Genomic DNA, 56,979 nt, shown 5'->3' on the forward strand with positions numbered 1-56,979 from the left:
CCTTGTCCCGCTTGGCTCGCAGCAGGAAATCAACCGTGTTGCCGGCCTTGTCGACGGAGCGGTAGAGAACTTCCATGTGCCCCGGACCTTCACATAGGTTTCGTCCATCCGCCAGCTCTTGCCGACCGGGCGCTTGCAGCGGCGGAACGCCCTTTCAAGCACTGGCAGAAGCTTGATGGCCCACCGATGCACGGTCGAATGATCGACCGCGATCCCGCGTTCGGCCATCATCTCCTCGAGATTGCGCAAGCTCAGCGGGTAGGCCACGTACCAACGTACGCACACCAACATTATCTCGAGCGGATAGTGCAACCGCTTCAGCACTTCGGCTACCGCCGGACTCAGTGCCTTCATTACCGTTCACATCATTCTGTTAGGTTCCGCAGCATACCAGCCTCCGCTATTGCAACAGAACCCACATTCGACGAGGACCGCACGTCGCTTGCCGCGATCGAGGCCAAGTCTCATGCGCTCGGCTTCACGCCGGTTGGCGGTCCCGTCAGTGAGCCGACTGGTGCCTCCGAGGCCGGCCGTTCGTCGTGATGGCGCGCGAAGGCTCGTGCCCGGGTCCACACCTGCCCCACTCCGTAACAGGCGGCCCCAAGCATGCCAACGAAGAAACCGACTGGCCAGTTGGAGACATAGGAGAGGGCAATCGATGTCCACACCGTGACGAGCGAAATTCCAACCGACACGCATATCGCAAGAATCGGCCGGTCAGTCAGCGAGCGGGCCGCAGCCGCGGGTCCAATCATCAGGCTGAACACTAGCAGCGCGCCCACTACCGGGAGCGCCATTGCCGTCGCAAGCGCCAGGATGCTCATGAACGCAAGTTCCATCGCGCGGCTCGATACGCCTCTCGCCTTCGCCAGATCGGGCGATACCGAACTGAGCAGGAGTGGCCGGAAGAGCACAACCGCAACCGCAATCGAGAACCCGCTGATCGCGGCAACCGGCGCGAGATCGGTGTTGCTCACGCCCAGTACTTCGCCGAAGAGAAGGGCATAGACCGCTTGTGAATACTCGCTCGTCATGCTCAGGAACAGCGCCCCGAAGCCTAGCAGCGTGACGAGGCACAGGGCGGTTGCGACTTCGTGTCTTCCGCGCCGGCTCAGCCAACTGATTCCGATCACGCCGAGACCAGCGAAGACGATCAGGCCGAAGAGCGGATTGATACCGAGCAGGCTTGCCGCTGCAGCACCCGGAAAGGTGCCGAGCGGCAAGGCGTGCGCGGCGAACGAGGCGCCTCGAATCACCACGAAGAAACCGATGAATCCGGCGACTGCTGCCACGATGCTCGCCACGATCCACGTGTTGGTCATGAAGCTGGAGAACATGGTCAGGCCTCACCCGGTTCACGGGCGTTCAGGGCGATCCGCGCGCCCGTTGGGGGCTTCCGTGCAGGTCCGGCGCGACCTGTGATGACATACAGGGCGAAGATAAGCGTCACCACGAAGAAGCTCACTGGCCAGCCGTGCCCGGGTGTCCAGTAGTAGCTGTCGTACGCGAGGAGGATGCCACCCCAGGTCGTGCCCAGGCCGATTAACGCGGACAGACCCGTGGCCCAGCCTGGCCGCTTTGCCGCCCTCAAGGCGATCGCCGCCGGACCTATCAGGAGTGCGGTCGACAGGATGGCGCCGACCGTAATAGCTGATAGGGAAACGGCCAGCGCCAATACCAGCAGGTGCAGGAGTCCGACCGTCCGTACCCGCACGCCCATGACCGCAGCCAGCTCTGGGTCAACGGAGCTGAGCAGCAAGGGACGATAAAGCACGCCCGCGGCAATCAACGCCCCCGTGCCCACCGCCAGTGCGAGCGGAATGATCGATGCCGGAATGGCGAACATTGATCCGAACATGACGGTGATCGCCGCTCCAGTCGTGCTTTTCGATGTCACGTCGAGGTAAAGAAACAGCGCGGCAAGGCCAAGCCCCGCGCCCAGCACGACGCCGGTCACAAGATCGCGCTCACGGGCGCGGCGCACCCGCACCAGTTCCATGCCGCCCGCTGCCATGACCGCCATGATGAGAAATCCCAGCAACGGGTTGATGCCGAGCAGGAACGACGCAGCACCGCCCGCGCTGCTCACATCGGCCAGCGCGTGGCCGGCGAAGGACTGGCTCCTCATGACGGTGAATACGCCAATTACGCCGGACACGACTGCGGCGCCGCCGCCGACTACCATCGCGGTATGCACCGGTTCACTGCTAAAGAAGCCCGGTTCAAAGATGAGGGTGAGCAGGGAATCCATCTTGAATCAGGGAACCTGCACAATGTGGGCGGGGTTTCGCCGAACGGCGGCAAGCATTTCGGCCTCGGTGCCGGCGGCAATCACCAGCACGCGGCCGTGCACGCGGACGACATCGATGTGATAGCCGTACAGTCTGCTCAGGACCTCGGTACGCACCACTTCGTCCGTCGCCCCGCTCGCTGCGTGGCCATTGGCGAGGTAGACGATCCGGTCCATCACCGGCAGCAAGGGATTCATGTCATGCGCCGAAAGCAGGACCGCAAGCCCGTGCTCGACGCTCAGGCGGCGCAACAGCGCGACAATTTCGGCGACGCTGCGCATGTCGAGGTTGGCCAGAGGTTCGTCCAGCAACAGCAGCCGCGGACGGCGAACCAGAGCGTGTGCGATCAGTACCCGCTGCTGCTGGCCTCCGGACAGTTCCCCGATGCGCTGGTCCGCGAAAGGCTCTGCATCCACGGCTTTGAGCATCCCGTCGACCGCCTCGCGGCGTTTTTTCGACGGTAACGGCAAGCCGGGCCTGTGGCCCTCGAGGCCGAGCGACACCAGATCCCGCGCACGCATCGGGAGGTAGGGGTCGAGCGCGATCTTCTGCGGGACGTAGCCCACCGAGGTCAGGTTGCGCGCACCATTGATCCTGATGCTACCTGCACTCGCTACCTGGAAGCCGAGGATCGTACGCAGCAGCGTGGTCTTGCCCGAACCGTTCGAACCGATAAGGCCGCAGAACTCTCCCGCTTCCAGACTGAAACTCACCGCATGTAGCACGCTGTGCCCCGGGAAAGAGACGCTCACCCGATCGACCGCAAGGACCTCGTTGCCAGGGCACATGCCGCTCACTGCACAGCCTGCAAGGTTTCAGTGGACACTTTGGAAGTCACTGCCTTTTCCAGCGCATTGACTTCCGCCAGCATCCACGACTGGTAAGTAAAGCCGGGGGTTGGCATGGTCTCGTAGACGCCGACCACCGGAATACCATTTTTCCTGGCCAGATTGAGAAACGACTGTGTGAGCGCATCCGTGACCTGCTGGTTGTAGACGAACACCTTGACCTTGTGGTCCGTGAACAGGCTGTTCTGTTTCGTCACGTCCTGCGGAGAGGGATCGGTGCCGTTCATGATCGCCGCCTGCAGGCTGAAGGGTGTGGCGATATCGGTGCCGACCGCTTCGAGCATGTAGTTGGCGACCGGCTCCGTCACCGCGACAGGCGTTTGCGCGTAGTGCGCCTTGAACGATGCAATTGCAGCCAGCCAGGGCTTGAGTGATGCGTCGAACTTCTTCACGTTGGCTTGAAAGTAGGCTGCCTGCGCGGGGTTCAATGCGGAAAGGTCCGCTGCCACTGCCTTCGCAACCGCCGGCATGGTTTTCGGGTCGTACCAGAGATGCGGGTTCGGCGTGCTGTCGGGCAGGCCGAGCAGGTGTTGGGCGTCAATGACCTTGCGTTTGTTGTTGGGCGCGGCTGCGATGATCTTGTCGGCCCAGGCGTCGTATCCCACGCCGTTCTTGACGATCAGATCGGCGGAAGCAAGCTGCGCTGCCACCTTCGGGTTGACCTCGAACGTGTGTGGATCCGTATTGGGATCCGTTTCGATCGCGCTCACCTGAACGTACTTGCCGCCGATCTGGGCGATGACGTCGGCGTACTCGTTTTCGACACCGATGGCGTTGATTACGCCAGCCGCTGCTGATGCCGCCATGGCGCTTCCCTGATGCAGGGCAAGCAGTACCAATGCAGCCGAAAGGCTACCGATGGGCTTTAGTGCGGCGCGCCAAACAAACCGGTCTGGCTGTCCTGAACTCCAGGATGCGCGGTGCTGAACGGAGTTGCAAAGCCTGGCGGCGATTTTTTTCATTGGCGTTCCTGGCACGAAAAATAACAATCCGATAGGATTAGATACGTTATAACATAACACATACGGTGTCCAGCGTTCCCGGTAGACAGACTGGCCGTCCCGGAGCGTGGCATCAGCGAAGCGGGCTGTCACCGCATGGGGGCATCTCGACCGTAACCATTTGCTCGGCGCCCGGGCATCTCGACGGGCGAACATGCTTGAGCGCGTGCCGCTCACAGGAGAATGCAATGCAAGATGCAACCGGCTTCCAGCGTATCCCGACGACCATCCTGACCGGCTTCCTCGGCGCCGGAAAAACGACCTTGCTCAACCGCATCCTGACCGAGCATCACGGCGGACGCGTTGCGGTCATCGAAAACGAGTTCGGCGAAGCGGGCATCGACAACGAATTGCTGGTGCAGGACGGTAACGAGCAGATTGTCGAAATGAACAACGGCTGTATCTGTTGTACGGTGCGTGGCGACCTGGTGCGCATTCTTTCGACGCTCGCCGCGCGACGGGAGACAGGAGAACTCGCGTTCGAGCGGGTCATCATCGAGACAACGGGACTTGCCGATCCGGCGCCCGTCGCGCAAACGTTCTTTGTTGACGATGTCGTGCAGGAGAAATACCTGCTCGACGCCATCGTGACGGTGGTCGACGCACGGCATGGCGGCGAGCAGCTCGACGAACATCACGAAGCGCAGGAGCAGGTCGGATTCGCGGACCGTATCCTCGTATCCAAGGTGGACCTCGTTGGCGAAGAGCAGGCGCAGCAACTGATGCGCCGGTTGCGGCAGATGAACCCGCGCGCGACGATCAGGCCGGCACATTTTGGCGAGACGGACCTGAAGCAACTGCTCGACATCCGAAGCTTCAGTCTGGATGCCATTGTCGACATCGAGCCCGATTTCCTTGAAGACGTTTCGCACGAGCATGACGACGATGTGACGTCCTTCGTCTACCGCGCTACTGCGCCTCTGGATCGGGACAAGCTCGAGGCGTTCTTCAGCGCCACGGTTGCGATCTATGGTGCCGCGATGCTGCGCTACAAGGGTGTGCTGAACCTGGCGGGTGTCGACCGTCGCGCAGTGTTCCAGGGCGTACATATGATTTTTGGCGCGGATATCGGTAAGTCCTGGGGCGCGAATGAAACGCGCGAAACCCGGATTGTTTTCATCGGCAAACAGTTGCCACATGATCTTTTCAAGGCGGGCCTCGACAACTGTATGGTTGGCGAAGTCCTGCAGAACTGACACGAAGGATCGCGCCTGCTTGCCGCGCACCCGCCTCGGCCAGCAGGCTGGCCGTGTCGATTCATGCGATCTTCTTCACCATGTTTGAGGCTCCACTTTTCCCATGCACAAGCTCCCCGTCACCGTACTGTCCGGCTTTCTCGGCGCGGGCAAGACCTCGCTCCTGAACCACGTCCTGAATAACCGCGAAGGCAAGCGGGTGGCCGTAATCGTGAACGATATGTCGGAAGTCAACATCGACGCTCAGCTGATTCGTGACGGCGGCAGCCAGCTCTCGCACATCGACGAAAAGCTCGTCGAAATGAGCAACGGTTGCATTTGCTGCACATTGCGCGAGGACCTGCTGATCGAGATCCAGCGGCTCGCGCGGGAGAAGCGCTTCGACTATCTGCTGATCGAATCCACGGGCATATCCGAGCCCTTGCCGGTGGCGGAAACCTTCACGTTTCGCGACGAACAAGGTCACAGCCTCTCGGATATCTCTCGCCTGGACACGATGGTGACGGTCGTCGACGCCTATAATTTTGTGCGCGACTACGGTTCCCACGACTTCCTGGCGGATCGCGGCGAAACGATGGGCGGGGAAGACCGCCGCACCGTGGTCGATCTGCTGACCGAGCAGATCGAGTTCTGCGACGTGATCGTGCTGAACAAGACGGACCTTGTGAGCGCAAGCGAGTTGGAGTTGCTCAAAGGCGTGCTGCGGGTGCTGAACGCCCGCGCGAAGATCGTCGAAAGCCGCTTTGGCCAGGTGCCGATCGGGCAGGTTCTCGATACCGGCCTGTTCGACTTCGAAGCCGCTGCGCAAGCGCCTGGGTGGCTCAAGGAGATGCGCGGTGAACACATTCCCGAAAGCGAACAATATGGCATCACCAGCTTCGTCTACCGCGCGCGCCGTCCGTTTCATCCGCAGCGTTTCTTCGACTGGATTCAGAGCGAGTGGCCGGGCGTCGTGCGCTCAAAGGGGTACTTCTGGCTGGCCTCGCGCAACCATGCGGTCGGCGAATGGTCGCAAGCCGGCGCGGTCTCGCGTCACGGACGCGCCGGAACCTGGTGGGCGGCCGTGCCCAGGCACGCCTGGCCGCAGGAGCCCGAAGCACAGGCTATCATCCGAAGCCGCTGGCATGAGCGTTTCGGGGATCGTCAACAGGAGCTGGTCCTGATCGGCACCGGAATGGACGAGGCAGCCTTGCGCGCGTCCTTTGATGCCTGCTTGCTAAGCGAGGACGAACTGGCCCGTGATGAAGTCGCGTGGCACAAATTTACCGACCCGTTCCCTGAGTGGACGCAGTAAGGTGTGTCCACCCAGGCAGTAACCTGGCACCATGCATACTCAAACGTATTGAGGTACTTCGCCTGCCTGGCGCCGGGCACTCAGGCGAGCTCAACCGGGCCGTGGTCGTCGCAATGATCGCCGTGCGGATGGTGCAGGTGGCCGTTGACCAGGTAGTCGACGTGATCGCCATGCGGTACCGCTTCGTGGCCGCATGCCGGCCCGTGGACATGTCCCGACTCATGACCGCCGCAGTTGGAAGTACATTGATCCGGATTTTTTGCGCTCACCTCCAGCCGGTGTTCGTCCACGTGATCGCCATGGGGATGGTGCAGGTGGCCATCGTGCAGATAGTCAGTGTGATCGCCATGCCTGATCGCAGTGTGTCCGCAGTTCGGACCATGCTGATGGTCATGATGGGCATGATGCGGTTCGTTGCAGGTGCTCATAGTGGTGCTCCTCGACTCACGTGATAGTGAACGCATGACGTGGGCTTCGCGGCGTGCCCCCAATGGGCAACGGTTAATCCGGCCAGATGTTAAAGCGATCCTCCTTACGCACGCCGAAGTCAACGCCCCTTTTTTCCGTCTAGATGATGCCATACCCCCGATGAAGTAAACGCGTCTGTGCTTTAATTAACCGGCGCGGTGGGTTCGATAGCCGGAAAACATCGGGGCTTGCCTTGCGGGTCAGCTGCAAAACGCGTCATTCCTCCTTCGGTGGCTCATCAAATTCGGACGGCGGATGCTCACACTCGTGTTCAGCCATGTCGCTGATGACACGCTCTACGTGCTCGTCAGTTGCTACACAGAAAATCTGTTTTGCGCACCGATCGGCGCGCAGCACCCGGGCTGCTCGCAAAAGCCGCAGGTGATGGCTGACGAGCGTTTGCGCCAAGCCATATTGTGCCGCGATGTAGGAAACGCACATCGGCGCGCGCAGGCATGCTGCAATTATTTTCAGGCGGGTCGGATCGCCGATCTGCCGGAACATCTCTACCAGTTCCGCGACCTGGTCGTCGGTCAACTCGGATGCCTGCATTTTTGCATTCCAAAGAGTCACGTCGCCTATAGATGGCGCACCGCCGCATGCACGGAAATGCCACCGTTGCCCGTCTCATGCCAGGGGCCATCGGGATATCGAAGTCGACCAATGGTTCTCGACACATTAACGTGGCCGGGACCCAGGCGCGACGAAAAGGCTATGTACGAAGGGTCGAATTGGGCGATTAGCTATCCGCAACCGAGCGATGGCGGCTGCACCATCAAGATAGCCCTTCGATCGGAGCCAGGTCGAACGGCCGCGACGGGTTGGCGGATTCAACCGGTATGGTTCAGATAGCGTGAATACGGTCCTTCATCCAATCCCCACAGTGCCAGCCAGGCCGAAAGCATCAGCCCGGCTAGCAATGGCGGAAAAAGCCCTGAGCGCGAAGCGGACTTCATCGCGAGGCTCGGTGGCCGTTGGAGGAGAGTCAGGCCTGGAAGTTGAAATGGCCTTGGGTGGCGTTATGACCCGTCAGGTTGAGGTCGACCTTGAGCAGAGGGTTTTTCATCCGGTAAGCGCTCGCTTTGCTGATGATCGCCGGGGAGCATGGTGTCGTCGAGATGGAATTACCGAGAAGCACCGCGGGGGCGCCGCTCGGACTCCAGTACGGCTCGAGTTCCGCATGAATGTCCACGCCAATATCGAGTTTGCCTTTACCGCCCTGAAGGTCGAAGATAATGGGCGCGCGCTCGATCGAGACGATTTTTCCGTACATATGGGCGAAGTCGGCCAGCGGGCCGCCGCGCTCGCCCCGGTAGACGCTGGAGAGCGCCTCAAACTGGACATCGGTGGCCCGGTCATCGATGTACACGGCTACCTGCCAGTTGCCCTGCAGGATATTGCCAGGAATGAAAGTGGCACAGGCCACCGTCAATCCAGAGACCTCAATGTCATCGATCGAGCCCTTGTCGAAGTGGTGGGCGATCGCGGCGCAACAGCTGCCATTGTCGGCGTCCTCACCTATGCAGCAAGGGCAAAGTACGTTGCAATTACACACTTCCAGAATACTGCCGTCGAGTTTGTAGCTCACGTTAGCCTCCTTGCGCCTTTACACCCCTCGCGCCGTCACCTCGCCTTCAACGGCTACTGGCATCAAGAATAGACCATTGATGCTGGCCTGAAAGGCGCGGATTCACACTAGAAGGCGCGTTCATTGGCGCGAACTGCCGGCTCTCGATCATTAGTGAGCCTGATCCGCGTTCGTCGAAGCGACGGACTGTCGGGGTTCGGATACCCGGGTGATGCGAGCGATGGCTCTAACGTAACCAGGCCTATTCGCCCGAGGGCGCCGTGTGGCCAAGCACACCGGCGGCCGCCAGTACCGCCAGCATGGCGACGGCTTCGACGGCCAGCAGACGGTCGAAGCCGCGTTGAGCGTCAGGGTAAGCGGGACCGCCATCTGCCGTCGCGGCCTGCGAGCGCGGCAAGTGGATCATCCGGTTGTAGCCGCCCAGCAGCACCGCCAGCGTGACGCACACGAACTTAAACGCGAGCGGGCGTCCATACGGTACGCTGAGTAACGGGCAGTGAGGTGGGCCGTATCCTGCGTCACGTTATAAATGGGCTCCGTGTGGCAGCAGGCCGAGACTGCCCGGTGCGGACAAAACGACTGAAAGTGACGTTCGCGAACGTCACTTGTTGGCCGGCGGATTCGCGTAGCGTCGCTCGCAGCATCTGAAGCACGCGGCGCATATTCTTATCACACGATGCTGTGTCCGGCCAGAAGCAGCCGATCACGTCAGGACAACGTATGCCTGCTTCTTCCTGGTGACCGGACGCCAACGCGGCACGAGCCAATCGCAACGATCGCGTGCCTGGCGCGTCCCGGTGGGACGGTGACGCCCTATCGCGTATCGTGGATTCGCTCGCACGTGCCGTCCTCGCGCAAACAAAGTCCATCCATAAAGGCCGCTGCCCGAAAGGCGAAGCCGGGTCTAATGCAGTCAAATTCCTTCAATTCGCCTTCGTTCACCGGGGAGAATTAGCATACCCCTCCACCCTTTTTGGCATATACGCTCCCGCGGTATTTCGGAGGTCATTCATGAGCCACACCATTCGTGAGAAACAGAAGTTTCTCAACCGGGTCCGCCGCATCAAGGGGCAAGTGGAATCCATCGAGCGGGCGCTTGAGGAAGAGCGTGGCTGCATCGACGTCCTGCAGCAGATAACCAGTTGCGTATTCCACGCAAAGAGAACAGCCATTCGACGGCAAAGTGAATCGTGATTCCACGGCAAAGTGAACAAGGATTCCACGCCATCGCGAACAAACGGAGCGCAGCGACGCGGGACCTTTACCTTTTTACTCGGACTGCGGCTTTGCGGTCAATCGACTGCGCGTCTTGCGCAGCGATTCGCCCGCGAGCGTGATGCGATGAGCGTTGTGCACCAGCCGGTCAAGGATCGCGTCGGCGACAGTGGGTTCGCCGATCGCCTCATGCCAGTGGTCCACCGGGATCTGGGAGGTAGCGAGCGTGGAGCGGTGCCCGTGACGGTCGTCAAGAACCTCAAGCAGATCGCGCCGCGCGGAATCAGTCAGCGGCGCCATTGCCAGATCGTCGAGAATCACGAGATCCGTCTTGGCAAGTTGGGCGAGCCATCGCGCGTAGCGCCCGCTGCCGTGTGCGATCGCCAGTTCCTCGTTCAGTTTCGGCACGCGCAGATAGCAGGCGGAGAACCCCTGGCGGCACGCCTGGATGGCGAAGGCGCAACCCAACCAACTCTTGCCGAGCCCGGTCGGGCCAACCAGGATCAGGTTCTGCCTCTCCCGAAGCCACTCACCGGTCAGCAGTCGGGCGGTGAGCGCCCGGTCCAGGCCGCGGGCGGTGCGATAGTCGATGTCCTCGGGCGAAGCGTCGGGGACCTTCAGTCTGGCCCGGCGCAGCCGGGCCGCCGTTTGTCGCGAGTCACGTTCACTGGATTCACGCTCGACCAGCAGCCCCAGACGTTCTTCAAAGCCCAGTCGGTCAATGCCGTCCTGGGACTGTTGCTCGGCAAGCGCCGCCGCCATGCCGGGCAGGCGCAGCGCGTGCAGTTTGTCGACAGTGGGATGATGCAGCATATAGACTCCCTTTCAGCTTCAGTGGTAGTACGAAGGCCCGCGCACGTTGGCATGCACAAGCGGCAGGTCGGCCTGCCCGGTGGCAGGTTCGGGCTCCCGGTCCAGGCCGTTCTTCAGCGTCGAGTCAATGAACCTGTAGTTCGGCGCTTTCAGATCGATCGCGCGGCGGCAGGCAGCTTCGAGCCGGTCGCGTCCGTAATCCTTGCCCATGCGCAGCACACCCAGGCAGGTGCGATACGACTGCTGGGGGTGCTTGCGGGCACCCAGCAGGTGCTGGATGACAGCCGCCGTATGCGGGCCGATGTCGGCGGCCCAGTTGCGCAGCCGCTCCGGGTCCCAGCCCTTGGCGACCGCCAGGTGCTCCGGCGGCATGTGCGCGTCGATCGTGGTGTGGTAGCGACGGCGAGCGCTTTTGCCGTGAGCGGCAATGCGTTGGCCGCGATGGAAGATCTCGACGGTGTTGATCGTGTGGCGCACGTCGACCTGTTCGCGCGCGTAGCGATATGGGACCGAGTAATAGTGCTGATCAAGTTCAACGTGATAGTCAGGGCCGATACGCGCGACCTTCCACTCAGCGTACTGATAGGGCTGCTCGGGCAAGGGCCTGAGTGCCGGACGATCGATTTCGTCGAAGACGCTACGGCGGGAGCCGGGCAGTTTCTTGAAGGGCCGGTTGTTCAGATCGCCCAGTAACGCGGCGACCGCCCGGTTGGCCTCGCCCAGGCTGAAGAAGCGCTGGTTGCGCAGGCGGGCGAGGACCCATCTCTGCACCAGGAGGACCGACAGCTCTGCTTTCGGCTTGTCCCTCGGCTTTTTACTGCGAGCCGGGATCACAGCCACGGAGTAATGCCTGGCCATTTCCTGGTAGGTTGGATTGATGTCCGGATCGTAGAACCCCGGCTTGTGGACGCCCGATTTTAGATTGTCGGGCACCAGGATCTCGACCAGGCCGTCATAGAACGCGAAGGCGCGCACGTGCGAGCCGATCCAGTCGGGCAACTGCTGGGTCCAGGTGAGCTCAGCGAAGGTAAAACCGGACACGCCGAGCGCGGCGACGAACAGTTCAGCCTCGCGGACTTCACCGGTGTCCGGATTGATGATGCCGAGCTTCTTGCCCGAGTAGTCGACGAACAGCTTCTGGCCCGGCACGTGCGTTTGCCGCATCGTGACAGGAAGCCGCTGCGCCCATTCCTGGTAAGCCTTGCAGAACCAGCTATAGCCGCAGCCGTCCGGATGCTGCGCCTTGTATTCCTGCCACAGCAGATCGAGCGTGACGCCTTTCCTGCCGATCTCGCGATGCACCGCCGGCCAGTCCGGCATGCCGCGCGTTGGCTCGCGCCGTGCCGGCGGCGGATACAGTCTCGCCTCGAGCGCCGCGTCGTCCGTCAGCAGTTCCGGTGGCAGGGGCCAGCCCAGCCCCGCCAGCCGCGTGCGGCGCAGGTAATGCCACACCGTCGTTGTCGAGGCACCGACCGCGTCGGCGATCTCCCTCTGGTTGCGGTCACACTCGAAATGCAGCCGCAGCACTTCCCTGATTTTGCGCATGGTCAACCTGACATTTGCCATTCGGCACTCCCGACAAAACTGTCGATCGTGCCACCGTTGACCCGCGTCGCCGCCACCCCGAAACCGTGTTCGCGATGGCGTGGAAACCCTGTTCTTTTTGCCGTGGAATCGGCATTAACTTTGCCGTGGAATTCGTGTTCTTTTTGCCGTGGAATCCCTGTTCACTTTGGCGTGGAATATTCAACCAGTTGTCGCGGCGCGATGAATGGCCTGCTGGCGGTAGTGCTCGAGGAGCATATCCGCACGCATCTCGTCGATGCCGAAACCCACAAAGAGCCGGCCGGCAGCGCGACTGACCAGCTCATCGAAGTCGTTCACAGCTATTTCAAGTAGAGCAGCACATGAGTGATTTCAAAGACTCGGCGTTCGGCGCAGGACACGACCACATCTTTCTGGGTGCGGCTCACGAGCAGAACGAGCGCAGGACCTGGGCGGTCATTGCGCTGTGCAGCGCGATGACGCTGATTGAAATCAGCGGCGGCAATATGTTTGGCTCACTGGCGCTTGTTGCAGACGGTCTGCACATGTCGACGCACGCTGGAGCAATGCTGATTGCAGCCCTCGCGTACACATACGCGCGTAAGCATGCTGCCGACCCCCGCTTCGTTTTCGGTACTGGCAAGCTTGGCGATCTCGCGGGCTTCACGAGTGCCATCGTACTTGCCATGATCGCAGTGCTGATTGGGTACGAGGCTGTGTCGCGCTTTCTGTCGCCAGTATCGATTCATTTCGGCGAAGCGATTCCCATCGCGGTGGTAGGCCTGTTGGTCAACCTGGCGAGCGCGTGGCTGCTCGGCGACCATCACGGGCATGGTTACGAAGACAAGGCGCAGAAGATCTTCGCTCCGTCCGGTGTGTTTGCCGTTTCCATCTTCGAAGATGGCATCATGCAGTGCTCCAGCGCTTTAAGGGGTTGTCCCATGTCACGGTCGAGGTCCAGCCTGCTCAAGCGGTGGCGTGATCCACGATGCTACTGGCGCCACACACTTGTATGCCGGGAAACCTTGCGTTGAGCGTGCATAGGGATTCTGGTCGTAGCCGGTTATTGACCAGCTGAACGCGGTGGTATGCGTGGAACTTCGGGCGGCGACAACAAGCGCTCCTCCGGGCGAATCTGGCCGGAATCTCCGACGTACGTCCGACTCTATCTGTTGAAAACACCGTGGGTGCGCGGGCTCGTTCGCAGCCTCTTCAGCACCGTCGCGGGCGCCTGTCGTCAGGTCTCGTCGGCCAATTGACGCAGATCGTGCACAAATGCGTCGACCGGATCGTCGTCCGCACCGATCAGGCGTGCGTGCCCTTTCGCATCGAATATGTAGATCGCCGAGCTATGGGTTACCTCGTATCCACCGTTCGCGCGGGGCTTGTCAGCCTGGTACGCGACGCGATAGCGTTGCGCGAGCGCCTTGATCGCGCTGTCGGAACCGGTCAGGCCGACGTCGTGCTTTGCGTCAAACGCATCGACATACGCATGCATCACTGCGGGCGTGTCCCGCGCCGGGTCGACACTCACGAACAGGACCTTCACATGCTGTGCGGCGCCGCCCAGTTGATGCGTCACTTGGGCCAGTTTGGCCAGCGTCTCCGGGCATACGTCCGGGCAATGCGTATAGCCGAAGTAGACGAGTGTGACATCACCTGCCAGGTTCGCCTGGCTAATCTGCTTGCCGGCGTCGGAGGTCAGCGCGAAATCCAGATCGGGCAAATGCCCCTGGACGTCCGTGAGCTTCCACGGCTCTTCATGGTGGCAGGCGGCAAGTGAAACAGAGAGCGTTGCGCCGACAACGAGACGCACACAGCGATCAAAGAATGGGGGCATGGATTGGTGCGGCATTGCCGTCGCAAAGATCAGGATCGAGAAGTACAGTCTATTGCGGAGAGCTTTCATTCGTCTGCCCGCGTAGTGCCTCATCCGCTTTACAACTCTCAACGACAAGGCTCCATTCGAGGGCCGTTGCGCCACAGGCCGCGTCACCCGAGCGCGCCAAAATGTCGCGCGTAAGGCGGGAAGCGAAGAGCCAGCCGACCGCAATCCGCCCCGTAGTCGCTGACTATCACCACGCAGTTGCCTGAATGCAGGTCTATGTCACAGTTCGAAGAGTGTCTTGCGAACACACAACTTTGCCTCCCGGCTCCAATAAAAAACCCCCTCCAGAGAGGGGGCGATGAACCGCTCGCGAACCGTGCTTTTCGTATCGGATCAAAGCACCATCAATTTCCCCACAATGAGACTTGCGAGGATCTCTGCGAGCCTTGCCGTCACACCAGCTTGATCGATGTCGGGTCTGCTGTCAGATAGCCGACCGATGCGCCGAAGCGATCCCTGTAATTCGCGCGCACAAGCGGATCGAGCGTGTCCCTGAGCGCCTGCGTATGCTGGCTGCCCCAGTCGCCGGCATGTTGGAAGTTGCTCATGATGTAGGTCCAGCCGTTGAGTTCGTCGACCGCATGCAGACCGGTCGATTCGGCGCCGGCGGGTGTCGACAGCAGACGCGTGAGCTGCTTCGTGTCGACGTTGTACGCCCACAGGAAATTGTTCACGTGGTAGCCGCTGTCCTCGCCGATAAAGAGCGTGCGCAGCTTCTCCGAGAATTTCAGGTTGTCCGGGTTGGCGACCAACTCCGGGTCGGCCTTGTTGCCGAGCGCGTCGGCGGCGATGTCCTTGCCGACCAGCAGCGCGCTGGTGTGCACCGGCACCCACTCGCTGTTGATCGCGGCACCCTGGTTATCCTTCTGGCCGCCCGCGAGCTTGTGCTGAAGCACGCCGCCGGCGTTGATCGCGGCGTCGACGGAAATGTTGCTCTCCGCGTTCCAGCCCTTCGCGTTGCCCTTCACCATCGAGTCGACGATGTTCTGCAAAGCGGAGTACGCGATCTTGTCCTTGATGTTGACCGTCGTCCCTTCCATCTTTGTGAAGCCCATGCTGCCGCCCGCCAGGTAAGCGTAGCGATGGGTTTCGAGGAAAGCCGCAACCTTCTCCTTGCCCGGCATGATCCTGACCCACTGCGCGGTGCCGCCGGCGAAGATCTTCCGGTAGTTAGCGTCGGCAGGATCGGTCCACTTGACGTCGATGACGTCCTGCGGCCGATTCGACTTCGCCATGGCCTCGACTTCCGCGCTCGTCGCGTGACCCAGCCTGATCCACGTCAGGTCCGCGCCCGCCGCGGCCGGATCGACCGAGAAGCCCGCGCCCACTTTCGCCACATACAACGTGCCGGCCGACAGGTCCTTCTCGTTGTCCGCCACGAACATGAAGAGGCCGCTGTTGGTCGCGTCGTCGCCCATCAGGACCGTGCGGTTGTCCGGCATCACCTGCACCAGTTCGTGCGAAATGCGCCCGAGGCAATAGTGCTTTCTGACCGAGCCGGTGCCATCCGCCTTGACCGTGATTTCCGGCAGATGACCATAGAGATACGGGTTGAAAGCAATGTTCGTGTTGCCGTACAGGTTATCGTTGAACGCCTTGTACTGCGCCAGATTGCTCGAGCTGGCCGTGAACGCATCCGGCTCGTATTCCTCGCTCGACAGATGCGTGTTCCACGGCGACAGGCTCGCGCCGCAGGTGATCCACAGTCCATTCGCGGGCGACGTGTCGACGTTGTGATACTTGACGAGCGTCAACTTGCCGGTGGCCGGATCCTGATCCAGCGTCAGCACCGCGATCGGCGACGGGAGGCGGCCATACATGTCACTGCCGGACTGCGAGCGCGTCGTGTATTCGAACTGGACCACAGCGAACACCGTGTTGCCCTTTACGCCGGCGACCTTCGCGCCATCGATCTTCAGCAGCGACGTACCGTCCGGCGAGTCCGAAAAGAACTGGCGCCGTTGCGCGGGCACCGAATCGTCGTCGATCGGCTGGTTGTTGATGTCGAAGTACCCGCCTGCCAGCACGGTGCCGCCGTTGCCGTCCGGGACCAGATCGCCGGTCATGAAGAACGGCTGGTACGCGAGTTTGTAAGCCTTTTGGGAGCCGTCGGAATACGAAACCGTCAGGCCTGAGCCGACCGTGGTGGTTGCCATCAGCGACGGGTTGGCGAGCGACGGCGCCGGCATGCTGGTGAAAGACGCCGAAGTGAAGTTCGCGACCGGGGTGGCAGGCGTAGTAGGCGTGGCGGAATTGGCCGACGGAGTCGCCAGATCGCCGCCGCAAGCGGTCAGCATCGACGCCGTGGCGATGCCGCCTAGCGGCAGCATCGGCGCACCGGCAAGTAGTTTAAGGGCCTTGCGGCGGGAAATGTCGAACGGCTCTGCCATGTTGTCGTGATCCAGGGTTCGGGTAGCGTGGGTGAATGCACAGCCGGCACGCAGTCAGCCCCAAACCACATGGTTCACGCTCGCGCCGCTATGACGCGAGGATTCTATGAAGTTAATATGAAAGTATATTGACAGGCTTTAGTAATTTTTGAGTCAGCCTGGTCAGCCGGCCTGCCCCGCCTCCAGCCCGGGCGGCGAAATTCGTTTTCGACCCAGGCCACGGCGCTCGCCTTGCTGAGCTTGAAGCTGGGCGCGACCTGCACTTGCGCCAACTGCTCGCCGAAGGTGTCGAGCGCGGTCAGCAGCGCGTACGGTTCGATGTCGTCCGCAACGATGTCCAGCGTGATGTCGAGTTCGTCATTACCGTCCGCGCTCGCCACCCGCACTTCTTTATGGAGTTGCGCACGCAGTTGCTACTCATGGCGGCGCAGGACTTCTGAGGCGGTCTTCACCAGCGTGTTGAACGCCGACGTGTCGAGGGGTTTCGGATCCTTCTTGTTGCGGCCCATCGTCCACGACCCACAAGGAACAGTTGGATTTCTCCGCAACGGACGTTCAAGCGACTGGAAACGTTAAACCTCGCAAATAGCCAGGCACGGGCTGTAGTCGATCCGGGCTAAGCTTGACGCGCCCACGCAGTCTGATGCTGAGTCGCCCCGTTGCCTCCAATCTCGCCCATCAGATAATCGATGAACGACGCTATTCGCGAAGAAACGGCTGTATTGCGGTAATAGACAGCATGGATTGGCTGACGGACGTCCTTGGTCTGACGGGCGAGGATCTGCACGAGACGCCCTGTTTCGCGGTCCCGGTCGGTCATGAAATCCGACAGGCAGACAACGCCCACGCCTTCGAGCGCCAGTTGACGAAGCGTCTCGCCGCTCGATGAACTTGCCTTCGGCTCGATACGGTACGGCTCACCGTCGGCACCGAGCAACGGCCAGACATTGAGCGACTCCGGTTGTGTAAAGCCCAGCAGTACGTGCTTGCCAAGATCAGCGACCTCGCGCGGATGTCCGTGCGCCTCAAGATAGTCGGGACTCGCAAGAACACGCATGCGGCTACTGCCAACAAGCCGGCTATGCAGCGTCGAATCCTTGAGTCGGCCAATTCGAATAGCGACATCGGTGCGGCTCTCGAGTAGATCGATGATGCCGTCGTTCGTGTTCAGCTCCAGGTGAACGTGCGGATAGCGCACGCGGTAGCCTTGCACAAGCGGTGCGATCACGTGCAGCATGAAAGGCGACGCTGCATTGATCCGCAGGAGCCCCGATGGGTTTTCCCGCCGCGCGACCATCTGTTCCTCCGCGCTTTCCACGGAATCGATGATGGTGCGCGCGTGTTGAAGGAACGCGCGCCCTTCCTCGGTCAGCTCCATCCTGCGCGTGGTCCGGCGCATCAAGGTCGTTTTCAGCTTTTCCTCGAGGCGCCCCAGCGTCCGGCTGGCCGCCGACACTGTCAGGTCGAGATGTTGGGCAGCTGCCGTCATCGAGCCGGTATCGACCACGGCCATGAAAGTCGCCAATTCGTCGAGGGTGATATTCATTCTTGATTTTCTTTCAAAAGAATTTTGTTTGTAGACCAGTTTGTGAACAAAAGTAAAGCTGGCAGACTCGGTCCGTCAGAATCCTCAATTCCTTCGCGAGGGAATACAGCCGCCGGAGGGCGCAGGCGCGCTGTCGAGTCTGGTGAGACAAAACTTTCTCCAATGTCACGGAGATTTGATAAATCAAACAGGCTGTTTCTGGAGACATACGCCGCGACGTTCAGGCTTGCGCAGACCAGGCGGGCAACTACTCTGCTTAGCCGGAATGCGACTGACATCGGCATAAGCCGGCGCGCAACTCCCCTCGATCAATGCGAGCACAAACATGACGGTTACCGAGCGACCCGCGAATTACGGCACCAGCATGATCGACCTGGGCCGGTTTCAGATCGATTTGGAGATGCGGACGCTGCACCAAAGCGGCACGCTCGTACCTGTCGGATCTCGCGCCTTCGATATTCTTGCCGTGCTCGTGTCGGCCGCTGGACGACTCGTTACGAAAGACGAATTGTTGGATAGTGTCTGGCCGAAAACCGTCGTCGAAGAAAACAATATCCAGGTCCATCTGTCCGCGTTACGCAAAATACTTGGTGAGGATCGCAACCTGATTGTCACGATCCCTGGTCGCGGGTATCAGTTGCGACAACGACCCGTTGAGAGCCGGGCTCCTGCGGTCGAGTCCCGAGCCTTCAGACGTAGCCTGCCGCTACGCGAAACCCGGCTCACAGGCCGCGACGCAGCCGTTCGGCAGATCAGCACGTTGATCCAGACTACGCAGCTATTGACGCTCACTGGAGCCGGCGGTATAGGGAAGACGAGCCTGGCTATAGCGGTAGCACGGCAGGCATCGAACGATTCTTCCCGCGCTGTGTGTTTTGTCGAACTTGCCACGGCAACAACCGAAGATGCGGTCCTATGCGAGGTCGCCGAAGCATGCGGGCTGTCCACGCTCGATGCTGCAGTCGACATTGCGCAACTGGCTGCGGCGGTTTCCGGCAAACGTCTGCTCCTCGTGCTGGATAACGCCGAGCATGTGATCGACACCGTCGCGCGGATCGTCGACGCACTCGTAGCGGCAAGCGAAATTCTGCGTGTGATGGTAACGAGTCGTGAACCGCTTCGCCTGATGCAAGAGACGGTGTACCGGGTCGAGCCACTCGACGTGCCGTCTTCGCATTCAACCCATGCGGAGATCGTCCAGTTTCCAGCGGTAAAGTTGTTTTTGCTGCGCGTCAATTCAATCCAACGGTATGCATACGCCGGCTGCGAGAAAATTCATCTCATCGGCGAGATCTGCCGCCGGCTGGACGGCATTCCTTTGGCGATCGAGCTGGCAGCGGCGCGCGTCGCCGGCCTCGGCGTTGAGGGTGTTCATCGCTATCTGCACGACCGTTTCAGTTTGCTGACGGGCGGCTACCGGACCGCTCTGCCACGCCATCAAACCTTCCGTGCGACGTTCGACTGGAGTTTCTCCATACTGAATCCATGCCATCAGTTACTGTTCAGGCGCCTCGCGGTATTCAGCGGCGGCTTTACGTTCGATGCGATGTGCGCGGTGGTGTGCGACGAGAAATACGCTGTGGCGGACGCGGTCGGCGGCATCGGCGATCTGGTGGCGAAATCGCTCGTCAACATTGAGCTGAAGGGGCCGGTAAGCAGGTATCGCCTTTCCGATTCGGCACGTGCCTATGCGCTGGAGAAGCTGCATGCGGAAGGCGAGCAGAGGCTGATCGCGGCGCGCCATGCACGCTATGTCTCCCATTGCTTGCGACCGTGTCTGGCTGACAGTGTCGCTGAACAATTGGACCTGGAGATCGATTTCCGGCAGTCGCTGGATGATGCACGCAGCGCTTTCGATTGGGCGTTCTCGCAGCATGGCGATACGCGGATTGGAGTCGAGCTCGCGGCAGGTCTCACAGAGGCGCTGCTCGACGCGGGCCTGATTCACGAATGCTGCACGCGTGCCGAGCAGGCCATCGATGCGCTTGAAGAACTGCCCCTTGCCTCGGTGGACTCAGACACCGAAATGCGCGTACGTGCCACTCTCGCCTCGGCATTGATCTATGCTCAGGGGCCCGTGTCAAAGTCGGCACAATCGTGGACGGAAGTGCTGGCTCTTGCTGGCGATACAGGCAACGGTTCTGGTGCAAATAGTGAAGGTGAATCGGTTAAAGCGTTGCCCCCCGACCCGATCTCATCATCCGACAATGAGCAAGCTCAAGAGTATGGACGAACTGTTCTCAGGCCGCCACTTCAACCGCGACGATCATTCTGTGCGTGCGCTGGTATCTGCGCTACAAGCTCAGCCTGCGTGATCTTGTCGAGATGATGGCCGAGCGTGGCCTGTCGCTGGCCCACACGACGATCCTGCGTTGGGTGAAGCGTTACACGCCGGAGTTCGTCAAGCGCTGGAACCGTTTCGGCGCGCCAGCGGGCGCGTCATGGCGTGCCGACGAGACTTACCTGAAAATCCGCGGCAAATGGGTCTATCTTTATCGGGCGGTGGATCGGGCGGGTCAGACGGTTGACTTCCTGCTCAGGGCGAAACGTGACGTGAAGGCGGCCAAAGCCTTTTTCAGCGAGGCAAGGGCAAGCCGCCAAAGACCATCACGCTCGATGGCTATGCCGCCTCACACCGTGCTGTGCGGGAGATGAAGGCCGATAAGAAATCTTTTCTATAGGAACCATCTCTTCAAGACCGTCTATTTGCACCAGAACCCTCGCCATACCGCCGCGTAGTGCCCCTGCTTTGGCGCGGTCTCCTATTCGAACTCCGCGATCCGCAGGCCAATTTCCCAATGGCTTCATATCCATTCCGTTATACAACACATAACGAATCAATATTTCGGCCTTGATATTGACTCACCATCATCGCTGACGCGACGCAGCCAGTCGTCTGGACGACTGGCGTCGTCTCCTTCCAGTTCCCCATCTTCGGAGACTCCATGAGAACAAACTTCGCTCGCGCGGTGGTGCGCTCACTGCGCCCTGCGGTTACGCTTTTAGCCGCGCTTGGCATCTATGTCGCGTTGAGCCCCACTGCCACCGCCGCGGTGCCGATGGGCGTCGCGTTCGTCTACCTCGGCAACCCCGGTGACGCTGGCTGGACCTACGCACACGAACAGGGTGTGAAGGCGATCGAAGCGAGGTTCGGTGACAAGATCAAGGTCACGCGCGTCGAGAACGTACCCGAATCCGCTGACTCGGAGCGCGTGTTTCGCGACCTCGCGAACAAGGGCAACAAGATTATCGTGGGCTCGAGCTTCGGATTCCAGGACTTCGAACTGAAGACTGCAAAGGATTATCCCGACGTCGTCTTCGAGCATGCGACCGGATACAAGAAGGCCACGAACTTTGCGACCTATGACGTGCGCACGTACCAGAGCGCCTATCTGGCTGGGCTCGTCGCCGGCTATACGACGAAGACGAATACGCTCGGCTTCGTCGCCTCGGTGCCGGTCCCGGAAGTGGTGCGCAACATTAACGCCTTCACAATGGGTGCGCGTTCGATCAATCCGAATGCGAAGGTAAAGGTCATATGGATCAATAGCTGGTTCGATCCAGGCAAGGAGAAACAGGCGGCCGAAACGCTGATCGGCCAGGGAGCCGACGTGCTGATCCAGAACACCGATTCGACGGCGACAATGCAGACTGCCGAGCAGAAGAATGTGCACGCGTTCGGTTGGGACTCGGACATGAAGAAGTTCGGCCCGAATGCCCAACTGGGCGCATGCGTGAGCTACTGGGGCGTCTACTACTCTCACCTGATCGAACAGGTGCAATCCGGCACGTGGACCAACGCGCCGACGTGGTGGGGTCTCAAGGAAAAAGCAATCGACCTCGCTGACATCAACACTGCAGCCGTATCGCCTGCCGCGCAAAAGGCGCTGGCGCAAAAGCGCGACGACATTATCGCGGGCAGATTCGATCCGTTCTCCGGACCGATCAGGGATCAGAATGGCGCGATCAAGGTGGCAGCCGGCACGTCGCTGCCCGACGCCGAGTTGCTGCGGCTCAACTGGTTCGTGCAGGGGGTCGAGGGCACGTTGCCGAAGTAACCCAGCCAACCTGGAGGAGACACACTTTGAGCCTTGCCATTTCCCCGAAACAGAACGCGTCGGCGTTCCCTGAGCAGGGGCTCGCGCCGACACGCGAGCAGATCGTCCGCCATCTGCGTCATGCAAGCGTCATCGCAGAACGTGCGATGCTGTTGGGCCGTCACCCGTTTGGCGCCATACTCGTCGGGCCCGATCAGGAGTCGGTTCTAATAGAACAGGGCAATGTCGATTCCGTCAATCATGCGGAAGCGGTGCTCGCGCGTATCGCCGCGCTCAACTTTACGCCGCAATTCTTGTGGGGTTGCACGCTCTATACGACGGTTGAGCCATGTTGCATGTGCGCAGGCACGGCATATTGGGCCAACATTGGGCGGGTGGTTTTTGCAATGACGGAAGAGCGCCTGCTGCAAGCCACGGGCAATCATGCAGAGAATCCCACGATGAGTGTGTCGTCGCGGTATGTCTTCGACCATTGCCAGAAGCGCATTGAACTGGTTGGGCCCGTGGCCGAGGTCGAGGAAGAAGTGATGCAGGTGCAGCGCAGGTTCTGGGGACGCCGATGAGCATGGCGCATCGCGGCCTTATGTTCGCATCATGCCGCGCGCGGAGCCGCCACCTCCCGCACAGCGGCCGCCGCAGCCACCGCGCCCGCAGGGCTCAGTTCGGGCCTTGCGCAGTTGCGGCCGTTCGCCGGATCAGACCACCCGAACGTACCTCCACGCTGAGGTAGGGGCACAAATGCTGAGATGGCGCGGTCAGATCCCGTCAGGTCGCATGCCAGTGCTCCGAGCACACCACCGGTCTGCGTTGGCGTAGGCGTGGCCACTGCTCGCGCCGCGGCAGCAGACGACAACGGTGGGCACGAGCGCTGTGCAGACCGGCACGCGGTACCCTCCACCACGCCGCAAACGCGCTACCGCTGCGGTACGCCGTCGCGCCACTCGCCCCAATGCGTGACGATGTCCTGCACGAGCGGATTGCCCGTGAGGAACAGATTGTCGATCGCGATCGTGAAGCCGCCCTGCGACGAGTAGTTGAGCAGATTGTCCGCACTCGACTGGCCCGCGTACGGCCGGTCGAAGTCCGAACCAGCGCGCAGCACCGCGACACGGTTCAGGTCAACGCGATGCACGGTCGCCGCGCGCGTCAGCGCCTCGAAGGTGGCGTTGTCTTCCTGCTGCGTCGTGCAATAGGTGCCCTTGCCGTCGGTCAGGATCTTCGTCCATTGCCGCGCGCGCTCGCCGAGATCGGTGCCCGACCACCAGGTATCGCCCGCCAGCGTGTCGCACTGGATCACGGTCGGCGGACGGTTCGCGGGCGCATAGTTGTATTTGGCGCGGGCAGCCTGCGCCTGTGCGTCGTCGGTCAGCGTCACGTTGTGCGACAGCGCGAATGCCGCGTTCGAAAGCGCCGGATTGAGCTGGAACACTTCGGTGCGATAGTCGAGCGGCGGCTTCTGCGTCGGGCCCGTCGTGTTGATGCCGAGATAGCCGGTATTCCAGCCCGGCGGAATTTCGCGTCCGTCGATTTCCCATTGAATCCCGAAGTCGACGAGCCAGTTCGCCCACGCAGCGGAACCGACGGTGCCCTGAAGCGGATCAATACCAGCGATGCCCGCCACCATGAAGTACGTATGACGCAAGTCGAAACGCGGCGAGAACGTCAGCGCCATGATCGACGCGGCGGCATTCGCGTGCCCCATGCCCGTCGTCATCACGCAGACCTCCTTGCGATTGCAGTGTACGGCAGGGTAGTCAGGAGACAGGCCCGCGACGGTGATGTCCTGCCACGGGCCGAGATGATCGAGCCACACCTGGCCTTCCGGACCGAACATCGAAATGATCATCACCTTGACCGGCCGGCCATGCGACGCGCCGTCGTCCTGCGCGAAGCTGTCGTCGGCATGCGCGATGGCCGGTGCAGCTGCCGCGCCTGCCACGAGCAACGATGAAATCGCTGCACCAAAAGCACGATTTAGCATAAGAGGTCCCACCTGATATGTAAGAACTGCGGTTGCGAAACGTGAGTCGCGTGCCGTGTTGTCGACTGACGTCGTGGTTTTTTGTCGGCGTGCAGCGTGGGACCTGGGCGTGAGCCGTTCAGGTGACAGTGAGTATAAGCAGAGAAAAATCTGTATTGCCAGGCGGCGGCGAATTTTGATGCGGACGAAACGGCAACGGCGGACACAATGTACAGCGACTGGTTCTGGCGCAAATAGTGAAGGTGAATAGATTAAAGTGTTGGCAACCAAACATCAGGGCAAGCCGCCAAAGACCATCACGCTCGATGGCTATGCCGCCTCACACCGTGCTGTGCGGGAGATGAAGGCCGACGTCGAGCAGGACCACCGCCACATCAAGTCGCGGACGAATGTCATGCTCGGCTTCAACCGTTTCAGGAACGCCGCGATCACTCTTGCAGGCATTGAGTTGACGCATCGCATTCGCAAAGGCCAATTCAACCTGGCGAAGCTCGGCCTCAAAGATACCGCCGCGTGAGCACACGTTGTGCGCTCAACTCGCGCAACACGCGCGAAACGGTCATGCGTGCGACTCCGGACTCCTTGACCAACTCGGTTTCCGAAGGGATTGCGTCTCCAGGCTTCCAGGTGCCATCGGCTATGCGCTCGATTACATAGCGCTTTATCTGTTCGTATGCTGGCGCAAGCTTGCGCTGCAGCTTCAACCGCTTCGCCTCTCCACCCGCCCGCGCCGCCTCAGTCATGACTGTCCTGGTTGCACCGTGAACGATTTGCGCGGCGCCGCGCGACGCCAGCCTCAAGTACCGACCGCCCCGGTAGCGCGCCAATCGCGGTTTCATCTTGTCTAGACAAGATGCGGGAAGTCGAATTTTGGCGCAAGCGCAATTTCTGAAAATGTCGCCGATTCAGGGTATCCACCAGGTCAGGGTCTCGGATCTGGCGCTTTACCCCGCCTGGCGGCGAACGCACAGTGGCAGTCACGGGTAATCGCATCAGCGACGATGCCGATGCAGTTCGTCGCTGGGCGATAGCCGGGGAAGGCCTTGTCTACAAGTCGCGACTGGACCTCATCGACGATCTGAAGGCAGGTCGACTGGTGGAGTTGTTTCCGCCGGCGTATTGCGAGCCTTCGCCGCTGCACTTGATTTGTGCTCACCGTGCGCAACTGACACCGACGATCAGCGCGTTGAATGCCTTCCTGCGCGAGCGCTGCTCTGCATTGCTGGCCAGCTACCCCTCGGGAGGCTCCCGCCACCGACAGCAATCCGCCAGGTGAACCAGCCGTTGGAATGACGACTTTGTGTGTTGCGCGAACGGCAACTCCCGGCCGAACTGCGCCTTCCGAGCCCCTACCGTTCGGCGTTGAGCAGCCGCATCATCATTCCCACGTTGCGCCGAGCGACATCCCGATAGCAGTTATTGACAAGACATGCGTGCGCCCGACGTTCTTCGCTACTGCCTCGATTTCCGGCGCGAGCGCGCGCAGATCGTCCTCGGAGTACGCCTGGTTGAACCGGTCGGCGGCCGAGTCTGCGCCGCTCCAAGTCTGCGCGTTGCGGCCATGCAGCCGCACGATCGCGAGCTCCGGCGCATCGACAATGACGTGCACGATCCCGCGCTGCCTTTCCATTGCGAGCGTCGACTCCCGCTCGTTCTGTTCGGCAAGAGCCTCGGCGCCGCGGGGGTGGAAGCGCCTGTCGACCAGTTGCATCTCGCCGACGACGTTGCGCTCGCGGTCCGCGCGAACGTCGCGGTCATCACGACGCTCTCCGCACGGATCGCCATCGTGGAAAAGCGTCTTCGGGAAAACGTCGCACACACGCGGACTGCGCCCTCTTTACTCCAGTACCCGGCATTGGACAAACGCTTGCCACCGCGATCGTGCTGGAGACTGGCACGCGCCGCCTTCGTGCCGGAAGCCAGTCAGGCCGTAACCAGGTCAGCCCCGATCTTTGTCGCGGGATAGAAGTCAAGATCTGGAATGAAAGGAATTGATGGAGCACGCTTAATTCGCACCCTTTGTCTTATAACAGTTTGACGAATTGATTGAATTAAATGTCATTTCACTTATCCTGTTTCCATAGTCGCGCGATGGTCCAAACCAGCAGTCCTCTCGTCGGAGGTCACAGCCAATGAGTCCCGTCGTCGTCACCCTGCTCGTGCTGCTGGGCGTCGGGCTACTGCTCGCGCTCCGCCTCATGGGCATCTACAACGGGCTAGTGGTCGCCCGGAACCGCTTCGCGAACGCCTTCGCCCAAATCGACGTGCAGCTCAAACGCCGCTACGAGCTGATTCCGAACCTGGTCGAAGCGGTCAAGGGCTACATGGCTCACGAGAGGGAGACGCTCGACGCCGTCATCAAGGCCCGCAACAGCGCGATGGCAGCCGAGCAGAAAGTCGCCGCCAACCCCAGCGACCCGGCGGCCATCAGGGGGTTTAACGAGGCCGAGGCCCAGCTCGGCGGCGTTCTGGGCCGGCTCTTTGCGCTATCTGAAGCGTACCCGGACCTCAAGGCCAACCAGAACATGCTCGCCCTGCAGGAGGAACTGAGCTCGACCGAGAACAAGATCGGCTTCGCCAGGCAAGCCTTCAACGACGCCGCCACCGACTACAACAACCGGCGCGAGGTCTTCCCAGCCGTCATGGTGGCCGGCATGTTCGGTTTCAAGGAAGCGTCACTGCTCGAAACCACAGAGGCCGAGCGCGCAGCGCCCAAGGTGTCGTTCCGGTAACCCGGAACCGCCACATTCCGTGCGCTTCACGCTCTCAAAACCGCGCCGACCATGGCCACCAATTTCTTTCAGCAGCAGGATTCGGCACGGCGCAAGACCTTCCAGCTGGTGGTCTATTTCGTCCTCGCGATCCTGATTCTGATCGCCCTCGTGTACGGTCTGTTGGTGGCGCTCAGCATGTATGGCGCTCACGAGCCAGTGTCTTGGTGGCAACCTGACATGCTCCTGCTCGCGGCGCCGGCGGTGGGCATCCTGGTCGGCGGTGCCAGCGCGCTCAAGGTGGCCCAGCTCGCTTCTGGCGGGCAGGCGGTCGCCTTGATGTTGGGCGGTAAGGAGGTGCCCGGCACGACCACCGACGCGCGGCAGAAGCGGCTGCTCAACGTCGTCGAGGAGATGGCCCTCGCTGCGGGAGTGCCGGTGCCCCCCGTATATGTTCTGCCGGAGACCGGCATCAATGCCTTCGCGGCCGGCTACGCCCCGGGCGATGCTGTGGTCGCCGTCTCCCAGGGCTGCCTCGACTACTTGACCCGTGACGAGCTGCAGGGCGTGGTGGCGCACGAGTTCAGCCATATCCTCAACGGCGACATGCGGCTCAACATCCGGCTGATCGGCCTGATCTTTGGGATCATGGCGTTGTCCATCATCGGCCGCAGCCTCATGTTCGCGTCCCGCGGACGCTCGTCGGGAAGACAGGATTCCCGCGGCGGCATGGTGCTACTGGGACTGGGCGTGTTTGTGCTGGGACTGGTGGGAGCGTTCTTCGGTCGGCTGATCATGGCAGCGGTGTCCCGGCAGCGCGAGTACCTGGCCGACGCGAGCGCCGTCCAATTCACGCGCAACCCCGACGGGATTGGCGGGGCGCTCAAGAAGATCGGCGGGCTGGCCGAGGGGTCGCGCATCGACACCCCCCGGGCCGCCGAGGCTGCTCACATGTTTTTCGCCAACGCCTTCGCCGGCGAGGGGTTCGCCGGACTGCTGGCCACCCACCCGCCCCTCGTCGAGCGCATCCGCCGGCTCAATCCCCCGTTCGACGGCCAGTTCCCGGAGGTGCGACCGGTCGATGTCGATCGGGAACAACTCAAGGGCACCCGCCCCAGCCGCGTCCCGCCGTTCGCCGGGGTTCCCACGTTACCGGGGCTCCCGCAGGTACCTATGTCGGTCTTGGGCTTCGCCGCCGATGCGGCGTCCCGCGTCGGCCACATTGATCCACAAGTGATTGACTACGCCCACGAGCTGCACGACAGCATGCCCGGGGTGCTCCGGGTCGCCGCACAGGAGCCGTTCAGTGCTCGCGCCCTGGTCTATGCTCTTCTCATGGACCCGCGGGCGGACCTGCGGGAACTCCAGCTGACCCAGCTGAAGGCCGACGCTGAGCCCCAGGACTTCGCGGAAGCCTTGCGGCTGGTTGTCCCTGTCCAGGTACTGCCGGACACGCATCGGTTGCCGCTGCTGGACCTGACCTTGCCAGCCCTGCGGCAGATGTCGCCGCGCCAGCACCGGGCTTTCCGCGCCCAGGTCGAGATGCTGGTGATCGCCGACCAGCGGCTGAGCCTGTTCGAGTACACGCTCCGCTGTGTGCTGCATCGCCATCTCGACGCCCAGTTCCTGCCGCAGCGTCAGACGCGTCCAATGCACAGTTCGCCGCAAAAACTGGCGCAGCCGGTGGCGACGGTGTTAGCGCTGTTGGCCTGGGAAGGCCAGCCGGAACCCGACCAGGCCGCCCGGGCTTTCGATACCGGCATGCGCGGCTACATTGGCGGCGACCACACCCACCGCTTGCCGCCCCGCGAGAAATGCACCCTCGCCGGGTTCGACGCGGCCCTGCAAACGCTCGATCAATCCATCCCGGCCATCAAGCAGCGGATTGTCGCCGCCTGCGCGGGCTGCATCGTGGCGAACCAGCAGGTCACCGTCCGTGAAGCGGAGCTGCTCCGCGCCGTTTGCGACACGCTCGACTGCCCGCTACCGCCGCTCGTCGCGAGCGAATCGGACAGACGATGAACGACATTGCATGCAGGGTTTTGTCGCGGCAAGGAACGCAGAACAACTGCGATCGCTATGCCGCGGGATCGAAGAACCGGGGGTTACGCCCCCTGCTCCGGTTTTCTGATCGCGGATGACCCTGCCTGACCGGCGGCTGCGCCGGTGACCGACGCGGCCGTCGCGCTCGGCACGATGTGCAATTCACGGGTGCGCAACGGCAGCGAACATTGCGCGTCGGTCAGTGTTTGACGCACCCGGCGCGCGAGTTCCCAGCGCATGGTCCAGAACATGTCCGTGTTCGACCAGACGCGGATATTCAGCACCGCCGTGCTGTCGTCGAAGCGGATGACCATCACCTGCGGCGCGGGATCGCGGAGCGCACGCGGGTCGGCGGCGGCGAGCGTGCGCAGCGCCTCAAGCGCGCGATCCACATCGTCACCGATCGAGATCTCCACTTCGAGATCGAGCCGGCGCATCGGATTACGGCTGAAGTTGCGGATCGAATTGCTCCACAACGCGCTGTTCGGCACGTATTCGCAGATGCCGTCGGGTTTGGTGAGACGCGTCGTGAACAGATTGACTTCGTCGACCGTGCCCGCGACACTGCCGGCTCCGCCCTCGATATAGTCGCCGACCTTGAACGGCCGCAACACTAGCAGCATGATGCCGGCCGCGATGTTCTGCATCGTGCCTTGCAGCGCGAGTCCGACCGCAAGACCGGCTGCGCCAAGCACGGCAATGATGCTGGCCGTCTGGATGCCTAACTGCGACAGCGCACCGACGATCGCGACAATGCGAATGCCCCACAGGCCGATGTCGCAGAGGATCGGTCGCAGCGTGGCGTCCATGCGTGATTGACGCGCAAGGAGCCGGCTCAGCGACATCGAAGCGCGGCGCGCGACCCACCATCCGATCACCAGTATGCCCGCAGCGGCGCCCAGACGAATCGAGAACGCGGTGAGCATATCCAGCAGGAAGGCCCATCTGTCCGAACTGATTTCGACGAGAAGATTCTCCATGTGTCTTGACGATCCCTATATTGGACAGCGGATAGATTGCCGCGCGCGAGCATCGACGGTATATGTGGACGAACTCGACTGGCTTCCGGGAATTTAACCAGATAACTTCCGTTTTGGGCATTTTCAGCGGTTAAAGCTGCGTGTTTTTTCCGAGCTGTTATCCAGATCGCTTCTGTCGTAACGGCAGCCGCCCGAGCTAGCGGCTGCCCGCCCCGAGTTCCGTGAACGGCCCCGCCGGCGTGACTTCGAGGAGACGGAAACGATGTCCTCACGCCCCGTTCGACCTTCTCTGCAGGCGTTTCGATAACCACTCAAGATACCCACAGAAACTGGGCACAAGCCTGTGGACAACAGGCTCATGACTCACTCAACTCATTGAGCGCATTGGTTTTCACTCGCATGCTTCCGATAGGTCGGCTGCGTCGCGGCCACACGCGTGTCGGACGAGCCGCCGTCGCCGCAGCGGCGCTCTCGCTCACCTTCATCGTGCGCGGCGCGCTGCACGTACCGATTGAAGGATCGGTCGCGCTCTTTCTCGCTGGCGCGGCGCTGCACCTGTTCGCCACCACTTCGATGGGCATTTTCATGGCCACGCTCGAGCGTAGCATGCCGCAGTTCGCCCAGAACGTCATGCTCGCCGCGCCCACCACGCATTTCGTCGAGCTCGGCCAGGCCATACTCTTTCGTGGCGCGGGCATCGCCGTGGTCTGGCAACCCTTCCGGTGGCTCGCGGCGATAAGAGGTCACGCAGCGCATGAATGAGCGCCTGCTATGCCGCGCCGAGGTCGAGCAGCGTATTGGCCTGACCGGATCGACGATCTATCTGAAGATCGCGCAAGGCAAGTTCCCCAAACCCATCAAGGTCGGCGTGGCGGCGGTGCGCTGGCGTGAAAGCGAGGTCAATCAATGGATCGCAGATTGTGCGGCAGGCACATTGCAGCACAACCCGGACTCAGGCAAGGCGCAGATAAAGCCGCCAAGGAAGGCGAAGCGCCAGCGATCCGAGACCTGATCGCAGGACATCCACCCGACCCGCATCGCGCGGGTTTTTTGCCTGCGCGCTGCGCTCGATCAGATCGCAGTCACACTTCCGATGTTTGTTAAATCACGTCAAAGTATTGATAGTGCATAGCATCCCCGTTGCAAATGCTTGCGTAGCCGGGTAAAAAATTGTCCGTTCGTAGCGCATACCTAATTAAAAATGAGGTCGTAACCATGCAGCGCTCATTTAACCATTCAAGGAAAAATTCAAGATGCCAATTCCTGCCCATATGTGGCTGAAAGATGATGGCGGCGCAGACATCAAAGGCTCGTCAACCGTTCAGAATCGCGAGGGAAGTATTGAAATTATCGGCTTCAGCCACGGCGTGAATCTGCCGGTTGATGCGGTTAACGGCAACATCACCGGCGCGCGTGCGCACTCGCCGATTGCGTTCGAAAAGGAGTTCGATGCGGCGACGCCTTATCTTTACAAGGCCGTGGCGAAGGGGCAAACGCTGCAGTCCGCCGAGATCAAGTGGTATCGCATCAACGATGCAGGCAAAGAGGAAGTCTATTTCGTGATGACGATCGAAGGTGTGAAGGTGTGTGGCATCAACCCCGGCATGGCTAATACCAGGCTGGCGCAGGCATCCGCACTCAATCACGTTGAAGCGGTCTCCATGATGTACGACCGCATCACGTGGCATTACCTTGACGGCAATATCAAATACACCGATTCGTGGAATGAGCGCGGATAAGGGGGCGTGACAATGGCCTATCAGGGTAAGTTTTTGGTGAACAACGAGCAGTTTTCACCGCTCACAATTTTCGGTGTCGGCACGTTCGACGCGTATTCTGGAAACGATCAATACCGCAATCGCGGTGGCTGCACGGCTGTGCCAAGTAACGGTCCGATCCCTGCCGGAAAATACTGGATCGTAGACCGGCCCACTGGCGGTATCGGGTCTCAAGCTTGGGCTTCGATAAAGGACACAGTTAATTCAGCGATTGGGAGTGCGGTACATCATCGCGAATGGTTCGCACTGTATCGGGATGATGGACTCATTGACGACGTGACATGGATTAATGGTGTCAAGCGCGGACAATTCCGGTTGCATCCGGCAGGTGGCGAAGGTATTTCACTCGGCTGTATTACGCTTCCGAGCCGCACGGATTTTCTGAGAATCCGTAACGCGCTGCTGCACACCATGACCATTCCTGCCGGCAATTCGGGGCTTCGCGCCTACGGAACAATTGAGGTCATCACGTATGGCAACACTTGTCCGTAGGCTGTTCAAGGTGGCGCTATTTGTCGGCCTGTTTTGCCTTTCCGTGCCCTACGTCCACACATACCCTATACCGATGCCGGAAAGGCAGGCGCTTGCGTGGTTACACGCTGCAAATCGGCTTGGCATTCGCGACCCGGATGATTTATACATCCCGGTCATGCTGCTGGCTGATCTGCTTGTGGCGACGCTTGCCTATGTGGTGATCATGAGGCTATGGCGGCACTGTCGCGGCAAAAGGCAACGTTGAGAAATAGCGAGTGACGAGCGCACTTGTCCGCAGGCTGTTCAAGGTCGCGCTGTTTATCGGGTTGTTTCTTATTTCCGTTCGTTATATCCCGCTATCCAATAAGTGGACAGCAAGCGAAGCGCGTGCGTGGTGGCGTGCTTCGGATTGGCTCGGTATTGAAGATCCCGGCGATTTGTATTTCGTGGTGTGGCTGTCTATCGAACTGATCGTGGCAGTGCTCGCCTACGCGGTGATCATGAGGCTATGGGGGCGCTATCAACGCAAAAACTAACAGGGTCGATGAGCGGCGATCAGGCCGAATTCATTCCTGCGCGGTCCCGTCCAGTCCGGCGCGTGATGATCGCGTTGCGGGGGTTAACTGGTGGGTCAGAAAGTGCGCGTTTGCTCAGAGACTGGCGGGACAAGGCTTTGCGCGGCGCGCGCGAATTTTGGTCTGGAAGGCGATCCCTTCGATGATCCCGGTGATATCCGCGATTCTGGTGGAACTCGTCCTGATCTCGCTCATCGTATCGACCATCGGCGGTGCTCAGCGCAATTTTTCAAAGGCCGAGTGGCTTCAACTCCGCGTGGAGCGCTTCCGTAATGCCTTCGACGGCGAATTTCGTCGAGCAATGCACCCCGAATCCCGCCGCCGAGCGATAGCCGCCGATCGAGGACACGTTGTTCACATGGCCCGAGCGCTGTCCCCGCATCACTGGCAGCACCGCACGCGTGACATTGAGCAGTCCAAAAACGTTGGTGTCGTACCTGCGACGCACGTCTGCGTCGGCCGATTCCTCTACGGCTGCGAGCAGTCCGAAGCCGGCGTTGTTGACCAACACGTCGATCCTGCCAAACTTTGCCAAAGCTGCCTGCGCGGCTCTTTTGGCCTGCTCCTCGTCAGTTACGTCGAGCGCGACCGGCAACAGCGCAGGTGATTCGCCGAGACGCTCAATGATCGCCCGAACGTTGCGTCCCGCCGCAACCACTGCATTTCCGTCCGCCAGGGCCGCTTGTGCGATCAGTGCGCCCAACCCGCGTGAGGCGCCCGTAACGAACCAGACGCGCTTGAACCGGTGCTGCGTAGCGTTGCTCATGATTTGCTCCCGTTTCGTGGTGAATGTGAAGAGAAGCATAGGGCGCGCGATTAACAGCCGCCATGCATCGAATGCTAGACTCATAATCAACCAATATTTGCGAATGGAGTCAGCCATGAACGAGGTCCGGGCGATTTCGGTGTTCGTCCGGGCAGCAACGCTCGGCAGCTTCCGTCGGGCAGCCGCAGACCTGGGCATCTCGCCGCAGGCCGCGAGCCACGCGGTCATGCAGCTCGAAAAGTCGCTTGGCGTCCGGCTGTTTCATCGGACAACGCGAAAGTTGAGTCTGACCGAAGAGGGGCAAAGACTATTGCAAGGTGTCGAGCCAGCGCTCGCTATGTTGTCGTCCGCGATTGACGATGCTCGCCGTTCAGGGGAAGAAGTTGCGGGGCCCCTACGGATAAGCGCTCCGACGGCGCTCGGGCGAACTGCACTCTGGCCATCGATCCTTGAGTTTGCGGCGCTATACCCTGACGTGCAGATCGATATTCGCTTCGACGATCATTTCACGGACCTCGTCAGCGATCGCGCCGACGTCGGCTTGCGCGGCGGGTCCCCGCCTTCCGAGGGGGCGATTGCCAGGCGACTGCTACCGATTCAGTTGATCGTATGCGCGTCGCCAGCCTATCTCGAACGGTACGGCACGCCGAAAACCGTGGACGAGCTCGATGCGCATCGTTGTTCTGGATACCGGCGTGCGAACACCGGCAAGCAGGCGCCGTGGGAATTTATGGTGGGCGGGGAGATTGTGTATCGGGAGATGGCTGCTTCGGTCTGTTCGAACGATATCGACGCGGAAACCGAAGCGGTACTGGCCGGCGTGGCAATTGGGCAGCTTGGAAGCTTCTCGGCCGTCTCACACATCCGGGCTGGACGGCTCGTGCCTTTGCTCACTCAGCATTTGACCCAGCGCGAGTCGATTTACGTCTACTACCGTCGCCGGACGGAACAACCGCTCCGCGTGAGAACCTTCATCGACTTCATCGTTGCGCGCCTCGCGGACAACAGTCAATTTTTCCTCACAGCAGAGGAGTTGGTTACTTCGACGAGCAGAAGCGGCCGCGCCAGGAGCAGACGAAGTGCCGCGTAGGGGTGTCTGTTGCGGCAAGCGTAGCCAGCCGTGGTAATTCATGCGCCAAACGCAGACAAGGCTTCGTCGCGGGACAAGGGCGTGGCGAACGAGCCGTTTCCGCCTGTACATCAATGATCGTGTAACAATCCCTCCAACGACCGCGAGACGCCAACGAGCGTCGAGCCGGCGGATGCGCACGTCAGCCCGGGAGCATCAGATGAAGCCCATACGTAATGCCGACTCTGCTTCAGGAGAGTGGTACATCGACACTGCATGCATCAATTGCGGTGCATCTCGTCACGTCGCGCCTGGGCTGATTGTCGAGCGCAACGACAAGAGTGTCTTCGTTCGGCAGCCGGCCACACCGGAAGAGCAGCTTGATGCCTGGCGTGCGGTGCTCGTATGCCCTACGGCGTCGGTACGCAGCGAAACGAAACAGCCTCGTCCGAACGCAGCGATCTTTCCGCAGCAGATCACATCGGGCGTGTGGCGCTGTGGATTCAACGCACGGTCGTCGTTTGGCGCACATTCTTATTTTGCCGCGCGTCCGGCAGGCAATCTACTCATCGACTCCCCGCGCTATGCGGCGGAACTCGTGAAATGGTTTGACGGCGCTGGCGGTATTGCGCACATTCTGCTGTCGCATCGTGACGACGTCGCAGACGCGGACAAATACGCGCGTCAATTCGGCGCGCGCGTCTGGATTCACCGCGAGGACGTGTCGGCCGCCCCATATGCGACGGATCTGCTCGACGACGGTTCAGCACTGAACATTGCGGCCGGCGCGCGCGCGATCCCTGTACCCGGGCACACTCGGGGTAGCGTCGTGTACCAGCTCGATGATCGCGTGCTGTTCTCGGGGGATTCGCTTGCCTGGAGCCCACGCCAGCAGGACCTCGTCGCGTTCAGGGACGCGTGCTGGTACTCGTGGACAGCGCTCACCGAATCGCTCAGCAAGTTGGCCGCGTATCGCTTCGAATGGCTGCTTCCTGGTCACGGTTGGCACGCGCATTTGCAGGCTGCGGAAATGAATGCCCGCTTGCTCGCATTGGTTGCACGCATGCGAAAGGACTGAATTCGCTGTTTTTCGCTAAAACGCGTCGTCCTTGCCCCTGTGGAAACGTCTGAACTCGAACAGCACGTGCAAGAGCCGGGCTCTATAGCCGCTCGATCAAGCGTCGGTCTCCCTGCTCGCAGTATTCATGACACGCCGCACGTGCCGCGTTCGCTGCGCCGTGCACGAAAAGCGGCGCATCCGCGCGTCGGGACATCGACACCACGATGGACGGCGGCGAGGGCTGCAGCGGCAGTTCGACCACCTCGCCTCGCGCGATCAGATCATCGACGAACAGACGCGGAATTGCCGCCACGCCGAAGCCATCGCGCACGAGTTGCACGATCACCGAAATCGATGGTGAACCCGTAATGCGCGTATCCGCGAGCGGCACGCCGTTGGCGAGTGCGAGCTTGCTGACGATGTCCTCCAGCGCGCGATGAGGCGCCGTCCCGCGCCCGAATGTGAGGATCGGATGACGCAGCACGCGTTTCGCGAGTCCGCTGCGCGAAGGCGGTAGCAGCCCCGCGCGCGCGATCCAGTGCACCGGATAGTTCGCGAGCGCATCGCAGACGATCGATTCCTCGTCGCTGCCTTCCACGCGAACGATCAGATCGAGTTCGCCCGCCATCAGACGCCGCTGCAGCACCACGCTCACGTCCACCGCAAGCTCCACTTCGAGCTGCGGATAGTCCTTCGAGAGCCGCCGCAGATAGTCGGCAAGCCAGCTATGCACGACCGTCTCGATCACGCCGAGTCGCAACTTGCCGCGCATCGCGCCTTCATGTGACGCGGCGGCCTGCAACTGGCGCGTCGCCTCGACCACGGCCTTCGCGTAGCCGAGCAGATATTCGCCGTTCGGCGTGAGCCGAAATTCGCGGCTCTCGCGATCGACGAGCACGGTATGCAATTCGTCTTCCAGTGCCTTCAGGCGCTGCGAGATCGCCGCCGGCGTGGCGTGAAGCGCGGTCGCCGTAGTGCGGAAACTGCGCAGCTTGGCAAGCGTAACGAAGGTTTCGAGGAAGCGCGTATTCATCAGTCAAAGGTGGGCAATGCAACGGGAGCAAACCGCTCCAAAAATCTCAACGTGACTCGGGAAAACCCGCGATTCCGTTAAGAAATTCTATTCACCTGGCGCAAAGAAAACTAGCTGGCGTCAAATTTTCTTCTTTTCTATGCTTCGCCTGACGGTAGGCAAAACGCATCGCCCACCGCAGACAATCCGATGCAACCGCCAGAGCACGCCAACACCATGACTCCATCCGAATTCCGCCAGGCCGTCCGTCACCGCGACTTCCGTGGCCCGACGGCCGGCCATTGCGGCGACTACGCGCAAGCCAATCTCGCGATCCTGCCCGCTGCGCACGCGCACGATTTCCTGCGCTTTTGCCATGCGAATCCGAAGCCATGTCCGCTGCTCGGGGTGGGCGAGCCTGGCGAGTTCCGCGTGCCGATGCTCGGGCGCGACATCGACATCCGCACCGACGTGCCCGCGTACAACGTCTATCGCGACGGCAACCTGAGCGAGCGCGTCGAATCGATCGAAGCGCTCTGGCAGGACGATTTCGTCGTATTTGCAATTGGCTGTTCGTTCTCGTTCGAGCACATGCTCGCGAAGGAAGGCATCGGCCTGCGCCACGTCGAAGAAGGCCGCAACGTGCCGATGTACCGCACCAGCATCCCCAACCAGCGGGCGGGCGTGTTCGGCGGCGACCTCGTCGTGTCGATGCGGCCGCTGCGCGGCGCCGACGCGATCCGTGCCGTGCAGATCACGAGCCGCTTTCCGGGCGTGCATGGCGCGCCCGTGCATATTGGCGATCCAGCGGAACTCGGCATCGTCGATCTCGCGCGCCCCGAGTTCGGCGAACCGGTGACGATCCGCGCGGGCGAACTGCCTGTCTACTGGGCTTGCGGCGTGACGCCGCAAACGGCACTGATGGCCGCGAAGCTGCCGCTCGCGGTTGCGCACGCGCCGGGCCACATGCTGATGACGGATATCACTAACGCGTCGCTGGCTATTTTCTGACCGTCCCGGCGGCGCGCCGCGCCGTCGTGCAACAAGCGATTCACAGCACCTTGAAGCCATCGGGCCGCGCGGCCCGGAGGGAATGACGCATCCCTACGTTCGTGCGTGGCTTCGATCGTTTCCCATGCGTCTATCCATAGGAGCAGCAGATGGACAGCAAGACACTCACGGCGAGCGTCGACGATGCCGCCGACATGAAGTCAGGAACGGGAAGCCCGCAGCTTTCCTGGTATGCCGAAGCCGGTCCGCACGCGCGTCGCGCGTTCTGGAGTTGCAAGGTCGGCTACATGCTCGACGGCATGGACACGCAGATGCTTTCCTTCGTCATCCCGACGCTCGTCGCTACCTGGGGCATCTCGCTCGCGGACGCCGGCTTCATCGGCACGTTGACGCTGCTGTCCTCTGCGCTCGGCGGCTGGATTGCCGGCATTCTTTCCGATCGCATCGGCCGTGTGCGCACGTTGCAGCTCACCGTCTTGTGGTTCGCCGTGTTCACCGGCCTATGCGGCCTCGCGCAGAACTACGGCCAGTTGCTCGCGGCTCGCGCGTTGATGGGCTTCGGCTTCGGCGGCGAGTGGACGGCGGGCGCGGTGCTGATCGGCGAGGTGATCCGCACGCGCGACCGCGGCAAGGCGGTCGGTCTCGTGCAGTCGGGCTGGGCGCTCGGCTGGGGCATGGCGGCCCTGCTCTACGCGGTGCTGTTCTCCGTGGTGGCGCCTGAAATCGCGTGGCGCGCATTGTTCCTGATCGGAGTCGTGCCTGCCCTGCTCGTGCTCGCGATCCGCCGCTATGTGAAGGAACCTGAAGTATTCGAACAGGCCAGGGTTCAGCAGTACGACACTCAAGACACGCCGCGCTTCACTGAGATCTTCTCTCCCAGGCTGCTTTCGACGACACTGCGCGCCGCACTGCTTACGACGGGCGCACAGGGCGGCTACTACGCGATCACGACGTGGCTGCCGACTTTCCTCAAGACCGAACGTCATCTCACGGTGATGGGCACGGGCGGCTATCTGGCGACGATCATCGCGGGCTCGTACGCGGGCTATCTGTGCAGCGCATGGCTCACGGACCGCATCGGCCGCAAGCCGAACTTCATTTTGTTCGCGCTGGGCTCGATGGCGATTGCCTTCGCGTATACCTCGTTGCCGCTCACGAATGCATCGATGCTGTGGCTCGGCTTTCCGCTCGGCTTTTTCGCGTCGGGCATTTTTTCCGGCATGGGCGCGTTTCTCACCGAACTGTTTCCGACCCGTGTGCGCGGCTCGGGCCAGGGGTTTTGCTACAACGTCGGCCGCGCGATCGGGGCGCTGTTTCCGGTGCTGATCGGCGTGCTGTCGAGCCGCTTCGGCCTGGGCACGAGCATCGGGATTTTCGCCGTGGCCGCGTATGGCGTACTGATCATCGCCGCGCTTACGCTGCCCGAGACGCGCGGTCGCGAACTCGAATCGGCCTGATTTTCATCTTGCGCACACCACTACCACTTTCGCATCACGACCACGACACCATGAAGCACGATCACGCCTCCGATGTTTGCACGCCGTCCCGCTGGCAGTTCTGGATCGACCGCGGCGGCACGTTCACCGATATCGTCGCGCGCCGCCCGGATGGCACGCTCACCACGCACAAGCTGCTTTCCGAACACCCGGAGCAGTATCGCGATGCGGCTGTCGCCGGGATTCGCCATGTGCTTGGCCTGCGAGCCGGAGAACCGATTACGTCGCGCGACGTCGAGATGGTCAAAATGGGCACGACGGTCGCGACCAACGCGCTGCTCGAACGCAAGGGCGAGCCGGTAGCGCTCGTCACCACGCGAGGCTTGCGCGATGTGTTGCGGATCGCGTATCAGAACCGCCCGCGCCTGTTCGATCTCGACATCGCGTTGCCGGAAGCGCTCTATGAGAGCGTGGTGGAAATCGACGAACGCATGAGCGCGCAAGGCGAAGTGGTCGCGACGCTCGATCACGCGGCAGCGGAGCGCGCACTGCGCGAGGTCTACCACAAGGGCATCCGCGCACTCGCAATCGTGCTGATCCACGGTTATCGCCACACGTCGCATGAAAGCGAGCTTGCGGATCTGGCGCGCCGAATCGGCTTCACGCAGATCTCGGTTTCCCACGAAGTCTCGCCGCTGATGAAGATGGTCTCGCGCGGCGATACGACCGTGGTGGATGCCTATCTGTCGCCCATCCTGCGCCGATATGTGGATCAGGTCGCCAGCGAAATGCCGGGCGTGAACCTGCAGTTCATGCAAAGCAGCGGCGGACTGACACGCGCCGATGTATTTCAGGGCAAAGATGCGATTCTCTCCGGCCCGGCGGGCGGTATCGTCGGCATGGTGCGCGCGGCACAGGCAGCGGGCTTCGAGCGCGTGATCGGCTTCGACATGGGCGGCACGTCGACGGACGTCTCGCACTTCAACGGCGAGTTCGAGCGCGTATTCGAAACGCAGGTGGCAGGCGTGCGGATGCGCGCGCCGATGATGAGCATCCATACCGTGGCGGCAGGTGGCGGCTCGGTGCTCGGCTTCGACGGCGCCCGGCTGCGTGTCGGCCCCGACTCGGCGGGCGCCAATCCGGGTCCGGCGGCGTACCGGCGCGGCGGCCCGCTCGCGGTCACCGACTGCAACGTGATGCTCGGCAAGATTCAGCCCGACTATTTCCCGCGCGTCTTCGGTCCGAACGCGAACGAGTCGCTCGATCGCGAGGTCGTCGCTGAACGCTTTCGGGCACTCGCCGATGAAATCTTCGCGGCTACGGGTCAGCGTCGCACACCAGAAGAGCTCGCTGAAGGTTTCCTGGAGATCGCCATTGGCAGCATGGCTAACGCGATCAAGAAAATTTCAGTGCAACGCGGCCACGACGTCTCGCAGTATGTGCTGACGACTTTCGGCGGCGCGGGCGGCCAGCATGCGTGCGGTGTGGCCGACGCGCTCGGCATGACGCGGGTGTTCGCGCATCCGCTTGCCGGTGTGCTCTCCGCTTACGGCATGGGCCTCGCGGATCAGACGGCGATGCGCGAGCGAGCGCTCGAAACCTCGCTCGACGACTCATCGCTTGCGACGCTGGAAGCCGCGCTCGATGCGCTCGCGGCCGATGCAACCGGCGCACTGCTCGAACAGGGCGTGGACGCCGCGCGTATCACGACTGAGCGACGTGTCCATCTGCGCTATCAGGGCACCGATTCATCGCTCGCAGTGCCCGCGGGCAGCGTCGACGCAATGCGCGCCGCTTTCGAAGCGGCCTATCGTCAACGCTACGCGTTCCTGATGGCGGATACGCCGCTCATCGCGGAACTCGCTTGCGTCGAAGCGATCGGCCGTTCCGACGCGCCAGTCGATGCCGGCAGCCTGCCGCAGCGTGCGGCAGGCGACGCGCCCCATGCGCAGTCGGTTGTGCGCATGTATTCGAGCGGTAGCTGGCACGACGCATCGCTCTACCAGCGCGAAACGCTGTGCGCAGGCGACACGCTCGACGGCCCGGCGATCATCGCCGAAAAGAACGGCACGACCGTGGTCGAGCCGGGATGGCAGGCGGTGCTGACCGTTCAAGGCAACGTGGTGATGACCCGCGTGCAACCGCTGCCCACGCGCCGCTCGATCGGCACGGAGGCCGACCCCGTGCGCCTCGAAATATTCAACAATCTGTTCATGTCGATTGCCGAGCAGATGGGATTGCGTCTGCAAAACACGGCGTATTCGGTGAACATCAAGGAGCGCCTCGACTTCTCGTGCGCGATCTTCGATGCTGCGGGCAATCTGATTGCGAACGCGCCGCACATGCCCGTGCATCTGGGATCGATGGGCGAGAGCATCAAGACCGTCATCGAGCGAAATCGCGGCGCGATGCGCGACGGCGATGTGTTCATGCTCAACGACCCGTACCACGGCGGCACACATTTGCCCGACGTGACCGTCATCACGCCCGTGTTCGCAGACGGTTCGGCCGAGCCGCTCTTCTACGTCGGCTCGCGCGGCCACCATGCGGATATCGGCGGAATCACACCCGGTTCGATGCCAGCCGCTTCGTCGCATATCGAAGAAGAAGGCGTATTGGTCGATAACTGGCAGCTTGTTTCAGCGGGCGTGCTGCGCGACGCCGAAACACGCGCGCTGCTCGCATCGGGCCGCTATCCGGCACGCAACGTCGCACAGAACATGGCCGATCTGCGCGCGCAGATCGCAGCGAACCAGAAGGGCGTGGACGAGCTGCGCCGCATGGTCGCGCAATTCGGCCGCGACGTGGTGCTCGCCTTCATGCAGCACGTGCAGGACAATGCCGAAGAAGCGGTGCGCCGCGTGATCGGCGCCCTCAAGGACGGCGCGTACCGTTACGAACTCGATAACGGCGCGGTGATCGACGTCGCCATTCGCGTCGATGCTGCGACGCGCAGTGCGACCGTGGACTTCAGCGGAACGTCCGTGCAACTGCCGAACAACTTCAACGCGCCGAAGGCGGTCTGCATGGCAGCCGTGCTGTACGTGTTCCGCACGCTCGTCGGCGAGGACATCCCGCTCAACGCGGGTTGCCTGAAGCCCCTCTCGGTGATCGTCCCGGACCGCTCGATGCTCAATCCGGTTTATCCGGCAGCGGTGGTCTCGGGCAACGTGGAGACATCGTCCGCGATTACGAATGCGCTCTATGGTGCGCTGGGCATCGTCGCGTCCAGTCAGGGCACGATGAACAACTTCACGTTCGGCGACGCGCGCTACCAGTACTACGAGACGATCGCAGGCGGCAGCGGCGCAGGCGATGGCTTCTGCGGCGTCGACGCGGTACAGACGCACATGACCAACTCGCGCCTGACCGATCCCGAAGTGCTCGAATGGCGCTATCCCGTGCGGCTCGAGTCGCACCTGATCCGCGCGGAGTCGGGCGGCGCGGGACGCTGGCGCGGCGGTAACGGCGCGATCCGGCGCATCCGCTTTCTCGCGCCGATGACCGCGTCGATTCTCTCGAACAACCGCATTCACGCGCCTTTCGGCGCGGCAGGTGGACGCGCGGGAAGGCGGGGCAGCAATCGCGTCGAGCGCGCGGACGGCGAGATCGTCGCATTGGGCCATATCGCGAGCGTCGAGATGGCCGCGGGCGACGTGTTCGTGGTGGAAACGCCGGGTGGCGGGGGTTTCGGGGAAGCGTAACGCTTCATGGACTGAGGATGTTCAATGCCGGACAGCGGCGTCGGCTCGCGTCTCACTCGAACCGGCGCCATATTTTTACGCCATCACGCGTCGACGATCACTTCGAAACCGCCATAGATTAGCCGCTGACCGTCAAAAGGCATTGGATTTTTTTCCGGTTGCAGCCGTTGGTCGGCCATCACCGCTTTCATCCCTTCGTCTCGCGACTGACGCGACGGCCAGACAACCCAGGAGAACACCACCGTCTCATCATCCTTGCGCTTGATCGCCATTGGGAACGACGTCACCTTGCCCTCTGGCACGTCATCTCCCCAGCACTCGACCACCTTCAACGCGCCGTACTCCTTGAAGACGGCCGCCGCTCTTTCGGCGAACTGCCTGTAAATTTCGCGGTTGGCCGTAGGTACGGGGACAACAAATCCATCGATGTAATTCATTTGCAATCTCCTTGTTTACACACGCACAGTAGGGGCCGGTTGGCAGCGCATCGCAACACGGCCGCCCATACCCACGACGAGCGGGGAGTCAAAAAATCGACAATAGTCGTGTCCCTTTGCTCTGATAGCCTGCGGCTCTTCGAGGCATGGCGTCGGCCTGCTTACTTAAGCGGTTGCCCGATACCGAGCAGGTTGCCCACGCTATCTCTGAACCAGGCAGCTCTTTCGCTACCCCACTGCAACGCGTCCAGCTCACCTCCATCGGCCCTCGCTTCATCTGAATGCGCTGCCCGATTCTGGCGAAGCAACGAAATGCCCCGGCGTCACGCCGACCGCGCGCCGAAAGTGTCGGCCAAGGTGACTTTGATCGAAAAATCCGACTTCGGCAGCGACCTCACAGGGCGGGACGCCGTCACGCAATAGCCGTTTAGCGTGCTGAATTCGCACCAGACACACATAGCGATGAGGCGAAATACCCACCTCTTTGCGAAACAGGGTGGCGAAGCGCGAAACACTCAACCCGGCGGTGGCGGCGAGCGTCGCGAGGCTGACGGGCTGCGCGAACGAACTCTCGATAAAAGCCACGGCCCGCCTGATCGCGCGCGACATCGCCACGGTCCTGTCGCCTGCGCAGTCGTAGAAGACTCCGGTCATGTTCTATCCCCTCGCGCTACGTTTTCGTAGCGGCATCAGACCCGCACCGTGCCGGACTGCGCGAGCACGCTCGCCGCAGCAGCACCGTCGGGCGGCCCGCTCTGGTATCGCTCCAGTTCCGCTTCGCTGCGATGGCACAGCACCTGCGCGCCGCTCGCGAGCGTGCGCACGCTCGGCGACGTGCGATTGCAGACACCGTCGATGCGCATCGGGCATCGCGCGAGAAATGTGCAAAGCTCCGGCTCATGAGTCGACTCACCGATCGGCGGCAACGTCTGATGACAACGCTCGCCCGCTTCTTCGAGCCAGCCGGCGCGAAGCTCCGGCGCCGACGACACGAGCAGATGTGAATACGGGTGATACGGCGGCGCCGACAACGCGTCACGGTTGCCCGTCTCGACGCGGTGCCCCGCGTACAGCACGACGATGTCGTCGCTGATCGCACGCACCTTGGCGATGTCGTGCGTGATGAACAGATATGACACGCCGAGCTTCTTTTGCAGATCGCGCAGCAGCTCGAGAATGGCAGCGCCGACCACCGTATCAAGCGCGGACGTGACTTCGTCGCACAGGATCAACTTGGGTTCGGCGGCCAGCGCCCGCGCGAGATTCACGCGCTGTTTCTGCCCGCCCGACAGCTCTCCGGTGCGCCGCTGCGCCAGCTCGGCAGGCAGGCGCACCAGGCCCAGCAGTTCGGCGACGCGGCGCCGCGCGGCCTCGCCCTTCATGCCGTGATAGAACTTCAGCGGACGCGCCAGCGTGCGCTCGACGGTGTGCGTCGGATTAAGCGCGGTGTCGGCGTTCTGGAACACGATCTGGATACAGCGAAACTGTTCGCGGCTGCGGCGGCTGAGGTTGGCGGCGAGCGGCTCACCGTCGAGCAGCAGATTGCCGCGCGCCATCGGCACGAGCCCGGCGATCACCTTCGCGAGCGTCGTCTTGCCCGAACCGGATTCGCCGATCACGCCTACCGTCTGACCACGATCGATCACGAGGTCCACGTCGCGCAGAATGACCTTGTGCGGCCAGCCCTTCGCGTCCGTGCGGCCGTAGCCGGCCGTCAGACCGCGCAGTTCGAGCAGCGGCGTGTTCGGCTGGGCTGCGTCGGGAGCCGCCGAGGTGCAGGCAGCCGGGGCGACGGGCGTCACGGCAGCAATCAGGCTTTGCGTATACGGGTGCGCCGGCGCATGCAGAATCTGTTCGGTGCGGCCCGTTTCGCGGATTTCACCGTTGCTTAGCACGACGATGCGATCCGCCATCTGCGCGACCACCGCCAGATCGTGCGATACGTAGACAGCCGTCATTCCGCATTGGCGGATCACGCTGCGAAACGCTTGCAGCACGTCGATCTGCGTGGTGACGTCGAGCGCCGTGGTCGGTTCATCGAGGATCACGAGTTCGGGGTCGGTGATCAGCGCCATCGCCGCCATCAGCCGCTGCAACTGGCCGCCCGACACCTGGTGCGGGTAGCGCCGGCCGATCGTCTCCGGCTCCGGCAGCGCGAGCGCGCGGAACAGTTCGACCGCTTTGGCCCGCGCGGCGCGCTTGCTGAGCGTGCCGTGAATCAGCGCGCTTTCGATCACCTGGTCCATGATCGGGCGCGCCGGGTTGAACGCAGCGGCCGCGCTTTGCGCGATGTAGGCAACCTTGCGGCCACGCAATCCCGCGAGCGCTTTCGGCGAGAGCCCGAGCACGTCGGTGTCGCCCACCCGGATCGCGCCGCCCGCGATGCGGCAGCCGCTGCGTGCATGGCCCATCAGCGACAGTGCGATCGTGGTCTTGCCCGAGCCCGACTCGCCGATCAATGCGAGCACCTCGCCGCGCGCAATCTCGAAGTCGATGTCATGCACGATCGTCGTATCCGGCTCGCCGGGCCGGCTTCCCACCACGCGCAGGCCCCGTACCTCGACCAGATTCGACGGCGGTAGCGGCGCGGTCCTCGAGATGGCCTCAAAGGCCGCGTGAGCACGTCTGAAAAAGGGTGCCTTCATCAGTGGCCTCCATCGGCATCAGGCATGCCCTTGCGGCGGCCATGATGCGGCAGTCCGTCGATCAGCAGGTTCACGCCGACCGTGAGCATCGCGATTGCGATCGCGGGCAGGATCACGACCGGCACGCCTTCACCGAGGCCGGCGATGTTCTCGCGTACCAGCGAACCGAGATCGGCATACGGCGGCTGCACGCCGAGACCGAGAAAGCTCAGGCTGCTCAATAGCAGCACGACGAAAGTGAAGCGCAGTCCGGTGTCGGCGAGTATCGGATGAATCATGTTCGGCAGCATCTCGAAGCACGCGATGTAGAGCGCGCTTTCGCCGCGCGCCCGCGCGACCTGCACGTATTCGAGCGTGCCGATATTGACCGCCAGCGAGCGGGCGATCCGGTACGAGCCCGGCATGTAGCTGATCGCCGCGGTCACGATCAGCAACGGCAGTGACGAGCCGAACGCGGCGACGATCATCAGCGCGAACATCTTCGACGGGATCGACGTCACCGCATCGAGCAGCCGGCTCATGGTTTCGTCGATCCGGCGGCCGGCCACGGCCGCGAGCAGTCCCAGCATGGTCCCCGTGAGCGCCGCGAGCAGCGCCGCCGCCAGCGCGAGCACGACCGTCAGGCGCATCCCGTAGATGATGCGGGTCAACATGTCGCGACCCAGGTAGTCGGAGCCGAGCGGCAGCTTCGCGCTGAAGCCCGCGAATACGTCAGGCGTGAGGATCGCGCCGACCGAATGCGGCGCGAGCCACGGTGCGAACGCCGCGACGAACAACGCGCAACTGACCATCGCCAGGCCGATCCAGCCGCCGGTCGACAGGTTCATGCGTTGCGCGAGGCTGCGACGGCGCACCGGTCGAGGCGCCGGGCCTCCGCCGCCGCCCCAGGACCGCGCGGGATCGGCGCCCTGCGGCATCATGCTGCTGCGTTGCACCGGTTCGAGCGCACCGAGCCGGTGAGGCGCATCGGAAGAAGGTCGAAGAATCGTCATGTCCGCAGCCTCGGGTTCGAGATGATGGCGCACAGGTCGGCTAGCAGCACGAGCAGCAGATAGCCGAGGCAGAACAGCAGCGTGCAGGCCTGTACGAGCGGGAAGTCGCGGTTGCTGACCGCGTCGACCATCAGGCTGGCGAGGCCCGGGTAGTTGAAGATGGTCTCGACGACGATCACGCCGCCAAGCAGATAAGACAGGCTCAGCGCGATTGCATTGGCGATCGGGCCGATCGCATTCGGCAGTGCGTGGCGCAGTACGATGCGGGCGGGGCTCGCGCCCTTGAGCATCGCCATTTCCACATACGAAGAACTGAGTTGCTCGATCACCGCGGCGCGTGTCATGCGGGCCATCTGCGCGATCACGACCGCGCACAGCGTGACGACCGGCATCGCATACGCGCGCAGAAAGTCGTGCAGGCTCTCGATCTCGCCGCTGTACGACAGCGCTGACAGCCAGTGCAGCTTGACGGCCAGCACCAGCACCGCCATCGTCGCGATCAGGAACTCGGGCGTGGCGACCAGCGACAGCGTACCGAGGCTCACGATCCGATCGATCAGCGAGTCGCGCTTGACTGCCGCAAGAATGCCCGCCGACACCGCGATCGGCACCGACACCCCGGTGGTGATCGCCGCGAGGGTCAGCGACTTCGGCAGGCGCCCTTCGATCATCTCGGACACCGGCAGATTGCTCGACAGCGACACGCCAAAGTTCGCGTGCAGCAGACCGACGAGCCAATGGAAGTACCGCAGGTATGCCGGCTGGTCGAGGCCGAACTGCAGCCGCAGCGCCGCGACCGTATCCGCCGTCGCCGACTGGCCGAGTGCGGCCTGCGCGGCATCGCCCGGCAACAGGTTGGTGATCACGAAGATGATGATCGAGACAATCAGCAGCGTCAGCGCAGTGACGGCGACGCGCCGGCCGATCAACTGGGCGATATTCCCGTTCATGGGCATGAGCTCCTCGGTTAGGCTGCGCGACACGGCGAGTCATACATGAGCCGTGCCGCTCGGGCGCGCTGCGGCTGCCTGCCGCGAGCGGCGCGGCGGGGGCCACCCGCCGCGTCCGGGCGCTTCAGCGGGTCACGCGTTCCACCACACGTACTCGGCGAAGTTGAAGCCCATCATCGCGCCGGTAGGCACGGGCTGGAGCCCTTGCAAGTGCTTGTCGTTCGCATCGAGCAGGCTCAGGAAGGTCGGGATGCCAATGCCGCCCTGCTCCGATACCAGCACCTGCATGTCGCCGTACATCTGCTTGCGTTTCGCATCGTCGGTTTCCGAGCGGGCCGCGGCCAGCAACTGGTCGAACTTCGGGTTGTTCCAGCCCGACTCGTTCCACGGGGCGTCCGACTTGAAGAACTGCGTGAACAGCACATCGGCGCTCGAGCGCGGATTGACGTTGCCGAACCCGAGCGGATGCTTCATCCAGTGCGTCGACCAGTAACCATCCGCCGGCACGCGGTTGATGTCCAGGTTCACGCCGATCTTCGCGGCGGACTGCTGCAGCAGCACACCCATCTCGATCGAGCCGTTCGCATCGGTGGTCGCATAGATCGGCGGCAGCGTCGTACCGATTGCTCCGGCTTTCTGGAAGTGGAACTTCGCCTTGTCCGGGTCGTGGGGACGCTGCGGCAGCGACGCATTGAAGTAGCGGTGTCCGGGCGGAATCGGCTGATCGTTGCCGATCACCGCATAACCGCGAAATACCGCGGTGCGGATCTGGTCACGGTCGAACAGATACTTCATGCCCTGCACGAAATCGGGGTTGCCGGTCAGCGGATTGTCGCGGCGCATGATCAGATCGGTATAGAGACCCGACCTGGTCTCGCGCACCTCGTAGCCCGGCGTCGCGGCAATGCGCTGCGTCGCGCGCGGATCGACGGAATTGATCAGGTGAACATCGCCGGACAGCAGCGCATTCACCCGTGCCGCGTTATCGCCGATTCCGATCAGCTCGATCTGGTCGAGGTAAGGGCCGCCGCCGGTCTTCCAGAAACTGTCGTTACGGATGCCGACGGTCGAAACGCCGGGCTTGAACGTCTTCAGCTTGTACGGGCCGGTGCCGACGGCCGTCGTGAAGTCCGTCGTGCCGTCCTTGATGATCACGAATTGCGGCGTGGCAAGAATCACGGGCAGGTCCGCGTTGGCGGACGCGAGCGTCAGCGTGACTTCGTTGGGACCGGTCTGCTTCGCCTCCACGAACTGATCGGCCAGCGTCTTCACCTTCGACGCCGTTGCCGGATTCTTGTGACGCATCAGCGAGTAGACGACATCGGCGGGCGCGAGTGGCTTGCCGTCGTGGAACGTGACGCCTTTGCGCAGTTTGATCACCCACACTTTCGCGTCGCTGGTGTCGATCGATTCGGCGAGATTCATCCTCGGCGTCAGCGACGAATCGAGCTGCGTCAGGCCGCTATAGAACATGAAGAAGCGGATGTAATCGGAGCCTGCCGAACCCTTGGCCGGGTCGAGCGTATCCGCGGTCGAGGATGCGTCGTAGGCCACCCGGATCTTGCCGCCTTTCTTCGGCGTGGGTGCCGCGAATGCCGGGCGAGCCCCCGCCAGCAGACCTCCCGCGCCGGTGGCAAGGATGCCGCCGGCGGCCAGCAAACGCATCATGTCACGGCGGCTGAAGCCGCCCGTTTTGATTGGGTCGTCGTACATGCAACTGCTCCTCACTCGTGATTGAACGCGGGGTATCCAGCATTGGTGTTCGACGGCGCTCCGCGTGCTGGTCGCGGCGCGGTGGCATTGCATGAACCGATTTAAGCACTGCAAAAAATGGCGTTGATCGCGTATCGGTGGATTCGACCATTCGAAAACATGGTTTTGAGTGGTCAAAACAGCATGATTTGCCGCTCCTGGCGTTGACCCTGATGTTCTGGACAGGACGCCCCCCCACGATGAGAAGTTCGTACTAGTCAATCAGCGGGCAACGTGCAACAGTCGCGGCACGGCCGACTATTCACGGAGCGCCCCGTGTCCGATCCAACGCCTCACGCACGTTTCACCTACAGACGCCTGACAGCCGACGACATCCCTGCCGCTCAACGCCTGTCCGCCGCGATCGGCTGGCCGCATCGCCGTGAAGATTGGCGGTTCTCGGCGCGCACCGGGATCGGCTTCGTCGCCGAGACGGCGGGCGCGCTGGTCGGCACCGTGGTCTGCTGGAAGTTCGGCGCGGATCAGGCGACGCTGGGCATGCTGATCGTCGCGCCGGAGCATCGCGGCGTGGGTATCGGCCGCACGTTGCTCGCGCACGCGCTCGACGAGCTTGGCAAGCGTGACATCACGCTCTATGCGACCGAGGCTGGCCAGCCGTTGTGCGACGCGCTCGGCTTCGAGCGCTGCGGCGCCCTCGACCAGATGCAGGGTGCGGCGTTCCGGCCGCCGCTCGTTGCGCTGCCCGCCAACGAGCGGCTGCGCCCGCTCGGGGCGAGCGACGCGCAGCAACTCGTCGCGCTCGAATCACGCGCTAGCGGCCTCGATCGCAGCCACGTACTGCCGCCGCTGCTCGATCTGGCCGACGGTATCGCGCTCGATCGCGACGGCGAACTACTCGGCTTCTCGCTGTTCCGCCGCTTCGGGCGCGGCTTCGTGATCGGCCCCGTCGTCGCCAGCGCGTTTCCCGACGCCGTGCGGGCCAAGGCGCTGATCAGCCATTGGCTCGCGCTGAACGAAGGCGCGCTGGTGCGCATCGACGTGCCGCACGGACACGGCCTGCGCGAGTGGCTAACCGGCCTCGGTCTCGCACGCTCGGAGACGGTCGTGAAGATGCGCCGGCTTGCATCCGCGCCAGCCGATGGCGAGTCGAGCCGCGCCGACCCGGGGCTGCATCAGTATGCGGTGATCGCGCAGTCGCTCACCTGAGCCAGGTGAAGCCACGCTGAACCTGAACCCGCTGCACCGCGGCGCATCTCTCTTCCACACGCAAACACGGTCGCTCATGCACGGCAGCGTTGGGGTTCGCCCTGCTATTAAGCACGCCCAGCAGAAAATGCTGTCTGCGGGGTGAAAAACGCTGCGTCGACGCTCTTTAGGCTTTTTTTTGGCTGAACGGCACGCATACGGCTGTCGCTACTATCGAGGGGTGACTCTTACCTGATCGCCACGTGCGGGAAACCACCATCATGTCAAACTCATCGCTGATCGACGCCGACCGCAAGCACCTGATTCACCCGGTCATCAACTATCGCGCGCACGAGGCGCGCGGCACCACCGTACTCGAATCCGGCCAGGGCGCGTATCTGCGCGATATCGACGGCAACGAGCTGCTCGACGCATTTGCGGGCCTGTGGTGCGTGAACGTGGGTTACGGCCAGCAGAGCATCGTCGAAGCGGCGACGCGTCAGATGACGAAGCTGCCCTACGCGACCACCTACTTCCACTTCTCGTCGGAACCCGCGATCGAACTGGCCGAAAAACTGGTGTCGCTTGCGCCCGCTTCGCTGCAGCACGTCTATTTCACGCTCGGCGGCTCCGATGCGATCGACTCCGCGATACGCTTCATCACGCATTACTTCAATGCAACGGGGCGCCCGGCGAAAAAGCAGATGATCGCGCTCGAACGCGGCTATCACGGATCGTCGTCGGTCGGCGCGGGGCTCACTGCGCTGCCCGCGTTCCACCGCAACTTCGACCTGCCGCTGCCGCACCAGCACCATCTGCCGTCGCCGTATGCGTACCGTCAGCCGCAAGGCAGTGACGCGCAAGCGCTGATCGCCGCATCCGTCGCCGCGCTCGAAGCGAAAGTCGCGTCACTCGGGGCGGAGAACGTCGCCGCGTTCTTCTGCGAGCCGATCCAGGGTTCGGGCGGCGTGATCGTGCCGCCGGTCGGCTGGTTAAAGGCGATGCGCGACGCGTGCCGCCGCCTCGACATCCTGTTCGTCGCCGACGAGGTCATCACGGGCTTCGGTCGTACCGGCCCGCTCTTCGCGTGCGAGGCCGAACAGGTCGAGCCGGATCTGATGACGGTGGCGAAGGGGCTGACCTCCGGTTATGCGCCGATGGGCGCGGTGCTGATGTCCGACGAAATCTACCAGGGCATTGCAGGCGATGCGCGCGATACCGCGGTCGTCGGTCACGGTCAGACCTACTCCGCGCATCCGGTAAGCGCCGCCATCGGGCTCGAAGTACTGCGTCTCTATCAGGAGGGCGGTCTGCTCGCGAACGGCGTCGCGCAGGCACCGCGCTTTGCCGCCGGGCTCGACGCGCTGCTCGATCATCCGCTGGTGGGCGACTCGCGTCATCGCGGGCTGCTCGGCGCGCTGGAACTGGTCGCGGACAAGAACTCGCGGGCACGCTTCGATCCGTCGCTGAAGCTGCCGGACCGGATCACGGCCGCAGCCTACCGCAACCGCCTCGTGTTCCGCGCATTCGGCGATAGCATTCTCGGTTTCGCGCCCGCGCTGTGCTTCGGCGAGGCCGAGTTCGAACAACTGTTCGGCCGTCTGCGGCGCACGCTCGACGACGTGCTCGAGCAGGCGGAGGTGCGTGCCGCATTGCGCGGCGCGAGCCGCGCGGCCGCCTGAGCGCGTGATAACATCGGCCTGCGCGTTGCTTGACCAAAGCGAAGCGCAACGAAGCGAAAAGCAGAACCTTCGACGGGCAGACCGATACATGACGACAAGCGGCGACACGAAGCTGGACCGGATCGACCTGCGTATTCTTTCGCAACTCCAGAAGAAAGGCCGTATCACGAACGTCGAGCTTGCGGACGCCGTGGGGCTCTCGCCGAGCCCCTGTCTGATTCGCGTGAAAAGGCTTGAAAAAGCCGGCTATATCGTCGGCTACGGCGCACATATCCAACTGCAGAAACTCGGTGACGTGCAGATCGTGTTCACCGAGGTCACGCTCGCCGACCATCGTCGCGAAGACTTCGCCAAGTTCGAGGCGGCGATCCGTCCTGTGGACGAGATCATTGAATGCCATCTGGCGAGCGGCGGCTACGATTACCTGCTGAAGTTCGTCACGCGCAGCGTCAATCATTATCAGAGCGTGATCGAAGGGCTGCTGGAGCGCGACATCGGCATCGAGAAGTATTTCAGCTACGTCATCATCAAGACGCCATTCGTGAAATCCGAATACCCGCTGGAAACGCTTTTCTCGCAGCAGCATCAATGAAGCGGTGATGGTTTCGGCTGCGCGCAGCCGGCCCGATCGGGTCGAATGCGTTCGAGGCCACCGGCGCGACGCCGGTGGCCTGTCGACTTGCAGTCAACCATTCGCGCTCAGCCATTCCCCCGGCGTTCTGCCAAGCACACGTTTGAAGTGCCGGCATAGATGGCTTTGATCGAAGAAGCCCACCTCGGTCGCGACGATCGACGGCGGCAAGCCTCGTCGCAACAGGCGCTGCGCATGCCGTACGCGCACCAGCCGCACATATTGCTGCGGCGACACGCCAATCTCCGCGCTGAAGCGCACCGCAAACCTCGAAATGCTCAACTGCGCGACGGCAGCCAGTTCGGACAGGCTGATTGGCTCGGCGAAACAGGCATCGATGAAGTCGAGCGCACGCTGCACGGCGCGGCTCACGCGATTCGGCGCGCGCGTCGGATGACGGCTCGCGCCCGCAAGCTCAGGCGCGGATGATGATGAGGTTGGGCTCAGGCTCAGCATCGACGCTCCGCTCACGCAACGCGCGACGTGGGCGGCACTGTCGGTGCCGTCTCCCGACCGGTCGCGAAGCGGCGGATGTCGAACGGCTCGAGCGGCGTGCTGGTGGCGCCGGTGTCGATCAGTTCGGCCATCGTGTCGCCTACGCCCGGACCAAGCTGAAAACCGTGGCCGCAAAAACCGAACGCATAGAACAGTCCGCCGGTCGTCCCGCTTGCACCCATGATCGGTTTGTCATCGGGCATATAGCCCTCCACGCCGCTCCACACCCGGATGATGCTCAGCTTGCGCAGCATCGGCGCGACCCGCTGCAGCTGTCTGAACTGCAGCAACGTGCTTGACGGGAGAACCTTCGCGCGACGCTCGTCGAGATACGCAGGCGCACGCGCGCAGCCGCCGATCACGATATTGCCGCGCGCGACCTGACGGAAATACACCACCTCTTCGATCTGCGGCGACGACACGCCGACCACCGGCTGGATCGCATACGGCACGGGTTCGGTAACGGCCATCTGAGGACCGTTGACGGCGATCGGCACCGCTTCGCCGAACTGCTCCGACAGCAGGTTGCCCCACGCACCCGCCGTGATCAGCAGCACGGGCGCATGAAACGTGCGGCCGTCGGCGCTCGTGGCGCGAAACTCGGCGCCCTCTTTTTCCACCGTCACGACATCGCAGTTTTCGACGATCCGCGCACCGAGCCGAGCCGCGGCGCGGGCGAACGCGGGCGCCGCGAGGCGCGGATTCGCGTGCCCGTCCATCTGCGAATAGGAGCCCGCCAGCACCTCCGCACCGAGAAACGGAAACCGCGCGCGCAGCGCGTCGCCGCGCAACAGGTCGAGCTTGAGACCGTAGTGCGCGGCCTCCTTCGCATAGGTTTCGAACTGGTCGGCCTGCTCTTCGCGATAACAGACGCGGACATGGCCCGACATCAGAAACTCGGCGTCGTGCTGGATCAATTCCGGCAGACGCCCCCAGATTTCGCGCGAACGGTTCGCCAGCGGCAACTGCGGCAGAAAGCGCCCTTGACGGCGCACGTTACCGAAGTTGGTGCCGCTCGCCTGCTGCCCGACGAGCTGGCGCTCGAGCAGGATCACCGAGCGGCCCCGCTGCCTCAGAAAAAATGCGGCGGACGCACCCATGAACCCGCCGCCCACGATCAGAACATCGGCTTGTGCACGGTTCACTCGGTATCCTCCACGGTTGCGATGGCCAGCGGCTTGACCGGCGCCTGTCCACGAAGTCTGCCAACCTGCTCGAGCGGCACGTTCGCCGCCGCCGCGATCACCTCCGCACCCGCATGGCCGCAGTAACGTCCCTGACAGCGCCCCATACCGACACGGCTAAAGGCCTTGGCACGGTTCGCTTCCTGCGCGCCTTCATCGCGCACCACGCGGCGCAGTTCGCCCGCGGTGATGCCTTCGCACCGGCAAACGATCGTATCGTCGGACAGACGCGCCGCCTGCGCGGCAGGCCACGCAAACGCCTCTGCCAGACCCAGCCGGAAGCGATCCGTTTTGCGCTGTTCACGCATCAACGCGTCGAGCGTGGTCGCCGCAACGGGCCGCCCGAGATCGCTCAGCGCAGCGTGGGCCGCGAGCCGTCCGGCGACCTCGGCGCCGTCCGCGCCGAGCACGCGCGCGCCATCGCCCGCGATATAGACGCCCTTTTCGCTACTGCGACCGAGTTCGTCGATTTGCGGCACCCATTGCCGCGTGATCGCGTCGAAACGGAACGCACAGCGCGCGAGATCGGCAAGCTGGGTCTCCGGCCGCAGGTGATAGCCGAGACCGACCGCGTCGCATTCGACCTGCGCGACGTTGCCGCGCGCATCGCGAAAGCGTACGCCAAGCACGCCGTCGTCCGGAGTGCCGAGAATTTCGAGCGGCTCGATGCCATTTTCCACCCGCACGCCTGAGCGCTTCAATGCGGTCACGAGCGCGCGGCCCTTGCGCAATACGTCGACGCGCGCCAGCAATTTGGGCAGCGCGCGCAAGCGCGCACCGGTCTTCGACGTGTCGAGTACCGCCGCTACCCTGGCGCCCGCCTGCACATACTGGTTCGCGACCAGATACAGCAATGGGCCGGTACCCATGAAAACGACCTGACGGCCAATCGCGCAGGCTTGCGACTTCAGCGCGATCTGCGCGGCACCGAGGCTGTAGGTACCGGCGAACTGCCAGCCTTTGACCGGCATCAACCGGTCGGTCGCGCCGGGGCACAGGATCAGCGCGTCGTAGCGCAACACGCTCGCGTGTCCTTCATGCACGATATGCAGCTTGCCTTGCGCGACGTTCCACGCCAGCGTCTGCGGACGGTAATCGATCTGCGGGCGCAGTCGCTCGAAAGTCTGATGGAGGTTCTCCGCCCGCGCGGCTTCCGTGCCGTACAGCTTCGAATACGGCCGCGTGAAGCCATCGGGCTGACGCCGGTAGATCTGGCCGCCATCGCGCCTGCCTTCGTCGACGACGATCGGGCGGATGCCGGCCGCCAGCAGCGTTTGCGCGCAGCGCACCCCTGCAGGCCCGGCGCCGACGATTACGATGCGAGGTTCGGCCATTGCGCCTCCGGTTGCGTCGTGACGACGCGCATGCCTGCTTCGACCACCGTGGTGCAGGCGCGCAGCCGCTCGCCGTCCGCGGTCCATACCCAGCAGTCCTGACACGCGCCCATCAGGCAAAAGCCCGCACGTCGTTCCGCGCCGAACTCGGACTGCCGCACATGCCGCACCGAGCACAGCATCGCGGTGAGCAGCGTGTCGCCGGCCAGCGCTTCGACCGGCTCGCCGTTGATCGTCAGTTCGACTTTGGCACGAACCGTCTCGCCTACGCGTACGAATCTGCCGTTCATGCCGCGGCTCCTGCCATACCGTCGGGCGCGACGTGAGCGTCGCTGCGATTGGTCAGCACGTGGCGCAGGAACTCGCGGGTGCGCGCCTCGCGTGGCGAGCCCAGCACCTGCTGCGCCGTGCCCTCCTCGATGATGAGTCCCGCGTGCAGAAAACACACCCGGTCTGCCACCTCACGCGCAAAGCCCATTTCGTGGGTGACCACCAGCATCGTCATGCCTTCCCGTGCAAGGGTGCGCATCACGCCGAGCACTTCGCCGACCAGTTCCGGATCGAGCGCCGAGGTCGGCTCGTCGAACAGGATCGCCTTCGGCTTCATCGCAAGCGAGCGCGCAATCGCCACCCGTTGCTGCTGCCCGCCCGAAAGCTGATGAGGATAGGCGTGCAGCTTGTGGCCGAGCCCCACCTTGTCGAGCAGTTCAGACGCTTCGCGTTGCGCGTCCGCGCGCGCGAGGCGCTTGACGTGCACCGGCCCTTCCATCACGTTCTCGAGCGCCGTACGGTGCGGGAACAGATTGAAGCGCTGAAACACCATGCCGACCTGGGTGCGCAACTGGTTGATGTTACGCGCGCGCTGTTCGACGCGCTCGCCGAGCAGACGAATTTGGCCTTCGTCGTATGACTCCAGCGCGTTAATGCAGCGCAGCAGGGTTGACTTTCCCGAGCCCGACGCACCGATCAGGCAGACCACTTCGCCCTGGC

48 protein-coding genes and 11 pseudogenes (2 of these 59 only partly in view) are annotated in these 56,979 nt (G+C 62.6%); 27 read left to right on the top strand and 32 right to left on the bottom strand.

Annotated features, from left to right (window positions below; all coding sequences use genetic code 11):
- The 5 genes from HDG32_RS26065 to HDG32_RS26085 all read right to left on the bottom strand — a co-directional run.
- A protein-coding gene (locus tag HDG32_RS26065) for an IS6 family transposase (RefSeq protein WP_184071858.1) occupies positions 1–354 on the bottom strand; the annotation gives its coding sequence in 2 pieces (ribosomal slippage) (positions 1–69 and positions 69–354; 720 coding nt in all) (it extends 365 nt beyond the left edge of the window).
- 110 nt (positions 355–464) lie between these two features.
- Entirely contained in the window at positions 465–1,337 is an 873-nt protein-coding gene (locus HDG32_RS26070) for a metal ABC transporter permease (protein WP_260336598.1), read from the bottom strand.
- Between the two features lie 2 nt (positions 1,338–1,339).
- Entirely contained in the window at positions 1,340–2,251 is a 912-nt protein-coding gene (locus tag HDG32_RS26075) for a metal ABC transporter permease (protein ID WP_184071860.1), read from the bottom strand.
- 6 nt (positions 2,252–2,257) lie between these two features.
- The gene (locus HDG32_RS26080; protein WP_184071986.1) at positions 2,258–3,079 is read right to left on the bottom strand and encodes a metal ABC transporter ATP-binding protein; all 822 of its coding nucleotides are present in this window, start codon (positions 3,077–3,079) and stop codon (positions 2,258–2,260) included.
- A gap of 5 nt (positions 3,080–3,084) precedes the next feature.
- Entirely contained in the window at positions 3,085–4,101 is a 1,017-nt protein-coding gene (locus HDG32_RS26085) for a metal ABC transporter solute-binding protein, Zn/Mn family (RefSeq protein ID WP_260336599.1), read from the bottom strand.
- Positions 4,102–4,328: 227 nt separating this feature from the next.
- Here HDG32_RS26085 and HDG32_RS26090 point away from each other — a divergent pair, with 227 nt between their 5' ends.
- Together HDG32_RS26090 and zigA are read left to right on the top strand one after the other, a co-directional pair.
- The gene (locus HDG32_RS26090; protein ID WP_184071988.1) at positions 4,329–5,336 is read left to right on the top strand and encodes a GTP-binding protein; all 1,008 of its coding nucleotides are present in this window, start codon (positions 4,329–4,331) and stop codon (positions 5,334–5,336) included.
- 103 nt (positions 5,337–5,439) lie between these two features.
- Positions 5,440–6,630 (top strand): zinc metallochaperone GTPase ZigA, encoded by a 1,191-nt coding sequence (zigA, locus tag HDG32_RS26095; protein WP_184071862.1) that lies wholly within the window; start codon positions 5,440–5,442, stop codon positions 6,628–6,630.
- Between the two features lie 80 nt (positions 6,631–6,710).
- On the opposite strand, the gene HDG32_RS26100 is transcribed toward zigA, so the two are convergent.
- The 4 genes and pseudogenes from HDG32_RS26100 to HDG32_RS26115 form a co-directional block, all read right to left on the bottom strand.
- On the bottom strand, positions 6,711–7,058 hold the full coding sequence (locus HDG32_RS26100) for a hypothetical protein (RefSeq protein ID WP_090811191.1): 348 nt from the start codon (positions 7,056–7,058) through the stop codon (positions 6,711–6,713).
- Between the two features lie 256 nt (positions 7,059–7,314).
- Positions 7,315–7,650: a helix-turn-helix transcriptional regulator gene (locus tag HDG32_RS26105; RefSeq protein WP_184071864.1), complete on the bottom strand. Its 336-nt coding sequence runs from the start codon at positions 7,648–7,650 to the stop codon at positions 7,315–7,317.
- A 433-nt stretch (positions 7,651–8,083) separates the two neighbouring features.
- Positions 8,084–8,686, bottom strand: a complete 603-nt coding sequence (locus HDG32_RS26110; RefSeq protein WP_184071866.1) for a DUF1326 domain-containing protein — start codon at positions 8,684–8,686, stop codon at positions 8,084–8,086.
- 241 nt (positions 8,687–8,927) lie between these two features.
- Positions 8,928–9,164, bottom strand: a pseudogene (locus HDG32_RS26115) (CopD family protein); the annotation flags it as partial.
- Between the two features lie 533 nt (positions 9,165–9,697).
- Between HDG32_RS26115 and HDG32_RS26120 the strand changes: the two are divergent.
- A pseudogene (locus HDG32_RS26120) lies at positions 9,698–9,832 on the top strand (metal-sensing transcriptional repressor); the annotation flags it as partial.
- Positions 9,833–9,955: 123 nt separating this feature from the next.
- Here the strand turns inward: HDG32_RS26120 and istB are convergent.
- Together istB and istA are read right to left on the bottom strand one after the other, a co-directional pair.
- Positions 9,956–10,714 (bottom strand): IS21-like element helper ATPase IstB, encoded by a 759-nt coding sequence (istB, locus tag HDG32_RS26125; protein ID WP_184071868.1) that lies wholly within the window; start codon positions 10,712–10,714, stop codon positions 9,956–9,958.
- A gap of 18 nt (positions 10,715–10,732) precedes the next feature.
- Positions 10,733–12,280, bottom strand: a complete 1,548-nt coding sequence (gene istA / locus HDG32_RS26130; RefSeq protein WP_184071870.1) for an IS21 family transposase — start codon at positions 12,278–12,280, stop codon at positions 10,733–10,735.
- A gap of 183 nt (positions 12,281–12,463) precedes the next feature.
- Here istA and HDG32_RS26135 point away from each other — a divergent pair.
- A pseudogene (locus tag HDG32_RS26135) lies at positions 12,464–12,613 on the top strand (metal-sensing transcriptional repressor); the annotation flags it as partial.
- A gap of 8 nt (positions 12,614–12,621) precedes the next feature.
- Positions 12,622–13,167 (top strand): annotated as a pseudogene (dmeF, locus tag HDG32_RS26140) (CDF family Co(II)/Ni(II) efflux transporter DmeF); the annotation flags it as partial.
- Positions 13,168–13,496: 329 nt separating this feature from the next.
- Here dmeF and HDG32_RS26145 read toward each other — a convergent pair.
- From HDG32_RS26145 to HDG32_RS26160, 4 genes and pseudogenes are all read right to left on the bottom strand, one after another.
- Positions 13,497–14,099: an SCO family protein gene (locus HDG32_RS26145; protein ID WP_090811184.1), complete on the bottom strand. Its 603-nt coding sequence runs from the start codon at positions 14,097–14,099 to the stop codon at positions 13,497–13,499.
- Between the two features lie 440 nt (positions 14,100–14,539).
- Positions 14,540–16,537, bottom strand: coding sequence for a PhoX family phosphatase (locus tag HDG32_RS26150; protein WP_184071872.1), 1,998 nt, complete (start codon positions 16,535–16,537; stop codon positions 14,540–14,542).
- A gap of 185 nt (positions 16,538–16,722) precedes the next feature.
- Positions 16,723–17,058: pseudogene (locus HDG32_RS26155) on the bottom strand (hypothetical protein); the annotation flags it as partial.
- A 95-nt stretch (positions 17,059–17,153) separates the two neighbouring features.
- On the bottom strand, positions 17,154–18,083 hold the full coding sequence (locus HDG32_RS26160; RefSeq protein ID WP_184071874.1) for a LysR family transcriptional regulator: 930 nt from the start codon (positions 18,081–18,083) through the stop codon (positions 17,154–17,156).
- A gap of 400 nt (positions 18,084–18,483) precedes the next feature.
- Here HDG32_RS26160 and HDG32_RS37085 point away from each other — a divergent pair.
- The 4 genes and pseudogenes from HDG32_RS37085 to HDG32_RS26180 all read left to right on the top strand — a co-directional run.
- Positions 18,484–19,185, top strand: a pseudogene (locus tag HDG32_RS37085) (winged helix-turn-helix domain-containing protein); the annotation flags it as partial.
- Between the two features lie 1,105 nt (positions 19,186–20,290).
- Positions 20,291–20,669: pseudogene (locus HDG32_RS26170) on the top strand (IS6 family transposase); the annotation flags it as partial.
- Between the two features lie 359 nt (positions 20,670–21,028).
- A complete protein-coding gene (locus HDG32_RS26175) occupies positions 21,029–22,141 on the top strand; it encodes a BMP family ABC transporter substrate-binding protein (protein ID WP_184033114.1) in 1,113 nt (370 codons plus the stop codon).
- Between the two features lie 26 nt (positions 22,142–22,167).
- Entirely contained in the window at positions 22,168–22,704 is a 537-nt protein-coding gene (locus tag HDG32_RS26180) for a nucleoside deaminase (protein WP_184071876.1), read from the top strand.
- 350 nt (positions 22,705–23,054) lie between these two features.
- Here the strand turns inward: HDG32_RS26180 and HDG32_RS26185 are convergent, their stop codons facing one another.
- On the bottom strand, positions 23,055–24,122 hold the full coding sequence (locus HDG32_RS26185; RefSeq protein WP_184071878.1) for a purine nucleoside permease: 1,068 nt from the start codon (positions 24,120–24,122) through the stop codon (positions 23,055–23,057).
- 262 nt (positions 24,123–24,384) lie between these two features.
- Between HDG32_RS26185 and HDG32_RS37305 the strand changes: the two are divergent.
- Positions 24,385–24,639 (top strand): annotated as a pseudogene (locus HDG32_RS37305) (DDE-type integrase/transposase/recombinase); the annotation flags it as partial.
- Here HDG32_RS37305 and HDG32_RS26195 read toward each other — a convergent pair.
- Positions 24,632–24,865, bottom strand: a pseudogene (locus tag HDG32_RS26195) (GntR family transcriptional regulator); the annotation flags it as partial. The pseudogenes HDG32_RS37305 and HDG32_RS26195 overlap by 8 nt on opposite strands.
- Before the next feature lie 191 nt (positions 24,866–25,056).
- On the opposite strand from HDG32_RS26195, the gene HDG32_RS26200 reads away from it, so the two are divergent.
- Positions 25,057–25,398, top strand: coding sequence for a LysR substrate-binding domain-containing protein (locus tag HDG32_RS26200; protein ID WP_311540379.1), 342 nt, complete (start codon positions 25,057–25,059; stop codon positions 25,396–25,398).
- A gap of 102 nt (positions 25,399–25,500) precedes the next feature.
- Here the strand turns inward: HDG32_RS26200 and HDG32_RS26205 are convergent, their stop codons facing one another.
- Complete coding sequence (locus HDG32_RS26205; protein WP_221307866.1) at positions 25,501–25,833, bottom strand: DUF72 domain-containing protein; 333 nt, start codon at positions 25,831–25,833, stop codon at positions 25,501–25,503.
- A gap of 421 nt (positions 25,834–26,254) precedes the next feature.
- Between HDG32_RS26205 and HDG32_RS26210 the strand changes: the two genes are divergently transcribed.
- Both HDG32_RS26210 and HDG32_RS26215 read left to right on the top strand, forming a co-directional pair.
- Positions 26,255–26,854 carry a LemA family protein gene (locus tag HDG32_RS26210; protein ID WP_184071880.1) on the top strand — a complete coding sequence of 200 codons (600 nt, stop codon included), beginning with the start codon at positions 26,255–26,257 and terminating at the stop codon, positions 26,852–26,854.
- A 51-nt stretch (positions 26,855–26,905) separates the two neighbouring features.
- Complete coding sequence (locus HDG32_RS26215) at positions 26,906–28,855, top strand: M48 family metallopeptidase (RefSeq protein ID WP_184071882.1); 1,950 nt, start codon at positions 26,906–26,908, stop codon at positions 28,853–28,855.
- 83 nt (positions 28,856–28,938) lie between these two features.
- Here HDG32_RS26215 and HDG32_RS26220 read toward each other — a convergent pair whose 3' ends face one another.
- Positions 28,939–29,856 (bottom strand): mechanosensitive ion channel family protein, encoded by a 918-nt coding sequence (locus HDG32_RS26220; protein ID WP_184071884.1) that lies wholly within the window; start codon positions 29,854–29,856, stop codon positions 28,939–28,941.
- A gap of 438 nt (positions 29,857–30,294) precedes the next feature.
- Here HDG32_RS26220 and HDG32_RS26225 point away from each other — a divergent pair.
- From HDG32_RS26225 to HDG32_RS26250, 6 genes and pseudogenes are all read left to right on the top strand, one after another.
- Positions 30,295–30,618: pseudogene (locus HDG32_RS26225) on the top strand (hypothetical protein); the annotation flags it as partial.
- A complete protein-coding gene (locus tag HDG32_RS26230; protein ID WP_184071886.1) occupies positions 30,611–30,868 on the top strand; it encodes an AlpA family transcriptional regulator in 258 nt (85 codons plus the stop codon). The pseudogene HDG32_RS26225 and the gene HDG32_RS26230, both read left to right, overlap by 8 nt.
- Before the next feature lie 241 nt (positions 30,869–31,109).
- Positions 31,110–31,595 (top strand): type VI secretion system tube protein TssD, encoded by a 486-nt coding sequence (locus HDG32_RS26235; protein WP_184071888.1) that lies wholly within the window; start codon positions 31,110–31,112, stop codon positions 31,593–31,595.
- A 12-nt stretch (positions 31,596–31,607) separates the two neighbouring features.
- Positions 31,608–32,126 (top strand): DUF2778 domain-containing protein, encoded by a 519-nt coding sequence (locus HDG32_RS26240; protein WP_184071890.1) that lies wholly within the window; start codon positions 31,608–31,610, stop codon positions 32,124–32,126.
- Entirely contained in the window at positions 32,107–32,373 is a 267-nt protein-coding gene (locus HDG32_RS26245) for a hypothetical protein (RefSeq protein ID WP_184071891.1), read from the top strand. Before HDG32_RS26240 ends, HDG32_RS26245 begins: the two co-directional genes overlap by 20 nt.
- Before the next feature lie 10 nt (positions 32,374–32,383).
- Positions 32,384–32,644, top strand: a complete 261-nt coding sequence (locus HDG32_RS26250) for a hypothetical protein (RefSeq protein ID WP_184071894.1) — start codon at positions 32,384–32,386, stop codon at positions 32,642–32,644.
- A 271-nt stretch (positions 32,645–32,915) separates the two neighbouring features.
- Here the strand turns inward: HDG32_RS26250 and HDG32_RS26255 are convergent.
- Positions 32,916–33,449, bottom strand: a pseudogene (locus HDG32_RS26255) (SDR family NAD(P)-dependent oxidoreductase); the annotation flags it as partial.
- Positions 33,450–33,564: 115 nt separating this feature from the next.
- On the opposite strand from HDG32_RS26255, the gene HDG32_RS26260 reads away from it, so the two are divergent.
- Both HDG32_RS26260 and HDG32_RS26265 read left to right on the top strand, forming a co-directional pair.
- Positions 33,565–34,539 (top strand): LysR family transcriptional regulator, encoded by a 975-nt coding sequence (locus HDG32_RS26260; RefSeq protein ID WP_090811886.1) that lies wholly within the window; start codon positions 33,565–33,567, stop codon positions 34,537–34,539.
- A 199-nt stretch (positions 34,540–34,738) separates the two neighbouring features.
- Positions 34,739–35,596, top strand: a complete 858-nt coding sequence (locus tag HDG32_RS26265) for an MBL fold metallo-hydrolase (RefSeq protein WP_184071992.1) — start codon at positions 34,739–34,741, stop codon at positions 35,594–35,596.
- A gap of 82 nt (positions 35,597–35,678) precedes the next feature.
- Here the strand turns inward: HDG32_RS26265 and HDG32_RS26270 are convergent, their stop codons facing one another.
- A complete protein-coding gene (locus HDG32_RS26270; RefSeq protein ID WP_184068182.1) occupies positions 35,679–36,611 on the bottom strand; it encodes a LysR family transcriptional regulator in 933 nt (310 codons plus the stop codon).
- A gap of 189 nt (positions 36,612–36,800) precedes the next feature.
- Here HDG32_RS26270 and HDG32_RS26275 point away from each other — a divergent pair, with 189 nt between their 5' ends.
- The 3 genes from HDG32_RS26275 (at position 36,801) to HDG32_RS26285 (ending at position 42,741) form a co-directional block, all read left to right on the top strand.
- On the top strand, positions 36,801–37,601 hold the full coding sequence (locus tag HDG32_RS26275) for a putative hydro-lyase (protein ID WP_260336601.1): 801 nt from the start codon (positions 36,801–36,803) through the stop codon (positions 37,599–37,601).
- 149 nt (positions 37,602–37,750) lie between these two features.
- Positions 37,751–39,058, top strand: coding sequence for an MFS transporter (locus HDG32_RS26280; protein WP_184071898.1), 1,308 nt, complete (start codon positions 37,751–37,753; stop codon positions 39,056–39,058).
- A 50-nt stretch (positions 39,059–39,108) separates the two neighbouring features.
- Positions 39,109–42,741: a hydantoinase B/oxoprolinase family protein gene (locus tag HDG32_RS26285; RefSeq protein WP_184071900.1), complete on the top strand. Its 3,633-nt coding sequence runs from the start codon at positions 39,109–39,111 to the stop codon at positions 42,739–42,741.
- 83 nt (positions 42,742–42,824) lie between these two features.
- On the opposite strand, the gene HDG32_RS26290 is transcribed toward HDG32_RS26285, so the two are convergent.
- The 6 genes from HDG32_RS26290 to HDG32_RS26315 form a co-directional block, all read right to left on the bottom strand.
- A complete protein-coding gene (locus tag HDG32_RS26290; RefSeq protein WP_184071902.1) occupies positions 42,825–43,178 on the bottom strand; it encodes a DUF1428 domain-containing protein in 354 nt (117 codons plus the stop codon).
- 273 nt (positions 43,179–43,451) lie between these two features.
- A complete protein-coding gene (locus HDG32_RS26295) occupies positions 43,452–43,832 on the bottom strand; it encodes a helix-turn-helix domain-containing protein (RefSeq protein ID WP_184071904.1) in 381 nt (126 codons plus the stop codon).
- Positions 43,833–43,867: 35 nt separating this feature from the next.
- Positions 43,868–45,823, bottom strand: coding sequence for an ABC transporter ATP-binding protein (locus HDG32_RS26300; RefSeq protein WP_260336602.1), 1,956 nt, complete (start codon positions 45,821–45,823; stop codon positions 43,868–43,870).
- Complete coding sequence (locus HDG32_RS26305) at positions 45,823–46,815, bottom strand: ABC transporter permease (RefSeq protein WP_184071906.1); 993 nt, start codon at positions 46,813–46,815, stop codon at positions 45,823–45,825. Before HDG32_RS26305 ends, HDG32_RS26300 begins: the two co-directional genes overlap by 1 nt.
- Positions 46,812–47,765 carry an ABC transporter permease gene (locus HDG32_RS26310; RefSeq protein WP_184071908.1) on the bottom strand — a complete coding sequence of 318 codons (954 nt, stop codon included), beginning with the start codon at positions 47,763–47,765 and terminating at the stop codon, positions 46,812–46,814. The genes HDG32_RS26305 and HDG32_RS26310 overlap by 4 nt, the downstream gene beginning before the upstream one ends.
- 132 nt (positions 47,766–47,897) lie before the next feature.
- Positions 47,898–49,478 (bottom strand): ABC transporter substrate-binding protein, encoded by a 1,581-nt coding sequence (locus tag HDG32_RS26315; protein WP_184071910.1) that lies wholly within the window; start codon positions 49,476–49,478, stop codon positions 47,898–47,900.
- Between the two features lie 315 nt (positions 49,479–49,793).
- On the opposite strand from HDG32_RS26315, the gene HDG32_RS26320 reads away from it, so the two are divergent.
- The 3 genes from HDG32_RS26320 (at position 49,794) to HDG32_RS26330 (ending at position 52,937) form a co-directional block, all read left to right on the top strand.
- Positions 49,794–50,684, top strand: a complete 891-nt coding sequence (locus HDG32_RS26320) for a GNAT family N-acetyltransferase (protein WP_184071912.1) — start codon at positions 49,794–49,796, stop codon at positions 50,682–50,684.
- A gap of 260 nt (positions 50,685–50,944) precedes the next feature.
- Complete coding sequence (locus tag HDG32_RS26325; protein WP_184071914.1) at positions 50,945–52,345, top strand: aspartate aminotransferase family protein; 1,401 nt, start codon at positions 50,945–50,947, stop codon at positions 52,343–52,345.
- A gap of 88 nt (positions 52,346–52,433) precedes the next feature.
- Positions 52,434–52,937 (top strand): Lrp/AsnC family transcriptional regulator, encoded by a 504-nt coding sequence (locus tag HDG32_RS26330; RefSeq protein ID WP_090811115.1) that lies wholly within the window; start codon positions 52,434–52,436, stop codon positions 52,935–52,937.
- Between the two features lie 93 nt (positions 52,938–53,030).
- On the opposite strand, the gene HDG32_RS26335 is transcribed toward HDG32_RS26330, so the two are convergent.
- The 5 genes in view from HDG32_RS26335 to HDG32_RS26355 are tightly spaced (at most 11 nt apart) and all read right to left on the bottom strand, a layout consistent with a single transcriptional unit that may run on beyond the window.
- Positions 53,031–53,432: a helix-turn-helix domain-containing protein gene (locus tag HDG32_RS26335; RefSeq protein WP_184071916.1), complete on the bottom strand. Its 402-nt coding sequence runs from the start codon at positions 53,430–53,432 to the stop codon at positions 53,031–53,033.
- A gap of 11 nt (positions 53,433–53,443) precedes the next feature.
- Positions 53,444–54,616, bottom strand: a complete 1,173-nt coding sequence (locus tag HDG32_RS26340; protein ID WP_184071918.1) for an FAD-binding oxidoreductase — start codon at positions 54,614–54,616, stop codon at positions 53,444–53,446.
- Positions 54,613–55,989: an NAD(P)/FAD-dependent oxidoreductase gene (locus tag HDG32_RS26345; RefSeq protein ID WP_184071920.1), complete on the bottom strand. Its 1,377-nt coding sequence runs from the start codon at positions 55,987–55,989 to the stop codon at positions 54,613–54,615. The genes HDG32_RS26340 and HDG32_RS26345 overlap by 4 nt, the downstream gene beginning before the upstream one ends.
- Entirely contained in the window at positions 55,968–56,279 is a 312-nt protein-coding gene (locus HDG32_RS26350; protein ID WP_184071922.1) for a (2Fe-2S)-binding protein, read from the bottom strand. The genes HDG32_RS26345 and HDG32_RS26350 overlap by 22 nt, the downstream gene beginning before the upstream one ends.
- Positions 56,276–56,979 carry the 3' portion of an amino acid ABC transporter ATP-binding protein gene (locus HDG32_RS26355; RefSeq protein WP_184071923.1) on the bottom strand. 73 nt of this gene lie beyond the right edge of the window, so the window shows 704 of its 777 coding nt (coding positions 74–777); its start codon lies beyond the right edge, outside the window; it ends in the stop codon at positions 56,276–56,278. The genes HDG32_RS26350 and HDG32_RS26355 overlap by 4 nt, the downstream gene beginning before the upstream one ends.

Source organism: Paraburkholderia sp. CI2 (genome assembly GCF_014201055.1).
Lineage (GTDB): Bacteria > Pseudomonadota > Gammaproteobacteria > Burkholderiales > Burkholderiaceae > Paraburkholderia > Paraburkholderia tuberum.

Bases quoted from the DNA above. Each gene is read 5' to 3' on its own strand.
- HDG32_RS26070 (WP_260336598.1), bottom strand. From the start codon at position 1,337: ATGTTCTCCAGCTTCATGACCAACACGTGGATCGTGGCGAGCATCGTG.
- HDG32_RS26075 (WP_184071860.1), bottom strand. From the start codon at position 2,251: ATGGATTCCCTGCTCACCCTCATCTTTGAACCGGGCTTCTTTAGCAGT.
- HDG32_RS26080 (WP_184071986.1), bottom strand. From the start codon at position 3,079: ATGTGCCCTGGCAACGAGGTCCTTGCGGTCGATCGGGTGAGCGTCTCT.
- HDG32_RS26085 (WP_260336599.1), bottom strand. From the start codon at position 4,101: ATGAAAAAAATCGCCGCCAGGCTTTGCAACTCCGTTCAGCACCGCGCA.
- HDG32_RS26090 (WP_184071988.1), top strand. From the start codon at position 4,329: ATGCAAGATGCAACCGGCTTCCAGCGTATCCCGACGACCATCCTGACC.
- zigA (WP_184071862.1), top strand. From the start codon at position 5,440: ATGCACAAGCTCCCCGTCACCGTACTGTCCGGCTTTCTCGGCGCGGGC.
- HDG32_RS26100 (WP_090811191.1), bottom strand. From the start codon at position 7,058: ATGAGCACCTGCAACGAACCGCATCATGCCCATCATGACCATCAGCAT.
- HDG32_RS26105 (WP_184071864.1), bottom strand. From the start codon at position 7,650: ATGCAGGCATCCGAGTTGACCGACGACCAGGTCGCGGAACTGGTAGAG.
- istB (WP_184071868.1), bottom strand. From the start codon at position 10,714: ATGCTGCATCATCCCACTGTCGACAAACTGCACGCGCTGCGCCTGCCC.
- istA (WP_184071870.1), bottom strand. From the start codon at position 12,280: ATGGCAAATGTCAGGTTGACCATGCGCAAAATCAGGGAAGTGCTGCGG.
- HDG32_RS26145 (WP_090811184.1), bottom strand. From the start codon at position 14,099: ATGCCCCCATTCTTTGATCGCTGTGTGCGTCTCGTTGTCGGCGCAACG.
- HDG32_RS26150 (WP_184071872.1), bottom strand. From the start codon at position 16,537: ATGGCAGAGCCGTTCGACATTTCCCGCCGCAAGGCCCTTAAACTACTT.
- HDG32_RS26160 (WP_184071874.1), bottom strand. From the start codon at position 18,083: ATGAATATCACCCTCGACGAATTGGCGACTTTCATGGCCGTGGTCGAT.
- HDG32_RS26175 (WP_184033114.1), top strand. From the start codon at position 21,029: ATGAGAACAAACTTCGCTCGCGCGGTGGTGCGCTCACTGCGCCCTGCG.
- HDG32_RS26185 (WP_184071878.1), bottom strand. From the start codon at position 24,122: ATGCTAAATCGTGCTTTTGGTGCAGCGATTTCATCGTTGCTCGTGGCA.
- HDG32_RS26205 (WP_221307866.1), bottom strand. From the start codon at position 25,833: ATGCAACTGGTCGACAGGCGCTTCCACCCCCGCGGCGCCGAGGCTCTT.
- HDG32_RS26210 (WP_184071880.1), top strand. From the start codon at position 26,255: ATGAGTCCCGTCGTCGTCACCCTGCTCGTGCTGCTGGGCGTCGGGCTA.
- HDG32_RS26215 (WP_184071882.1), top strand. From the start codon at position 26,906: ATGGCCACCAATTTCTTTCAGCAGCAGGATTCGGCACGGCGCAAGACC.
- HDG32_RS26220 (WP_184071884.1), bottom strand. From the start codon at position 29,856: ATGGAGAATCTTCTCGTCGAAATCAGTTCGGACAGATGGGCCTTCCTG.
- HDG32_RS26230 (WP_184071886.1), top strand. From the start codon at position 30,611: ATGAATGAGCGCCTGCTATGCCGCGCCGAGGTCGAGCAGCGTATTGGC.
- HDG32_RS26235 (WP_184071888.1), top strand. From the start codon at position 31,110: ATGCCAATTCCTGCCCATATGTGGCTGAAAGATGATGGCGGCGCAGAC.
- HDG32_RS26240 (WP_184071890.1), top strand. From the start codon at position 31,608: ATGGCCTATCAGGGTAAGTTTTTGGTGAACAACGAGCAGTTTTCACCG.
- HDG32_RS26245 (WP_184071891.1), top strand. From the start codon at position 32,107: ATGGCAACACTTGTCCGTAGGCTGTTCAAGGTGGCGCTATTTGTCGGC.
- HDG32_RS26260 (WP_090811886.1), top strand. From the start codon at position 33,565: ATGAACGAGGTCCGGGCGATTTCGGTGTTCGTCCGGGCAGCAACGCTC.
- HDG32_RS26265 (WP_184071992.1), top strand. From the start codon at position 34,739: ATGAAGCCCATACGTAATGCCGACTCTGCTTCAGGAGAGTGGTACATC.
- HDG32_RS26270 (WP_184068182.1), bottom strand. From the start codon at position 36,611: ATGAATACGCGCTTCCTCGAAACCTTCGTTACGCTTGCCAAGCTGCGC.
- HDG32_RS26275 (WP_260336601.1), top strand. From the start codon at position 36,801: ATGCAACCGCCAGAGCACGCCAACACCATGACTCCATCCGAATTCCGC.
- HDG32_RS26280 (WP_184071898.1), top strand. From the start codon at position 37,751: ATGGACAGCAAGACACTCACGGCGAGCGTCGACGATGCCGCCGACATG.
- HDG32_RS26285 (WP_184071900.1), top strand. From the start codon at position 39,109: ATGAAGCACGATCACGCCTCCGATGTTTGCACGCCGTCCCGCTGGCAG.
- HDG32_RS26290 (WP_184071902.1), bottom strand. From the start codon at position 43,178: ATGAATTACATCGATGGATTTGTTGTCCCCGTACCTACGGCCAACCGC.
- HDG32_RS26295 (WP_184071904.1), bottom strand. From the start codon at position 43,832: ATGACCGGAGTCTTCTACGACTGCGCAGGCGACAGGACCGTGGCGATG.
- HDG32_RS26300 (WP_260336602.1), bottom strand. From the start codon at position 45,823: ATGAAGGCACCCTTTTTCAGACGTGCTCACGCGGCCTTTGAGGCCATC.
- HDG32_RS26305 (WP_184071906.1), bottom strand. From the start codon at position 46,815: ATGACGATTCTTCGACCTTCTTCCGATGCGCCTCACCGGCTCGGTGCG.
- HDG32_RS26310 (WP_184071908.1), bottom strand. From the start codon at position 47,765: ATGAACGGGAATATCGCCCAGTTGATCGGCCGGCGCGTCGCCGTCACT.
- HDG32_RS26315 (WP_184071910.1), bottom strand. From the start codon at position 49,478: ATGTACGACGACCCAATCAAAACGGGCGGCTTCAGCCGCCGTGACATG.
- HDG32_RS26325 (WP_184071914.1), top strand. From the start codon at position 50,945: ATGTCAAACTCATCGCTGATCGACGCCGACCGCAAGCACCTGATTCAC.
- HDG32_RS26330 (WP_090811115.1), top strand. From the start codon at position 52,434: ATGACGACAAGCGGCGACACGAAGCTGGACCGGATCGACCTGCGTATT.
- HDG32_RS26335 (WP_184071916.1), bottom strand. From the start codon at position 53,432: ATGCTGAGCCTGAGCCCAACCTCATCATCATCCGCGCCTGAGCTTGCG.
- HDG32_RS26345 (WP_184071920.1), bottom strand. From the start codon at position 55,989: ATGGCCGAACCTCGCATCGTAATCGTCGGCGCCGGGCCTGCAGGGGTG.
- HDG32_RS26350 (WP_184071922.1), bottom strand. From the start codon at position 56,279: ATGAACGGCAGATTCGTACGCGTAGGCGAGACGGTTCGTGCCAAAGTC.